Below are 56,790 nucleotides of genomic sequence, written 5' to 3'. Positions count from 1 at the left end.
CCCATCGCTCCACGCTGCGGCGAGCAGCAGCCCGTCGGCGCCCGCCCCGACGCCGACCGCGACTACCGGGACCTCCCGCTCCTCGACCGGCTCCGGCCCCGGTGCGGTGCCCAGCCGCCACACCTGCACCTGCCCGTCCAGGCCGCCGCTCACCAGCACCGGCCCGAGCCCGCCCTCCGGCAGCGCCGCGCCGAGGGCGGTCACCGGACCGTCGTGCAGCCGCTTCCGGGCCGCGCTGGCAATGCCGAGCCAGTGAACGGTGCCTGCGGTGTCGCCGACCGTGCCCGCGACCGGGCCGAGCACACTCGGCTCGGCGCCGCGCAGCGCATCCGGCGCCGGCAGGTGCGGGACGGTCGAGCCTGCCAGCAGCCGGGGGAGCCCGGCCCCGTCGAGGACGGCCACCGAACCGTCCTCGACTGCCGTGAACGACCGGATGTGCCCCGGCGCTGGAAGCGCAGGCACCTCGGCCAGGGACCCGTCGGCCAGCGACACCGCGCGCAGCCTCCCGGCCGCGTCCAGCAGCAGCACCCAGCCCGCGTAGGCGCCCTGGGTGAGCGCACCCGCGCCGAAGTCGGGCTCGCCCGCGTTCCGCCAGTGGGTCCAGCCGGTGCGCCAGGTGCGCGGCGCGGCGAGGGCGCCGGCGGCCGGGGCGTCCCGCAGCACGAGCTCGCGCAGCTGTTTGCCGGGCAGCCACCAGGTGGACTGGCCCCGCTCGCCCGCAGGCTCAGGGGGCAGCAGCGCGGTGAGCCGGTCCACCGCGGCGTCGCCGGCCATGGCCGCCCACTGTGCGCGGGTGACGGGCCGCTGGCACGCGGCCAGCGCCCGCAGCGCCGGACGCAGATCGGGCGCGACACCGGTCCACCAGGCGGCCTCCACGCCGAGCGCCGGGGCCGTGCCGGCCGGCACCCGCGCCGCCAGCAGGGCGCGCCGCGGCGACGGGTAGACATCCCGGGCCGTGAACGGGGAGATGTCGCCGGCGGCCGCGCGCAGGGCTTCGTACCAGCGCTCGAACCGCTCCCGGTCCGTCCACCGCGGATCGTCGAGGTCCAACACCGCAGCAGCGGGTCCGATCGAACCAGCCGCCCCGGCCGGTCCCGTGGCGATGTCGGCCACGACCCGCACACCCGGCAGCATCGACAGGCGGACCAGCAATGCGGCGACGCCTGCCGGATCCGCGGACCGGTTCACGTCCCACACCGCCAGCGTCCGCCCCTGCCCGGCCGCGGCGAGCTCGGCCTCCAACCCGTCGGCGCCGCTGGTCTGAAGCCCCAGACGGCGAGCCAGCGACCACCCGACCGCGGGCACGTCCAGGCACGCCACCGACAGCGCCGCATCGAGCCGCCGCCCCACCGGCGCTGCGGAAGCGCCGCATGCCGCAGCCAGCCACGACACGAGGAACGACGCGCCCGCGCCTTCGCTGCCGGTCACCCGGCACAGCCGCGGTGCCCGCGGATCGTCCAGCCAGCTCAGGACTGCCCGCCCGGCGGGCTGCCGTCCGGCCCGCAGCGGCGGCAGCGAAATATCGGCCGTCGTCCTCATCAGTCCCCCATCCGATCCCCGCGCACACGGGGCGCGCAGCCGATCCCACCAGGCCCTGCCCGGACCGGCAGTTGATCACGATAACGGCCCAGTCCGTCACGACCGGACCGCCGCGGGAGCCCAGGCGCGCCACCCGGCACCGGTCAGGACCGAAGAGAAGCCACCCGAAATGATCACTATCTGACGGGGCTGCAGAATCCGGCCCCCGGGCCGGTTGGCTGGGAAACAGATCGAGCCCGCCGCACCCGAGCGCAGCCCACCGGGCTGCCGGCGGCGGGCCGGGAGGGACCACCCCATGAGCGGCAGCACCACCACAGCCGCGGGCGGCGCCGATGCATGACCACGTCGGCGATCCGGCCGATCGCCTCCCCGAGCACCTCTTTCGACTGCCCCGCCCTGCACACGCCCCGCAGCCGAGCGCCTGCCCCGTGCCCGACCGGCTGCCCGGCGAGCTGCTCGCCCTGCTCACCGCCCGCTGCGAACAGTTCCTCCACTACGCCGAGCTCCACCTCGGCACCCACCAGCACGCCGTGCGGGTCCTCGACGAACTGCTCTACGAACTCGCGACGAGCTGGGACCTCGCCCTGACACAGCCCAGCGTCGAGACCTACATCTGGGCCGTGTTCAAGGAAATCCTCGACGACCACCTCGAGGCCCGCGGCGGCAGCAGCTGCTTCGTCGACACCGCCGCCTTCGCCCGGGTCCGACAGGACGCCCGCGACACCTTCGAACTCATGGAGCAGCGCATCGGCCTGTTCAGGGCGATCGCAGCCCTGCCCGAGCGGCAGTTCGACGCCGTCGTCCTCACCTACGTCGTCGGCTGCACCCCGCGCCACACCGCCTGGATGATGGGCATCGCCACCCCCACCGTCTACAGCCTCCACCGCGACGCCCGCCGCCGCCTCTCCCACGTCCTCGGCATGAACGCCGACGAAATCGCTGCCATCGGACCGGAGGACCAGTGACCGACCCCCACACGGACCAACTCGCAGACCCCGACCTCAGCCCGTGGCCGACCGTCGACATCGACCCCATGCAAATCCCCGCCGCACTACCGCCCGACCGCAGCCTGCTCGCCTCGGCCGAGATCACCCCGGGCCACCGCCAGGAGAATGCCTACGACTACCGCCAGGCCATCGACCGGCTCACCCTCCAGCCCCCGACGGCGCCCACCGCCCGGACCCGCCCGGGGCTGCGCCCCGCCCGAGCGGCTGCTGCGCTGGAAGAGCTGTGCCTACAGGTTGTCAATCACGACAGCGCCCCAGTCCACCTCGCCGGCCTGGTCAACCACCCGCTGATCGACCCGGCCGGGGCGCTCGTCCACGGCTGCCTGCTCCACCTCGCCGCCCTGCGCACCTGCCGGGAGGACGCGGACCGGGCCACGTTCGCCTTCCCGGACACCGGCCGCACCTGGTGGCAAATTGCCGCCGGCGCGGGCGTCCAGCAGGCCGCCTGGTGCATGCACCTGTGGTCCGCCGCCCGCGGCGACATCCAGGACGCCCACCTGTGGCGCGCCCAGGCCGGCGACCTCACCCCCGGCGGAGCCGCCCCGGAACAGGCCGCGCTCGCCCCTTACACCCGCACCCGCACCGCCGACCTCTGCCGCACCCTCCACAACGCCGTCCGCACCCAGCCCGAGACCCGCGACCGCGACCACGGTACCGTCAAGCGCCTGCGCCCCTACCTGCTCGCCGAGGCGCTGCGCCACCACCTCGACGAACCCCTGCACTGCCACCCCGCAGGCGGCGCCCCGAACCGCTGAGCCCGGGACCACACCCGAATCCATCACAAGGGCCGCGCCCGGTACATCGGTGCCGGCGCGGCCCCGTGGTTCATCAGGCGATGGAACGCCGCACTGCCCGATTCGCTGCCGTCTTCTACGGCAAGCGACACGTCCACTGGCCGCCGGGAGCGTCACCAAGCAGCGGCCAGGCTCGGTCTACGGCAGTGAGAGCGGCACGGATGCAGGCGCAGAGATCGGCACGCAGGCCATGGCGGCGCAAACCCATCGCCCCCGAAGACCGTTGGGCGCCGCCCCTCGGCGCGAGGCCACGGCGGTCAGCGCACGGCGCTGCCGACCACACAGACCGGTCTATGCGCAACTTCCCACCCCTCCGCGACGCTCCCGCCGGGAAAACCTGCCCGCAGCCGACCCGCCGACTGCCACCCTGACTGCGGATACAACGTGAGGGGAGACGGGCCAGCAGATGAGCACGGTGCAGCAGCCGACCTCGGCGAAGCAGCGGAAGGTGCAGTGGAAGACCGTTGACCGGGCGCTGGCCCGGTTCTCCACCGAATCGCTGCTGGTGCTGCTGAACACCGCCCTGGCATCACCGGGCTGCGCCCGCTTCCATGATCACTTGATGATGTTGTGGACCCGAGTCCTGCGCGGTACGGACCACGGCGGCGCCCAGGCCAGCGCCGAGGATCTGCCCGGCTTGGTGCTGGCCGCCGTCGAGGCCGCACCCGGCCGGCAAGGGGTCACCGAGCGGGAGCCGAACGACGTCCGGAGCCTGGTTAGGTTCGCCGTGGCGGGCGAGAGGCTGCTGGTCCACCCCGGCGAACTCGACCACCCGATGCGCTTCCTGCGCCAGGTGCGGTCCACCGCGTTGGTCACCGACGACCAGGTGAAGGCCGCGTTCGAGTTCACTCTGACCGACGTCCTGGAGCTCGTGCTGCGCTACAGCGACCACGTCGTTGCCCGCTTCGCGGGGGCATGGCCAGCGCTGTACACGGACCGGGAGCCGGACGCCATCGCCTGCGGGATCCATCCCGGTGAGCTTCAGCAGGCCCGAGATCTCGCCGATCTCGACCTCACCGCGCTGGCCGCCAGATGCGCGGATCCCACTCGCGCGCGGCGCGCCCTGGACTGGCTGACCCGCCCGGTCGGCGACCTCGCCCTGCGCTACCACCCGAGCGTGCCGCTCCTTGGCCCGGTGCTCGCGGTGCGCGCGCACGGCCGCCTCATCCCCGTACCGGCCTCCGCCGCGATGAGCACTCTCGCCACCGCCGTGCCACGGCTGCTCCAGGCCCTGCCCGCTAGCGCCGTCGAGCAGGCGGAGGAACGGCTGCAGGACCTGACGCTCCTCCAGGTCTGCGAAGCGCTGGGCCTTGACCCGGGCGAGGCGCCGGCCGGGGCCGGGCCGGTGTGCGTGATCTCCTCCCCGAGCCACCGCTACGACATCGCCGTGGTCAGTGCCCTTGCCGACGGCACGTTGGGCCGCCGAGTCGAGGACGGGCACGCCGCGCTTACCGAACAACCGGCCGGACGGGGCCGACTCGTTGTCTACGGCGGAGTGCGCGTACTCGGCCCCGAGCTGATCCGCGACACCCTCTACCTGCACATCGAGGAGCTCACCGAGATCATGGCCGACGCCGAGGGCGACGTTGCCGCCCTGGCCTTGTTCGTGCTGGAGATGAGCGAGCATCCGGGCGTCGACGCGATCTGGTACGCCCAGCCGATAGACGCCTGGGTCCGCTTCCACCGCGACGGCACCCTCCTCGTGCCCGGCCCGCCCCGCAACGAGGTCGCCGCCGTCCCGCCGCTGCGCTTCGACCCCTCCTGGCGCCGCGCCGCGACCTGGGCGCGCCTCGACGACGTCCTGGCCGCCGCCGGCCTGCCGCCATCACTGCGCTGGCGCTGCGCCCGCCTCGTCGACGACGCCGCTCCCGACACACCGGGAGAGCAAGCCGACCTCCTCCACCGGGACGCCGACGGCACCGCGTTGGCCCGGATTGCCACCGTGCCGCCCCTGGTGATCGTGACTACCCCCAACACCGAACCCGACGCCGCTGTGGACCTGGGCTCCCTGACCAGCCTCGCAGACGCGGTACGCATCACCATCACCGGCAACCAGACCATCACCGACCACCTCGCACTGCCCGACCGCACGCCCGTAGTCCTCCAACTCGCTGGAAGCACTTGCTCCCACGTGTCCCCGACCACGGACGGAGCCGAGGAACCCGACCACGGCGACGGCGAAGACGGGCTGCTGCTGCGGATAGCGCACGACCCGGCAACGGCGCGCATTCACCTCGACATCGACCCACCGCTTTTGGCCCGCTTCGCCGGCGACGGCCACGAAGGCCACCGCGTCCTCGGCCGCGTCCTGCATCACCTGGTCACCGAGCTGCGCCAAGCCCGCGACGCCGGCCCGGGCATCAGCCCGGAGGACTTCCATGCCGCGTGGGACGCCGCGTCCCCCGCCCTGCGCCTGGCAGGTGTCAGCGTCGGCTGGCCAGCCACCGCACCCCCGTACACGGTGCCGCGCTCGCAGCAGGTCCGCGTCCGGGCGCTGCGCACCGCGGCTGCGGCCGTTCGCCGCGCGCAGGTGCCGGCGGGCAGCTGGACCGGCGCGGACGCCTACCGCTCCGGAGGGCCCGGCGAGCTACTGCTCCACGCCCTGGAGAAGGAGCTCGTTCGTCAGATCCGCCTCTACCAGCCCGGCCTGGTGGAGGAGTTGGCCCGGCACCTGAACGCGGCCTGGGCCACCCGCACGCGCGGCCAGTGCGAACTCACGATCAACCTCGCGGCACCCTGGGCCGCGAACTGGACCGGCGAAGTCGGCCGCCGCCAGGCCGCCGCCGCCGCGTCCACCTCCGCCCTACAGCTCCTGCTCCAACAGGCCCTCGCCACCCCGCCCGCCGGCCACCAGCCGGTCGACGTCCTCGCCATCGCCGACCTGGTCGCCTTGGCCGAACTCGTCCTGCACTGCGGCACCACCGCGGTCGCAGCCAGCCGCCGCCTGACCGACCTCCACCTCGAGATCCACCCGAGCGGCGTCTTCACCCTCACCGACACCCCCGACCCTGACGGGGGCGACGATGATGAAGTCGCCGAGCTTGCGCACCTCGGCTTCAACGCCGAGGCCTACCAGCACGCCCGCCAGCAGCAGTTCATCCGCGCCGCCTCCCGAGCCGAGCCGGACCTCCTCGACCCCGACACCGCGTTCACCCCTGCCCGGCGGATCCCGGTCCCCTACACCGCCGTAGGCCTCCCGCCAGGCAGCCAGCTCGCCAAGGCCGACCAGCTCCTACGCCAGCACTGGGGCTGCGGCATTGCCGCCCTCAACGTCGTGATGCTCACCACCGCCGACTGGCCCACCCCACCCACCGGCATCGCCACCACCACCGCCCAGGACCTCGCCCACGAGGCCGCCACCTGGACGGGGCTACCGGAGGCGGACCTGGTTTGCGCTGTCGAGCGGCTCCTCCTCCACCCCGCAAACGCCGCCGGCCCGGGCGCCCATGCCTACACCGAGGTCGAACGCCGTACCCGACCCACCACCCACCCCCTCATCGCCGACGGCGACCGGATCCTCCTCCTGCCCTGGCTTGCCCACACCGCCAACGAGCTCTACGCCGGGTACCTCGCCGACGGCCGCCTGCCCCGCGCGGACCTGCCGCAACCCGTTGCCGAAGCCCTGCGCCGCTACCGCGGACAACTCGACAACCGGCTCGAAGTCGACCTCAAAGACGTCGCCGAGCAGGCCCGGCTCCCGCACCGATTCCGCCTGCTCGAAAAGGAAGCCGCCCAACTCGGCATCCCCGGCCTGGCCGGCGAAATCGACCTCCTCGTCGCCGACCCCGTCAACGGCCGGCTCTGGGTGATCGAGGCCAAGAACCCCGAAGGTGCCGTCGCACCAGGCGCAGTGCTCCGACACGTCCAACCCTTCACTCGGCACTACCGCACCAAGCTCCTGGCCAAGGCGGAAACGATCACCGCGCACGCCGCTGCGGCAGCCAGCGCCTGCCACGTGGACGGCGAACGGGACTGGCGGGTCTTGCCGCTCTTCGTCACCCGTACGATCGAACCCGCCGCATTCCTCGCGGACCCGCAGGTCCCCTTCACCACTGCCGAGCACCTGGCCAACGTCCTCACCAGTCCAACCGACCCGGCACCGGGATGGATCACCCCTGCTGATCCAGCGGAGGAGGGGCGGTCCTCGGCGGAGTGAACCGGCGCGGCGGCCGGCGAGGAGGCGAGGACGGCCCTGCTGAAGTTCCTCGGCTTCAGGGCGTCGGCCACGAGGTCGTGTGCTCGGTGCCGGCGGTCGAGCCGGGCGTCGAGTGCGGCTACGGCCCGGCGAGCGGCACCGTCGTCCCCGGCTCGTACTCGCCGAGCGCGGCCCGGACGACGACCCGGCCCTTCGGCCGCTGCGAGGCGGCAGGCGCTCGGCTGGCCGCGGCGACGAGGGTGCTCGTCGTGTTCATGCCCGGCCCGCCGCGGCAGCATCTCGGGCCGAGCAAGTCCAGGCGTCTCGGACAAGCGTCGCAGGGCCGCCGGCGATCGGACCTCTCCCCGGTACTGGCGATCGAGGCCGTGGCTGCCCGGCCACGGCGACCACTGCCCGGCCCTGCATGGCAGGTCCGGCCGCCTGGGGGATGGCCGGGGCCCGGCATCGTAGCCACGCCGCTCCGGCGCCAAGCGCTGCCGTCTGCGGGCCGCTGTGCCATGCCTTGTGCCCATGCGGGCCGGGTGGCATGGTCCTGCCTGGGCGGGGCAGGCGGTGGCCTTGTTCGTCGGCCCACCCGGAGGTGTCCTTGAGAACGGTGATGTTGATGGTCCGCCTGCGGGTGGCGGAGATCCTGAGTGCGACCGCGCCCTTGCCCGCCCGTCCCCCACGCGCCGCGGCTGTCCGTGCCGACACGGCGCCTGCCACCTCCCGCTGACGCATCGTCGGCGGAGACGGCGCGGCAGGCTGGCGGTCTCCGCTCCAGATCCGCGTGCCGGAGGCAGCCAATAATCCGGTGCGCTCGCGCGCGCCAGGTGGCCGCCGGATGGGAGGGTGGTGCGTCACGGGAGCGATCGATCCTACGGTCGTGCGAGAGGTCAGACCGTCTCCTGGGTTACCGGGATCTCGGCGCTCTCGGCGGCCGTCCTGATGTTCTGCCGGATGAACTGGCTCCAGTAGGGGAAGCGGATGGTGCCGGCGGTAGTGACCTGAAGAGCCTCCGGCTGCCCGAAGTGCTGGACGAGGCCATTGGCGAGGACGGCCACCGCGCTGATCAGCGCCGGGCCGTTCTGCGGCAGGTCGTCGATGGCGACGACGGCGCTCGAGTGCGGCATCCGGTCGACCTGCTGGTCGCCGAGCTGATCCGCAAAGCCGCGGTGGTGGGCGAGGATCGCGGGAAGGTCTGGTGTGACCGGCCAGATCGTCGCCTGGATGGTCGCGTTGCCGCCAGCTGCGGCTCGATCGCGGGCGTGACTCCCGAGAAACCGCAGACCGCCCCAGATTGCGTTGACCAGCGTCTCGTCGTCGACGCGACTGACCTTCGCATCCTCCTCGCCGGCCCTCATGGTCTTGCGATTGTCGACGACAGCGGCGAACGCCCCTGCGCCGCTCTCGTAGAGCTCACACGCCAGGTACTTGGCCTTGGGCCCCTTGTGGCTGCCGTCGGCGACGAGACGGCCGGTGCCGACCGATGCCCGCTGCCAGTACAGTCCGCGAGGCACACCGTAGGGGTCCCTGTTGACGACCTCCTCCCTGAAGTGCCGCAGCGCCTTGGTATCCAAGGTGAACCCGCCCGCGACATCCGGGACGAGCGTCACCACCACGAAGGTCTCGTTCTCGCCGTCGAGTCGGGCGACCAAGCTGCCCTCGTAGCGGGCGGCGTCGTCAAGTCGGCTCTGCATCCCGGCGTACCGGTTGCGGTAGGCCGTGGCGACCTCGGGTTCGGACATGTACGTGGTGGTGGTGCCGTTACGTCGGGGGAAGCGCAGCCCGGTGTTCACCAGCACAGCGTGGGGGGCGCTGGGACTGCGCGGGACTGCGATCAGCAGGAACCCATGGTCGTCCTGCCCCTCCGGAGAGACGGGAAGGATGTCGAAGGTGGGCAGGGGCGAGACGAGATTGGCGACGATCTGGCGGATGCGTCCGATCTCGTTGTCGCTGAGGGCAACGCCGGGCGCAGCGCACGCTCGGGCTTGCTCGTCCTCGTCGATCCCGAGGACGATGACACCGCCAGCGGTGTTTGCCATCGCGGCAACGTCCCCGGCTAGGCTGCGCCGGTCCTCGTCCTTGTTCCCGTACAGCCCTCGTTTGAAGTCGAGGTCATAGTGCTCGGTGACTTGGGCATCGATGAGGGCAGCAACTTGGGCGTGGGAAACCTCGTCGAGGCGTGCGGAGAAGAGACGTTCGAGACGCCGTGAGCGAAGAGCGACCATCCCGGGATTGTGACACCAGTCACACGATTGGCGTCAGACCGCGTTTGAGATCTGCCGTGTCCCGTTGCTGAGGCGTTCGTTGAGCCCTATTTGAGCGGTGTTGGGGGTGGGTATCCGTCGGACCTGGCGGACGAGCAGTGGGCGCTGGTGGAGCCGTTGCTGCCGCTGGCGCGGGTGGGTCCGAAGGGTGGTCGGCGGGAGAAGCATCCGCGGCGGCGGATCGTGGACGCGGTCTTCTACGTGGTGCGGGCCGGATGTTCCTGGCGGCAACTGCCGAAGGACTTCCCGCCCTGGCCGACCGTGTACTGGTACTTCACCTGGTGGCACGACGACGGCACCGTCGAACGCATCCACGACACCCTGCGCGGCAAGGTCCGGGAGGCCGACGGCCGCGACGCGGAACCGAGCGCCGGGCTGATCGACTCGCAGTCCATCCGCACTGCCGACACCGTCCCCGCTGCCACCAGGGGCTTCGACGCGGGCAAGAAGGTCAAGGGCCGCAAGCGGTTCATCGTCACCGACACCCTCGGCCTGCTCCTGGCCGTCCACGTCGTCGCGGCAAGCATCCAGGACCGCGACGGCGCGAAACGGCCGCTGCTGTGGACCCGCCTCGACCACCCGGGCGTCAAGAAGATCTGGGCCGACCAGGGCTTCGCCGGCCGCCTCGTCGAGTGGACCGCCCAGATCCTCGGCCGCGACCTGGAGATCGTCCGAAAGCACCCCGACCAGCGTGGCTTCCAGGTCCAGCCCAAGCGGTGGGCGGTCGAGCGCACCTTCTCGTGGCTCACCGCCCACCGGCGCCTAGCCCGGGACTACGAGACCAGCCCGGCCCACTCGGAGACGATGATCCGCTGGGCGATGATCGGCATCATGGTCCGCCGGCTCACCCGAGGCCGGCTCGCTCAGCGACCGGGCCCACGCCCCCTTCGCCTCTTGCCATGACGTTAGCCCTACCGCTTCTGGGCTCTGTATCGCTTGAGGAGAGCGGTGAGCCTTGCCGGGTTGGCCTCGCCGTTCAGTTCAGCAGTGAGGTCGTCGGGGCAAAGCTCGAAAAGGTCGCCCCACCACCGGCGCCCTCGGTTGTCCCAGATGCGGTACCCACCAGGCACGCCTCTGGCCACATAGCGCCGCCTACTCACGCAGCCCCCGCTGAGAGCAAGGCCCACGCCTGTAGCCCACTTCCCCTCCCTCACGCTCTACTGGCAACAGGCTACGGCAGATCTCAAACGCGGTCTCAGTGGATTTTCGCACTCCGTCGGGCTTTCGGCGCCGGTGGTCTGTGTGTCAGTGCGGTGCGGTGGCGCCGCCGCCCTGCTCGACGGCGTCGAGCATGGCTTCGTGGACGGCCTGCAGGTCCTTGCCGGCCGGGATGGCGACGGGGCTGTTTTGGACGGTGTACCACTCGTCGGCGTCGTCGTACTGGATCTCGAGCGCGGCCTGGTCGCCCTGCCGGGTAGTGCGCAGGGTGAGGTTGCCGGTGATGACGCCGACTTCCTCGGTCATGACGCCGCCGGGCCCCGCGGGGATGCCCTTGGTGACCACCGGCCCCTCGGCCGTGGCGCCGGTGTTGCTGTTCGTGCCGTTGTGGTTTTTGTCGGTGGTCATCGGGGTGCCTCCGTGGTGCAGGTGTCGAGCATCTGGTTCAGGGCGCTCTTTTCGTCGGTGGTGACGGTGAGGTGGTAGGCGGTTTTCACGTCGGTCCAGGCGCGGGCGTAGGCGCACCAGATCTGCCGGTTGGGCGGCTTCCAGGCTTCGGGGCCCTGGTCGCCCTTGGCGCGGTTGGAGGAGGCGGAGACGGCGAGCAGCTGGGGGTGGATGAGGTCGTTGGCGAAGGCCTTGCGTTGTTCGGTGGTCCACTGGGCGGCGCCGGAGCGCCAGGCATTGGCGAGCGGCACGAGATGGTCGGCATCCGCCTTCGCGGAGTCGGTGATGGTGGCGTTGTCGTAGACGCTGAACCAGGTGCCGGCCACCGCCCGACACGCGGCATCGGCGCGCACCCCGGTGCCGTCGCGGGCGAGGACTTTCTCGCGGGTGTCGCAGGAGTTGCCCTGGGCGGCCCAGTGCGGGAACTTGTCGCGGCTGTAACCGGCCATCGACCCCGCGGCGGCCACCGGTAGGGCGGCGAGCTCGGTGCGGGCGAGGGCGGCGGGGACCGGCTGCGGGCCCGGCCAGGCACCGCCGGCCCGTGCCGGGCCCGGCGCGGTGGCGGGGATGGAAGCAGGGATGCTGCCCGCGGCGCCTCCACCCGGAGCAGAGATGGTCGCGCTGGTGCAGGCGGTGCCCGCCGCGGCGAGGACGGCGAGCAGGGCGAGCCGAACGGCCCGGGGCGCGGTGCAGGAGGCTGCCATGCGCCACTGATACCCGCCCCGGACCGGATCATCAGCAGCGCAACGCCGGGACGTGGAAGAGTCGCCGGGTTCGCCGCTGGCCGACTGCACCGGTAGATCCTGATCACTACATGCTGACCGAGCGCGGCAACGAGACGAGAACCGAGAGTGGCCTTTCACGGGCCGTCGCAGCGTTGCGCGCAGCCCTGGCGCCTGCACATGGCCAGGGTCGGGCCGTACGCATTACTGCGTGGCCGGGAGAGCGATGAGGTAGCCAGGTTGGACGCCGTTGATGTTGCGGATGGCGCTGCCGGAGGAGACCCAGACGCTGGTCGGGGTATCGGCGATGGGGATTTGGAAGACGCCGTGGACGGGGCCGGTGCTGTTGGGGTTGATGCCGAATGCCGGACCGATCTGGCCCTTGCTGTGCCAGTACTGCTCGTAGTCCAGGGCGTGCATGGCGTCGTCCTGGCTCTGCTGGTAGTGGATGCCTCCGACGTTGAGCGAGACGGTGTTATCGGCGTCCCAGTTCGCCTGGTCGGTGCCGACGTTGGTGGCGGTCATGGCAAGGACGCAGTACTTCTTGCCGGCCTCGGGGGTCGGTGTGGGCGTGGTGGAGGCACCGGTGGAGTCGGCGGCGTAGGCCAGGACCTGCGGGTCGAGGCCGTTGCAGGTCACGCTGTCAACGGTGACCCGCATCCGAGTGGGCGGTGAACTGTCGCCGCTCGGGATGGTGAGAGTGAACGGCTCGCCGACGTTGGGCTGTCCCAACACCTGTGCCCCTGCCGGGGCGCCGGCGGTGTCGCCGGTCGCGGAACGACTCGGTGTCCGGCTCACGGCCGTGGACGGCGCACGCGTACTCGGGCTTGCCGTCGGCGCCGAGCTGGAGCCGGAGCTGGAGCAGGCCACCGCGCCGACCAGCAGCACCATGCCTGCCACTACCGCCGACATGCTGTTCCTCGTCACACCTGCCTCCAACATCGTCCTGAGTCGATACTGCGATGCGACCTCCCCACTCGCAGGCCGAGCGCGCGGGCGGCCCCCGCCGCGGCGTAGCCACCACCCATGCCGAAGGGCCGCCACCTACAGGTGACGCCGATGCCGCCGGCCGGCAACCCGGAGTTGGAGATAGATCCTGGCCTCCATGGGGCGGGCGTGTCGCCTACAGTCGGTTCGCCGTCCGGGACTGGGACTGCGGTCCGGCCGGCTCTGGCTTGCTGCCCGTCCGGGTAGGTCCGGGTTGGATGGCCGCGACGCATGGGACACGCGGGAGACGGCGAGCCCCCACCGGGCGCCCGCGGCGCCGCCGGCCGACCACTCCCGCCGCTGCGCCCGACTCCCCGGCCCCAGTGGCGGAAGTATCCGGGCCGCCGGCAACGGTGGTGTTCTGCTGCCGGACCGGGAGCACGGAGCGCCTGTTGCTGAGTGAGACGGTGGTGACCACGACCTGGCACGAGCCGGCGTGCGTGGCCGCCCGGGGGCGCCGATGACCGGCCACGTCCGCGCATGGGCCGACGACATCGGCACCTGGAAGACGGCACCCGTCCACCGCCTGCCCGGTGTCATCGCGGCCAGGATCCGGGCTGCCCGCGAAGCGGGTGTCGAGGAACGCCACATCCGCCTGATCCTCGCGGAGTCCTTCACGCCGTCTCCCGGCGCGGCCGCCGCCACGCTGCGGGGGAATCAGGGCCGGGCGGGTACGTGATCCCCGGCCGGTGACCGGAGGGGTTGGCCGGGCGGTTCATGAACTGCCTGGCCGGGTAGCCATGGTGCCCTGCGGGGCGGCCGGTCGAGCAGTGCCCGGCCGACCGCGCGTGTGCCGGGGCGTGCCCCTACCGCGCCCCGGCACACGGCCCGAACGACGAACATGCCCGCAGCGATCGACCGCAGAAAGTCCCTGACGATGTCAGGACTTCCCGGCCGTGCAGCCGCCGATCACGCCTCGGCGACAGCACCGCTGGCTGCGGCCAGGACGGCGGACGCCGGGAGGCCGTCGCGCAGGGCGTCCTCGTTCACCAGCGACCAGGGGTTCTCCGTATCCGTGGTCAGCACTGCATGCGTCCCGCGGCGGGACTGTTCGCTGCGCCGGTACTCGGCCGCCAGCGGGATGCCGAGGTACAGGGCCGCGTACCCATCGGGGAGGGACGGGTCGGCGACCTCGCCGTTGCGCAGGCACCATGCGTGTTCGAAGACCGGCCACTGCGTCAGGCCCGGGACGAGGACGAAGCCTTCGACGTAGGTGGCGCCGGTGGCCTCGGCGTAGTCGGTGGCGGCGGCGAAGCACCGGCCGGGCGCCCACTGCTCACGGTCGCCGGGCCACGGCGCGGGCGGCTGCAGGACGCCGAGCTCGCGCACGGCCTGCGCGAACGACCCGAACCGCCAGCCCTCCTCGCCCACCTGCAGCTGCGCGAAGGTGTCCACCCAGCGCAGCAGGGTGCCCTCCACGTCCGGCTCCTGTGCCATGTGCGTTCCCCTCGGCCTTCCTGAGCGTGCGTGATGAACGAAAGCGATGAAACGGGCTGCGAGTCGCCGACTTCCGGCCCCGGACCCCACCCGAAGGGACCCGCCCCCGGGGCGCGGAGGCCGGCTGCGCCCCGGGACGACAGCCGCACGTGCTCCGGGAGGTCTCAGGCGATGCGGCCGACGTTGAGGACGACGATGGTCACGGTGGCGTCGGTGATCTCGTACAGGACGCGATAGCGGCCGACGTGCAGGCGCCGCAAGTCGGGGGAGCCGTACTCGGCAGTGCCGGCGGGGCGGGGGTTGTCGGCGAGGAGGTCGACGGCGTCCATGACCTGGCGCAGGCCGTCGGGGTCGTCCTTGAGGAACCGGGCGGCCGCGTTAATCGCATGCTCGTCCCAGACGATCAAGTGGGTCACCTAAGCCGCTCCAGCCCCAGCATCGCGCGCACCTCGTCGTTCGGGATGCTGCGCTGGGTTCCGGCCGCCCGCCGGTTGCGGTACTCGGCGAGGGCAAGGGCCTCTTCGATCTCGGCGAGCTCGACGGGGTTGATGAGCACGGCGGCGGGCTGGCCGTGGTCGGTGATGACGATCCGCTCGCGGCTGTGGGAGGCCCGGCGGACCAGCGAGCCGAACTTGGCCCTGGCCTCGGTGATCGGCAGCGTGTCACTCATGACAGAACTGTACACTTCGCGCCGCTTTCGTGTGCACCGTTCTCCCGCACGACCGTCCCCGCCCGCAGGGAGCGTGGCGTCGGCCTCGCGCACGCACCACCGGCCGGAGACCGTGCGAGGCACCTCCGTGTGCCTCCAGGCGCCTCGCCCGCAGCCACCCGAACCGGCCACAACCGCAGACTGCCCGACCAGAAGCGCCCCGGGCCGACGGCAACACGCGGATAACCGCCGCGGGACCGCACCCGGTGCGCCGAGTGGGCGTCGGCTATTCGGCCCGAGGCCGGTGACGCGCCACGGGAGGGGGCGTTGGCCGGGCATGAAGAAGATCGTCGCGCTCGGCGCGCTCTCCCTGACCCTCCTGACCTCGGCCGCTCCCGCCCGCGCGGACAACGACAGCAACTTCGGCGGCGGTGTGAACGCCGCGAACAACTGGAACTTCACCGCCGCCGCGGTCTGCCTCGCCGAGGTCGCCGTCGTCTCCGTCCTCGGCGGCGGCCGAAGCGCCGGTCACCACCGGCGTGGTCGAGGTCCGCAAGGGCCGCTTCGAGCGGCTGGTGCTGGTCGGCGGCCGCCAGGTGTGGGAGCCGCAGCCGGCGGTCCCGGCGACGCCGGGCTGGTTGTGCGCCGCGGCCGTGGGCGGGGCGCTGGTGACGGTGGTCCCGCCGGGCACCTGGCCGGCCGACCTCGGCGCGCTGCCGCCCGAGCACCGCGCCGACGTCTTCGAGGGCAGTCTCACCGCCGCCCGGGACAGCGGAGAAGTCCTGCAGGGTGTCGCCGCCGTCGACCTCGCCTGACGCCCTCTGGGCACCGCGGCGCCGGCCGGTGCGCAGCTCGGAACACTGGACGGCTCGGGGCGTGCCCGGGGCCGGCCGGGGCTGGTTCCTTCGGGTAGCCCGTGGTTCGACGGAGCACCGGGGCGGGCACAGGACCCGACATGACGACCCCCGCCAGGCACCGCCGCCCTCGCCGCCGTCCGGCCGCACCCACCGCCCCCACACCCGTCGCGCCCCCGCGAACCGCTGCGCCGTCCCTGGACCGGTCGGCCGCCGGGTGCTGCAGGACCTGGTCGAGCGAGCACATCGCCCACGGCGGCACGGTCGTCCGCACCACCTGGCACGAGCCCGCCTGCAGGACCTCGCGCCGTCCCTGAACGCCCCGCGTGCCGCAGCCGACCGCCCAGAGCACCGTGCTGGGCACCGGCGTCCGAGCAGCCGGGCAGCGGTGCACGGACCGGCCGCCCCGTGCCCGACCCACGACAGGTTCGCTCCGGGTCGCCACCGTGCAGTGAGATCCCGTCAGATCCGGTGCACCGGCCCCGCCGGGAACCCGGCATGCCGAGAATGGAGTTCAGGGCCGCGGGACCCGTCCGCAGGATGCAGACGGCGCCCCACCCGGCCGTTCCACGCGGGCCGCCCCGACCGCAGCGCCCACCTTGACCATCGAGGAGCAACCGCCAGATGCCGAACCACACCGCCGGCCCGGCCGCCCCCACCACGGAAGAGGCCTACGCGGACGCCCCGGACGACGAGGTCGAGATGCTGGCCCTGATGAACCTCTCCCGCGCCAACCACAACACCCCACCGGTGCACGGCCGCGAATGGATGCTCCGCTACGCCGCCCAGCAGGACCGCGCCGCACTGCGCAGGCCCGCGCCGCCGGCCGGCAGTGTCCCGATCCGGCCCGGGGCCCGGCCTCCCCGGGACCCGGCCGATTTCGCGAACCAGTTGAGGGAGCTGGACCGCCGCGACGGCACCGGCCGGGGCCCGCTGGGCCCGGACGCGCCCGAGTGGGACGGCGAAGTGGGCCCGCTCGGCTACGTGCGGCAGGAGTACCTGGCGTGGCGCAGTGCGCAGCTGTCGGACCTGGCCGCGGTGGGGGAGGCGATGCGCGCCATGGCGGAGGTGACGGACGACAACGTGCGCTCCGGGCAGGCGGCTGGCCGCGGCGAGCCCTGGCCCCGGGAGCAGCTCCTGGATCTCGCCCGGCGCCGGGTCGCCGCGTATGTGCGGGCGGTGGACTTCGGGATCGACGCGGTCGCCGACCAGCGGCGCGCCGAGGCAGAGCTGCGGGAGCTCGAGGCCGCCGACGGCAACGCCCGCCCGTAAGCGCCGTCGGCCGGTGGGGGGCGTTTCAGCGCAGGGGCTGGGCGTGCACGGGGGTGTCCGGCTCCGGGCGGCCGATGAGGGTCAGGACGTGGACGAGGCCGGTGTCCTCGATCTCCACGCGGACGGTGCGTTCGGCGTCGGCGTAGATCGGGTGTCCGTGGGGTCCGTAGCCGGCCTGCTGTTCGACGAGCACGGTGTCCTGCTCGCCGTGGGCTCCGGGCCGGCCGGGGAAGGTGAGCAGCCACCGGGACGGTGCGGGGGCCACCGGCATCGCCTCCTGATCTGCCGCCGTTGTCCCGACCCTACGTCGGTGCGGGGCCGAGGGATGGGGAGGCACGCTGGTCAGGCCGTATGCCATGTTCTCACCCCGCCCCGCCGGGGCGCGACACCGATCGGCAGGCGACCCCGCGTCGCGCACCCGGGCGGCTGGCGGGATCAGGTGTTGGAGGCATCGGCGATGCCGCGCAGGACGGCGTCGGTGTGCTCCCGTTCGCTGCGCCGTTGTGCGGCCCAGTCGCGCATCTCCTGGACGGCTTCGGGGTCGCTGGCGGCGTCGGCGTCCATGACGGTCGCCGCGCCGTCGCCGAGGTCGACGACGTGGTGCTCCATGGTGCCGGTGGCGGCGATGGCCAGGACGACGAGGAGTTCGTTGGTGACCTCCGGGGTGAGGTGGACCTTGTCCTCGTCGTCGAGGTCGAGGTGGCCTTCCCCGTCGGGTGCGGCGAGGACGGTGAGAGAGCGGCTGACGAGGTGGCGCAGGACCCGGAACTGCTCGGGGTCCATGCGGGCCTGCAGGGTTTCGAGGTAGAGGCGGACCTGCTCGGCCTTGCTGGGTGCGGCATCGTCGTTCATCCAGGCATCCTGGCACCTGCTGGTGACGCTTCCCAGAGGCTTGTGACACCGGGCGCCGGTCAGTGCCGGCCTACCCGCATCCGTCGTCGTGCCCTCGGGGGGCTTGTGTCATTGAACCCGGGCGAGCGCCCCGACCGGGGCGCGTGGCGAGGTCCTGCCCCGTCCACGCGGCACGCACACCCCTGACGGTGTCGGGCCGGCAGGACATCGCCCGCCACGGCGCGCGGCACCCCGCCGTTCGGCCCGCGAATCCCCCGGCGTTCCCGGGTGGCGGGGCCACTTGCCGGCGGGGCCGGGGCATGCACCCCGCCCGCCCCGGTGTCGCCGGGGCGGCACCCATGACCTACCACCCCGCCCGTGCAGGCCCGCCGGGTGCCCGGAACGGACCGTTCGCCAGCGTCTCCGGCCGCGACCGGAGCGCTGCGCCGATCGGGTGGTTCGGGCGTTGGTGTGCGCATGCTGCGGGTGCGGGGGAGCAGACGGCCGAGGGGCGGGGGCCTGTGCGGTCACCGAGATCCGCAGTTTGGCCCCTTCCCCTCGTTCTCCGGGGCGAGTCCACCCCCCCGGGAGGGCGTGCATGCCAATGGATCAACCACCTGCCCTGCGGGCCGGGCGGGCCTGCCTGCGCTGCCTGTTGCGGCGTCTTCTGGCCTCGAACCTGTCCGGCGCCATGGACCGCGCCGGACAATCACGCCCCGCCGACGAGCGGGCGCCGTCTGGCGCCTTGGACCACGCCCGATGACGCTGCCGGATCCTGGTCTGGTTGGCCCCGGGCGGTTACAGGCAGACGATGACGAGGGCGGTGTCGTCGGTGACGCCGTCGGTGGGTAGCAGGTCGGCCGAGGCGCTACACCAGTTCGCACGGCTGCTGGCCGCCCACGACCGGCAGCTGCGCGAACTGCCGACGACGGCCCCGGCGGAGGGGTGAGCCACGTCCGGGCACCGGGGAGCGCGCATGCAACCACCCGGCGTACTGCCGTTTGTCCTGGCATCGAAGGAAGCGCGGCCCGGGCGGTGCCGGCACGCCAGGACCAGGATCGGGCCGCGGGTGGGCGGTGGTCGCCCCGGTCGATGAGCCCGCACACCGGCCGGTCGCCAGTGGGCCGGTCGGTGCCGGTTGCAGCAGTTCGGCATGCCGGGCGCGAACGGCCGGTGTGACGATGCGGGAGATGCGGCCACGTCGGGCCGAGACAGACAGAAAGGGGACCGATTGTGGGAGTGGCGGTTGCGGGTGACTGGTACAACGAGTTCGGCTCGCGTCTGCGGCTGCAGGCCGATCCCGGCGGCCTGCTGACGGGCACGTTCGAGCCCGGTGCCGGACCTGTCGGGCGCCGCGAGCTGGTGGGGCGGTTCGACGTGTGCCCGGCCGCGCCGAGTGTCGCGCTCGGCTGGACGGTGGCCTGGCGGGACGAGCACGGCAGCGCCGCATCGGTGACCAGCTGGAGCGGCCAGTACTTCCCGGACGACGAGCGGATCGTCGCTTCCTGGCTGTTCACCACCGCCAACGGCCCGACGAGGCGTGGAAGGCGACGGTCGTCGGCCAGGACACATTCCGCCGCCTGCCGCCGCCGGAATCCGCCGACTGAGCGGGCCGCCAAGGCCGCCCACCGGGCGCGAACCCTCCCCGACTCCTGCCCGGCACCGCCCCCGCAGGCCCGCGCGACGCTGCGCGTCAGCCGGTGCGGCCCGGGCGGCCCGGCACGGGGAAGAGGAGGCGGCAGCAGCACGGCCGCGCCGGGGCACCCTTGACCCATTCACCCCACGCAGGGACCGGAAGGATCGGAGACGCGGCCCATGGGCGAGGACTCCTTCTTCGAGCCGGGTGGCGTCTACCGGTACAGGAACAGCGGACCACCGGACGAAACGGGGGCCGAGGTGTTCGTCGTCGCCCATGTCGGCCGGGCACCCGGCGGCTTCGACGACCGCCCCCACACGGGCGAGGCCGGCGAGACTGCTTTCGGCTGGCGCCGCCTGGTGACCGGCCCGAACGGTGCGGGGCACCCGCTCGGCCCCTACGTGTGCCACGACCCCGCCCTGTGGCAGCCCGTCCCGGACGAGGACATTGGCCCGCTGCTCGGCAGCACGATCCCGGACCTCGCCTGGCCCGCGCCCGACCGGCGCACCCGCCGGCCGCCGCAGTGCCCGCCCCGCCCCTGACCTCCCGCCCGGCCGAGAGATTCGTGAACCGCCCGGCAGGGTAGCCATGGTGCCCGCGGGCGGCCGGTCGAGCAGTGCCCGGCCGCCCCGTACGGGTGCCGGGGCGCGTCCCCCACCGCGCCCCGGCACCCCTCCCGCGGATGTCCTGGAGCACTCCCGGTCGTTGGACGGGGCGGCGTCCCGACCCCTGCGGGGATGCGCCGGCCGCGCCCGCGTACCGCCCGGCCGCATCAACCCCCGACGGCGCCGAACCGGCAGGACACCGCCCCGGGGCGGCTGACCGAATACACCGGCCGCCCCAACCAACGACGCGACAGGCCGGCATCCCGTATCGGGGCCGGCGGCCCACAAGCCGGGCACAGCAGCACGGAGCGCAGGGGGCAGGCGCCGATGCCGCCGGCCGGCAAACCCGGAGCCGGCGGTGGTACCGGCCTCCGTGCCGGACATGCTCGCCCCGGGACCGGCGGCGACCTGCTCGCGGTCGTCCGCGACGCCGCGGTGAACGCGAGGCGGGCCGACCACATCCAGCCCGGGTGTCAACGGCCAGTTCGTTCTCCCCGTAGGCGGCCAGGAGATGTCCCCACTGGTGGCCGGGTAGGAGTCCCCGGTGGCGGCCAGATATCTCCCCGCCACCGAGTGGATTGGATCAGCTGAAGGGCTTCACTCCCTTGCCGCTGGTGGCCTGGGTGAGCCGGTAGCTGTCACCCTGGGTGACGACGATGTGGGCGTGGTGCATGAGCCGGTCGACGGTTGCGGTGGCGAGGGTCTTGGGCATGATCTCGTCGAAGCCCGAGGGGTGGAGGTTGCTGGAGACGGTGACCGAGCGGCGTTCGTAGGCGGCGTCGACCAGCCGGTAGAAGCCCTCGGCGGCGTCCGGACTGACGGGCAGCAGGCCGATGTCGTCGACGATGATCAGGTCCGAGCGGACGATCCTCGCCAGGGCCCGGGCGATGGAGTCGTCGGCGCGGTGCCGGCGGACCAGGGCGCCGAGGTCTTCGATGGTGAACCAGGCGACGGTCATGCCGGACTCGACGGCGGCCTGGCCGAGGGCCTCGGTGAAGTGGCTCTTGCCGGTGCCGGAGGGTCCGCAGACGCAGAGGTTCTCCCGCCGGCCGACCCATTCCAGGGTCTTGAGGGCGTCCTGGGTGGGGCGGGGGATGGCGGAGGCGGTCTCGTCCCAGTCGCCGAAGGTCTTGCCGGCCGGGAAGCCGGCGCGTTTGCGGCGGGTGTGCAGGTTGGCGCGGTCTCGGCCGGCGGCTTCCTCGGCCAGCAGGACGCGGACGACCTCGGCGGGGTCCCAGCGTTGGGCCTTTGCGGTGGGGATCAGGTCGGCCAGTGTGCGTCGGATGTGCGGCAGTTTCAACCGCTTGGTGAGCTCGATGGCCTCGGCGAGCGGGTCGCCGTTGCTGCTGTGAACGGTGCGGAGCGGGGTGGCCATCAGATGCTGTCCTCGTCTTCGGTGCTGGTAGTGGTTCCGAAGCGGGCCCAGGCGGAGGTGCCGGGCTGCAGCGAGTGGTCCTCGCCGCGACGGACGGGTTCGGTGCTGGTCAGGCCGACCTGGTAGTCGAGGATGGACAGCAGGTCCTTGTCGGCGAAGCGGCCGGTGACGGCGGCGGTGCCGAGCGCCCGGTCGACCTCGGCGGCGGAGTAGAGCTTGGCCAGGGCGACGGCCTCGGTCATCTTGGCCTTGATCCGGCGGGTGCCGGCGGTCGCGGCCTCCACCAGCCAGGCCGCGGCGCCCGGTCCGAGTGCGAGGAAGGCGGCCTCCTCCGCGGTGGTGGCCTTCGGGGTGCGGTCGCCGTTCTTGTCCTCGCGCGGCGGGTAGTGCGCGTCGTCCAGGACCGGGGAGCCGGGGGTGCCGGTGCGGTGGCGGGCGACCTCGCGGGCCGAGCCGTGCTCGTCGACAGAGGTGACGATCAGCTCCTCGCCGTGGAAGCGGGCCCAGACGCGGCTGTCGATCAGCTCGTGCGGGACCGAGTAACGCACCGCCTCGACCGAGATCGTGGCGTCCCAGTTGACCCTGCGGGTGGTGCCGAACACCGCGGTGAACGGCTGCCTGGGCAACGGGTGCAGCCGCTCGCGTTCCTCCGCGAGACGCTCGGCCGGTTTGCGCCGGGTCTCGCGGTGAGGGCGGGAGTTGACCTCGTCGCAGAACGCCCGGCAGGCCGCCTCCAGCTCGCCGAAGGTGCGGTACTCCTCGCGCAGGTTCACCTCCCTGGGCACCAGATCGGCCTTCGCGATCCGCACCGTCGCCTCGGAGCCGCCCTTGCTCTCCGGGTCCGCCGGCACACAGGTGCGGATCGTGGTGCCGTAGTGCCGGGCGACCTCGACGATCTCCGGATTGCGGACCGCGATCCCGGCGACGTGGCCGGTGGTGACCGTCTTCTCGTTGTCGGTCAGCACGAACGCTGGGACCCCGCCGATCCTGCGTAACGTCGCGTCCAGACACGCCGTCACGGTCGGCAGCGTCTTGTCCCAGATGGGGATGACCACCCGGAACCGCGACCAGGACAGCCACGCGCACCACAGCGTGGTCTTCCTGCCCTTGATCACCGGCCCGTCACCGAAGTCGTACTGCAGCCACAGGCCCGGCTCGGTCACCCACGGCCGATAGATGCGGCGCCGACCGGCCCGGAACTGGGCCTTCGCCTCGGCGACCGTGCGGCGGGTAGTGCGTTCCCCGCCCGCGAAGCCCATCGCGACGAGCCGCTTGTGCACCACGTCCGCGCGGACCCTGCCCTGCGAGCGGACCACCAGCTCCTCGATCTTCGGCAGATAGTCGTCGATCGCCCGCGCCCGGTGGCGGCGCTGGTCGGGCTGCTGGCCGGCGGCCCGCATCTTCACATACCGGGCCACCGTGTGGTGGTCGCACCCGGCCAGCTCGGCCGCGGCGCGGTAACTGCCCGTGAGGTCGTACGCCTCGAGGATCTCCATGATCTCCCTGCTGTTCTTCACCCGGCCGACCCTCGCCGACCGGGAAATGGATCTTGAACGTGGGGAGATATCTGGCCGTACGCGGGGAATCCCGTGGCCGTCAGTGGGGCGGTATCTGGCCGCCTATGGGGAGCTTTCCATGGCCGCCGTCACCCGGGCTCTGGCGCAGCCTCTGACTCGGTGCCCCGCTGCTCACCGGCTGCTGCAGCATCCCGGCGCGGCCGGGTGTCCTCGGCCGGGTGCCGGTCGTTGTACCGGGCGCCGCCCCGCCACCCCATCACGGGCGACATCCGGCTGCGCCCCGCGGTTCGGCGTCCGGCCCGCACCCGGGCGCCGCGGCTGCGGCAGTCGAATCCTCGGGGCGGCCGGCTGCGGAGACCGGCTGCCCCGCTGCGCTGCTGGTGCGTGCTGCATCGGCCCGGAGGCGCTGGCTGGACCGGCCCCCGGAGAGGGGCCGATCCAGCCGCGTACTCAGCCCGGCCGCGTTCTGCCGTGCGGGGATGCTGACGGTGCATCGGGGCAGACGAGTGGTTCCCGGGCAGGCCATCTCATGCGGCACCGTGCTCGCATCGCCGAGGTTGCCCACCGCCGGCCGGCCCGTAGCAGCCCTGTTCCCCTGGTAGCCAGGACGTCCGACCCGGTCCCGGCAGGCCGGGCGGTTGCGTGTTGCAGCGGCGACTCACCCGCCCCGCGGCCCGGCGGCCCGGGATACGACTGCTGTGGTCGCTGGCGCCGCACTGTCGCCGGCCCGAACGGCGAGGAGTAGTCCGCTCGGCCACCTGTGTCTGACAGGACCCCACCGGTCGGCAGCCCGTGCCCGATGAGGGCATCGGTCCGCTGCTCGGCCGCGGCACGGCGCTGCGGCTGGCTGCAGCCTGGGCTGCGCTCTGCCACCGGGTGGGGCAGGCCCTGGTCTTTCCTGGCGGGTCAGCAGCTCGTCTTCGCCGGCCTGCTGCTGGTCCTCACCCTGGTGCTGATGCCCCGCTACGGCCTTACCGGGGTGGGTGTCGCATGGTTGGCCACGGCCTGCGTCCTTGCGTTGGTCCTGGCCGTGACGGAGCCGCGCTGGCTGACCACCGGCATCGGCCCGCATCGGCCCTGACCCCCGTGTCCCGCCGGCGCTACGGGGAGCCGCCCCGCGGGGTCGGCGGGGCCTGTCGCGGACTGGTCCCGTTCGGGCAGTGCGTGTTCTGCGTGCCGCTGGTCACATTCTGTGTCCGGGCGGTTGAGGCGCGTGTGCGGGTGGCAGTAAGGTGCCGAGCGCCTCTGGCAGGGGAAGTCCGGTGAAAGTCCGGCGCTGACCCGCAACGGTAGGCCGTCGGCACGGTGTCGGCGGTGAGCCCGATTACCTGCCCGGGGTTTGTCCGGCTCTCATCCGTCGTGGTCTACGGGACGATGCCCAGAGGTTGTGCCTCGCCCTGCGGGCGGTGGCCGTGCTCTGCGGTGCGTCTCCACGAGACGCCCCAGGAGTTCACCTTGCGTACCTCGCTCCGGCCCGCTGCCGTTCTGCTCGTTGCCTCCGCCGTCGTGTTGCCCGCATTGACGGCCACCGCGGCTTCTGCGGGTGCCGCGCCCGCCGTGACGGATGCCTCGGCCGCTGCCGGTTGGGCGGGCCGTCAGCTGAAGGAGGGCAGTCGCGTCGAGGGTGACTGGGGTCCGGACTTCGGCCTGACTGCCGACGTGGTGCTCGCCCTGTCGGCCGCAGGGCAGGGCAAGGGGGAGGCGAAGGCAGCCACTGACTGGCTCGCCGCGAACGCGACCTCCTACCTGACCGGTGACACGCCCGGTGACATCTATGCCGGTTCGGCCGCCAAGCTCGCCCTGGTCGCCGAGGTCCAGCAGCGGGACCCGAAGAGCTTCGGCGGCCACGATCTGCTCGCCGAGCTTGCCGCGCGTCTCCAGCCCAGCGGCCGCTACACCGACCACGCCACCTTCGGTGGCCCGGACGTCTCGGACTTCTCCAACACGTTCAGCCAGGCGTTCGCCCTGCTTGCCCTCGACCGCCAGGGCGCCGACGCCGTTCCGGCGAAGGCGATCGAGTTCCTGACCGGCAACCAGTGTGTCGACGGCGGCTTCCCGGTGGCCTACCCGGACAAGCCGGCCGACTGTGCCTCGGACGCGGACGGCACCGGCATCGTGGTGCAGGCGCTGCTGGCCGTCGGTCGCAGCGGGGAGGCCGCGAAGGCGCTGGACTGGCTGGAGAAGCGGCAGGCCGCGGACGGCGGCTTCGGCGGTTCCGGACCGACCGCCTCCTCCAACTCCAACTCGACCGCGCTCGCCGTCCAGGCCCTGCGGGCCGGCGGTCGCACCACGGCCGCGGACAAGGGCGTGTCCTGGCTGAAGTCCCGCCAGGTCGGCTGCGCCGGTAAGAGCAGCGACCGTGGCGCGATCGGCTACCAGAAGGCCGAGGTCGACGGCACCACGCTGCGCGCCACCGTCCAGGCCGTTCCCGCGCTCGCCGGGGTGTCGCTCGCGGCGGTCGACGGGCGCTTCGGCACGGCCGGTCTGCCGGCCCTCGAGTGCACTTCGCCCAGCCCGAGCGCGAGCGGGAGCCCGTCCGGTTCGCCGAGCGGCAGCGCCTCTGCCTCCTCCAGCTCGTCGGCTTCGGCCTCGGCTTCGGCGTCCGCATCGGTGTCGGGCTCGCCGACCGGCTCCGGCTCGCCCTCGGCGGCCGTGTCCGCGGTGGCGTCCGACTCGGCCGGCCCCGGGGGCACGGACACCGGCGGCACCCCGTCCTCGGGCGGCCTGGCCTCCACCGGTTTCGAGCTCATGCCGCCGGTCGTCGCCGCGATCGCCCTGCTGCTGCTCGGCGCGGCCGCCGTGCTGACGGCCCGCCGACTTCGCTCGGGCAGCCACCGGTGATCCGCCGCGGCGCCGCCGCCCTGGCCGCGACCGCGGCCGTGGGCGGCAGCCTGCTGCTGCCCCTGCCGGCGCGGGCGGCCGAGGGCTGCGACGGCGTGCTGGTCGTCGTCGAGACGAGAAGCGTCCCCGACCGCCCTGGTTACGGGAGCCGTACCGGCTGCTCGGATGCGCCGCGCAGCGGTATCCAGGCGTTGCAGCAGGCCGGGTTCTCGGTGAAGTTGGGCACCGGTCCGTACGCGGGCGGGTTCGTCTGCGCCCTCGACGGCGCGCCCAAGGCGGGCTGCGGGGCCGTCACCAAGGATCACTACTGGTCGTACTGGTACATGCTGCCGGGCACCTCCACCTGGGTGTACAGCCAGCTGGGCGCGGGCAACCGCGTCCCGCCCAGGGGCAGCATCGAGGGCTGGGTGTGGCAGGACGGCGGCGGCAGCGAGCCGCCGTCCCCGCGCAGCGCCAAGGACCCGGCGCGGCCGGCGACTCCGACGCCGCCTTCGGCCACCACCCGCCCTCCGTCCGGCGGCGGGGGTGGGGGAGCGACGTCCGCCCCACGCCCGACAGGTCCGGCCTCGGCCGATTCGGGAGACACTGCCGGCGGTGCGGTGGGCGGCGCTTCGCCGACTGGCGCGGGTCCGGCGGCCACTGCTGCATCGCCGTCCAACCCGCCCGGCGCCGAATCGGCAGTACCGTCGGCGCCCGCTTCCGGCCCCGCCAGCGCCGGGGCCGGCGCGTCCTCGAACACGTCGACCGCCGCACCGGGATCCAGTCGTGCCGACGCAGGGAAGCCGGCCGGTCACGGGGCCGGGGCGTGGCTGCCGGTGGCGCTCGGCACGGCCGCGGTGGCTGCACTCGCCGGGGCGGCAGCCTGGCGGCGCAGGCGCGCTCCTCGCGCGGGGGATCTGCCGTGAGTCTGCGGCGGGTGCTGCTGCCGCGTCAGCTGCACCCGTTCGCCTGGTGGCTGTGGGCGCTCGGGCTGGCCGCCGCGGCGGGCCGGACGACCAATGTGCTGCTGCTCGCGCTGCTCGCTGCGGTTGCCGGGTACGTGGTGTCGGCGCGCCGCACCGAGGCGCCGTGGGCCCGCGCGTACGGGGTGTTCCTGCGCCTGGGCATCACGGTGGTGCTGATCCGGGTGGTGTTCCAGTCGCTGCTGGTCGGCTCCGGCGGCACCACCGTGCTGCTCGACCTGCCGGAGATCCCGTTGCCCGGCTGGATGGCCGGGGTACGGCTCGGCGGACCGGTCACCGCGGAGGCGGCGTACGCGGCGCTCGACGACGGCGCCCGGCTCGCCGCCATGCTGCTCTGCTTCGGCGCGGCCAACGCCCTGGCGAGCCCGGCCCGGTTGCTGCGTGCCCTGCCGAGGGCGCTGCACGAACTCGGCGTCGCCGTCACCGTCGCACTCAGCGCCGCACCGCAACTGGTCACCGCCGTCGCCCGGGTGCGCCGGGCCCGGCGGCTGCGCGCCCTGCCCGTCAAGGGGCTCCGCGGCACCCTGTCGATCGTCGTCCCCGTCCTGGAGGAGGCGCTCGACCGGTCGCTGACCACCGCCGCCGCGCTGGACGCGCGCGGCTACGGCCGCCGGGCGGTCCTGCCGGCCGGCCGCCGGACCACCGTCCACCTGCTCACCCTCGGCGGTCTGCTCGGTGTCGTCGTCGGCCTGTACGCCGTGTTCGACTCCTCGACCGTGATCCCGGTGGGGCCGCTCGGCGAGGTGACCACCGGCAGCGCCGGGCCGGTCCTGCTCGCCGTGGGCCTGGCCGGCTGCCTGGCCGGGCTGCGCCTCGGCGGAACGGCCGTCCGGCACACCCGCTACCGCCCCGACCCGTGGGTGCTGCCGGAGTGGATCGCCGCCGGAAGCGGCGTCGGGGCGGCCGTTTGCTTCGTCCTGGCCGGCGGGCCGGACTCCGGTCTGGCACCCGACCCGTGGAGCCTGCAGCTGCCCGGCCTGCCGCCGCTCGCTGTCGCCGGTCTGGTGCTGGCGCTGCTGCCCGCCCATCTGACACCGCCACCGCCAGCGGCCGCGTACGGCTCCGCACCGGTCGCCTCCGCGGCGGGAAGCCCGTCCTCGGGCAAGCCCCTGCGGGACGTCCGACCTTCGGGTGCCGACCCTGAACCAGTCGACCCCGCCTTGAACGACCCTGTGAGGAAGCGCCCGTGAACGCCGTCCACTGGGAGCAGGTCACCTTCCACTACCCGCGCGCCGAGGAGCCCGTCCTCACCGGTGTCGACCTCGCCGTCCCGGAGGGCGAACTGGTCCTGGTGCTGGGGGAGACCGGCAGCGGCAAGTCCACCCTGCTGCGGACCGTGAACGGCGCCGTCCCGCACGCCACCGGCGGCACCCTGCACGGGCGTGTGCGCACCGCCGGCCGCGACACCGCGGACCACCCGCCGCGCGAACTCGCCGACACCGTCGGCGTGGTACCGCAGCGCCCGGCCGATGCGTTCGTCGCCGACACGGTCGAGGAGGAGATCGCCTATGGCCTGGAGTGCCTCGCGTACCGGCCCGAGGTGATGCGCCGCCGCGTGGAGGAGACCCTCGACCTGCTCGGCCTCGCCGACCTGCGGGCCCGCCCGCTCACCGCGCTCTCCGCCGGACAGCAGCAACGCGTGGCCCTCGCCGCCGCGTTCGCCGCCCAACCCGCGCTGCTGGTTCTGGACGAGCCGACCAGCGCCCTCGACCCGCCGGCTGCCGAGGAGGTGCTCGCCGCCCTTACTCGCCTCGTCCACGACCTCGGCACCACCGTGCTGCTCGCCGAGCACCGGCTGGAGCGCGTCGCCCAGTACGCCGACTCCGCCCTGCTCGTCCCCGGCAGGGGAGAGCCCGTCCGCTACGGCGCGCCCGCGGCGATCCTCGCCGACGCACCGGTGGCGCCGCCCGTGGTCGAACTGTCCCGGCTGCTCGGCTGGGACCCGGTCGCGCTGAGCGTCCGCGCCGCCCGCCGCCGCGCCGCCGGCCACCCGCTGCGCGACGCCGTCCCGGTCCGCCCGGCCGCCGCCGTACCCGGCGAGAGCGTCGCCCGAGTGCGCGGCCTGGTCGCGCACCACGGTCCCGTCCCAGCGCTGCGCGGTGTCGATCTCACCCTGCACGCCGGCCGGATCACCGCCCTGATGGGCCGCAACGGCGCCGGCAAGTCCACCCTGCTCGCCTGCCTCGCAGGCCTGCACCGGCCCAGCGCCGGAACGGTCGAGGTCGACGGAGCCCAGCCCGGTCGGCTCAGGCGGCGGCAGGCGGCCGGCCTGGTCGGCATGGTCCCCGCCGACCCCGGCGACCTGCTGCTGCACGACCGCGTCGATGCGGAGTGCACCGCCGCCGACCGCGAAGCCGGGGCGACCTTTAGCACCACTGCCGACCTGCTGCGTCGGCTGGTGCCCGGCATCGACCCGGCCGCCCACCCGCGCACCCTCTCCAGTGGCCAGCGCCTGGCGCTGGCTCTCGCCGTGCTGCTGGTCCGCCGCCCGAAGCTGCTGCTGTTGGACGAGCCGACCCGCGGCCTGGACTATCCGGCCAAGCAGCGCGCCACCGAGATCCTGCGGGAGCTGGCCGCGGACGGCCACGCCGTGCTGCTGGTCACCCACGACGTCGAACTGGCCGCCGCGTGCGCCGACAACGTGGCCGTCCTCGCGGACGGCGAGATCGTCACCGACGAACCGGCCGTGGACGCGCTCGCCGCCTCGCCCGCGTTCGCCCCGCAGACCGCCAAGATCCTCGCTCCCGCGCCGCTGCTCACGGTTGACGAAGTCCGCCTCGCGCTCGCCGGGGGACGCCGATGACCACCACCACCTATCTGTCGGCCCGCACGCCGGACCTTCCCCGGCTCGGCCCGCGCTCGATCCTCGCGCTGGTGCTCGTCACCCTGGTCGGGATCGCCGGGTTCGGCTGGCCGTTCCTCGCCGACCACTCCTCGGCGGTCGCCCACGACACCGACGCCCCTTGGCTGTTCGCCCTGCTGACGGTCCTGGTTCTCGCCGTGGTCCTCACGGCCCTGCTGGACGGCGCGGCCGACGCCAAGGCCGTCGCCCTGCTCGGCGTCCTCGCGGCCGTCGGCGCGGCGCTGCGACCGCTCGGCGCCGGAACGGCAGGGCTGGAGCCGATGTTCGTCATCATGGTCCTGGGCGGCCGAGTGATGGGGCCCGCGTTCGGTTTCGCGCTCGGCTCCACCGCGATGTTCGCCTCCGCCCTGCTGACCGCCGGCATCGGCCCCTGGCTGCCGTTCCAGATGCTCACCGCCTCCTGGGTCGGTCTCGGCGCCGGCCTGCTGCCCCGCCGGCCCACCGGCCGCCCCGAGACCGCGATGCTCGCCGCCTACGCCGTCCTCGCGGGCTTCCTCTACGGCATCGTGATGAACCTCTGGTTCTGGCCGCTGAGCATCGACCCCACCTCCACCGTCGCCTACGACCCCGAGGCGGGCCCGCTCGGCAACCTCCACCGCTACGCCGCCTTCTACGCCACCACCTCCCTCGGCTGGGACGTCCCGCGCGGCGTCCTCAACGCCTCCCTGGTCGTCCTCGCCGGGCCCCGCCTTCTCGCCGCGCTGCGCCGCGCCGTCGACCGCGCCGCCTTCGGCGCCCGGATCCGGATCCTGCGGCCGGATGTGACGAAGCCGTCCCAAGCCGGTCCGGCCGGGCCCTTGACCCCGCCTCCGCACAGCCGAGATGATGAATCGTCAGAAAAGCTGATAACTCCGGCAATGGGGGAAGACCGGTCGAAATCCGGCGCTGACCCGCAACGGTAGGCCGCCGCGCATCCTGCGCGTCGGCAAGCCCGAACACCCGCACCGGAGGAACCGTCCTTCCACCCGTCGCGGACTGCGGGTCGGAGCCCCTGTCCCACGACTGCCTCTGCCTTCGTGCAGCGGCGGCGCGGCCGGGCGCGTCCGGACGCAGGCCCGGAAAGGCCACCCATGCAGCTGCGCCTGCGCGCCGCCGCCCTCATCGTCACCGGTGCCCTCGCCGCCACCGCGCTCCTGCCCGCCGCCACCGCGGCGGCCGACACCACCGCCACCACCCGGCGTCCCGACGCCGCCGCGGCCGGCTGGCTCGCCGGCCAACTCGTCGACGGCAATCACCTGGAGACCGGCTTCGACGGCGTCTCCTACCCGGACCAGGGCCTGACCGTCGACGCCGTCCTCGCCTTCGCCGCCGCCCGCACCGCGGACCAGGTGGCCGCCAATGCCACCGCCTGGCTCGCCAAGCCGGACATCCTCGCCGGCTACATCGGCGACGGCACCACCGAGGCCTACGCCGGCGCCACCGCCAAGCTCCTCCTCGCCGCCGAGGTCCGCGGCGCCGACCCGGCCACGTTCGGTGGCGTCGACCTGCCTGCCCGGCTGCGCTCCCTGCAGACCCCGGCCGGCCGCTTCTCCGACCGCTCCCAGTGGGGCGACTACAGCAACGCCTTCGGCCAGTCCTACGCCCTGCTCGCCCTCAACCGCACCCCCGCCGGCGCGCCCGCCGCGGCGGTCGACTTCCTCGCCGCCACCCAGTGCGCCGACGGCGGCTACCCGCTGAACTTCGGTCAGGCGACCTGTGCCAGCGACCCGGACGCCACCGCACTCGCGGCCCAGGCCCTCGCCGCCACCGGCCGCCACGCCAAGGCCCAGGCCGGACTGACCTGGCTCGCCGGACACCAGCTCCCCGACGGCGGCATCGCCAGCGGCGGCGCCACCACGGCGAACGCCAACACCACCGGCCTCGCCGCCCAGGCCCTGCTCGCCGGCGGCCGGATCGCCGCAGGGCTCAAGGCCTGGAACTTCGTCGCCAAGCTCCAGGCCGGCTGCACCGCCACGCCCACGGACCGCGGCGCCGTCGCCTACGACGCCACCGGCCTCAACCCCGCCACCACCACCCGGGCCACCACCCAGGCCGTCCTCGGCCTGTCCGGCACCGGACTCGCCCACCTCACCGCGGCCGGCGCCCGCCCCGCCGCACCGACCCTCACCTGCCCCTGACCGCCACCCGTTCCCACCTGGAGACCACCGTGAACCGCACCCGCCCCCGCCGCAGACTCCTCGGCTCCCTCGCCGCGGCCGCCGTCCTCACTGCCGGCCTGCTCGGCACCACCACCGCCACCGCACCCCCGGCGAGTGCCGCCGCCTGTACCGGCACCTCCGGCGTTACCGTCGTCGTCGACTTCACCGCCCTCGGCGGCAGCATCCAGACCGGCTGCGCCCCCGGCGACCCCACCAGCGGCCTCGCCGCCCTCACCGGCGCCGGCTTCACCTACGCCTTCCACCCGCGGTTCCCCGGCATGGTCTGCCGGATCAACGCGCTGCCGAACCCGTGCAACGGCGCCCCGGCGACCGCGTACTGGTCCTACTGGCACGCAGCGCACGGTGGCCCTTGGAACTACAGCACCCTCGGCGCGGGCAGCTACGACCCGGCGCCCGGCGACGTCGAGGGCTGGGCCTTCGGCGCCGGCTCCCAGCCGGGCATCACCGCCCCCTGACCTGCCACCAGCAGGGCGCAGACCGTACCGCAGGCAACCGCCGAGGCGCGGCTCAGCCCCTGACCCGGTGTCCCCGACGGCAGTAGAGCAGTGCTGCCGTCGGGGACACCGGGCCGTCGTCGTCGCACCGCAGTGCCGGCCCAGCTGCTCGGGGGACGCCGGGCATGTGATCGACTGACGGGACGAAGGGAGAGGACATGCTGATCAACGCAGGAGCCCCGATCGCCCCGACGACCGCCGTGGCACCGGTGGTGTCGCGGGCCGCGCGGTGGGAGGACGACGCCTGCCGCCACCTGCTGGTGTGGCGGGCGGGCCCGGGCTGGCGGATGGTCAGCAGCGCGGTGCTCGGCGGCGGGATCGGCGAGCGCCACTGGGTGCTCAACGCCCAGGTGCGCCCGGGCTACAGCCGGCTCGACCCGGACCGCCACCTCGCCGAGCTCGCGAAGGCCGAGGGGCTGCGCGGTGAGGGTGTCGGTCTGATGACCGCGGCCGAGGTCGACCATGCCATATGGGCCGAGGACGGCGGTGCGACCGTCCTGGTGACGGCCGGTATCGGTGTCCCGGCCTGGGCCGCCGCGCCAGAAGGGCACGCTGCGCTCTCGGGGGCGCGGCCGGACCGGTATGTCCCCGGCACGATCAACATCCTCGCCGTCGTGCCCGCTCCGGTGTCCGACGCAGGGCTGGTGAACCTGCTCGCCACCGCCACCGAGGCGAAGGTCCAGGCGCTGCTGGACGCCGGGTACGACTGCTCCGGTACTCCGTCCGACGCGGTGTGCGTGGCTGTACGCGCGCCGGGTGACGGCCCGTCCGCCGACCCCTTCGGCGGCCCTCGATCGCGGTGGGGCGCCCGGCTTGCGCGCGCTGTCCACCAGGCCGTCCGGGAGGGCGCCGAGCTGGACCGTGTCCGCCGCGTGTCCGGACCGCCCCGGCCGCACCACGGGCCGCGGCCGGACTGCTGCCGAACGGACATCCTCACTCGCCCAGTGGCACGACGGCGAGGCTGAGCGCCGTGCGGCGCAAGACAAAGTCCTCCGGTTGGAACTGCGAAGGGGCGGTGGGAGCAACGCTTCGTTGCTCCCACCGCCCCTTCGCCGGTGAGCTGCGGGTGCCGTCAGTGCGACGGTGCGGCCACCGCGGCTGCAGCGCGGGCGGCGGGCTTCGGGTTGAGCTGCCGTTCGGCGAGGTGGCCGAAGAGCAGCCCGAAGGACGCCCACAGGGTCAGCTGGATGGCGAGCGCCGCGACGCGGAACTGCCAGAGCAGCGCGGCGGAGAAGTCCTCGGGGACCTCGTTGATCGCGGGGAGGAAGACGTAGGCCAGGGCGACAAGCACGCCGAAGCCCAGGACGGCGACGACGGTGGCGTTCCAGTTGCCCAGCCGGGGGGCCAGACGCTTGCCGACGATCACGGCGGCGACCGCCAGCAGCACGCTGAGGGCCATCATCAGGAAGTACAGCGTGGTGCGCTTGCCGATGGTCTCCGGATCGCCCACCGACGGCGGGTTGGCCGGGTACTTGAGGAACGGCACCACGTAGACGGTGACGAGCGCCGCGGCCGACAGCAGGGCCGCGGTGGCGCGCGGCGTGAAGCGGCCGACGCGGCCGAGGGCGAAGCAGAAGGCGAGGGCAGCGATGCCGCCCATGGCCACACCGAACACCAGGACACCGGTGGCCAGGCCCGCAGTGGACTGCAGGGACCGGCTGACGATCTCCATCTCGTGCTCGTGGGAGTGCGACTCCTCGTACGCGATGGCCGCGTCGACGCGGGGCTCACCGAGGAAGTAGGCGACGACGAGGGCGAGCAGGCCGGACGCGAGCCCGGCCAGCATGCCGCGGACCAGGAGGTTTCTGACGGTTGCGGAGTTCACGGAGTTTCGGTTTCCCCTCGGGTCAGTGGCAGGGGAAGCCGAGCAGGTGCCGGCCGTCGTGCACCCACTCGTGCACGTCCTCGCCAGAGATCAGGGAGGTGGCGCCCTGCTCGGCACCGACGAAGTAGATGAGGGCCATCAGCAGGATGCCGAAGAAGACCGCCCACGGGGCGATCGCCTTGAGGGAGATGGGGGCGATAGCGGGGGTGGCGGCGGGGGCGATGGGGTGAGCCACGGCCTGGACCTCCTTTGGGAACACGCGTCCCGTTCGGTGGAGCACGGACGACGGCGGAGGGTCTGACTTCCCGGCCCCGACGCGGTGTCAGGTGCCGGTTCACAGTGGCGCGACCGTGCCGGATTTCCACCGGCTTCCACGCGCTCGTCGTTTCAGTTGTCGACGAGAAGGTACCGTCTTCGCCGGGCGCGGCCAAGGGGTCAGCAGGTGAACACGGAGCCGACCTGCGGACAGCATTGAATATATGCATGCGAACGGGACTGCATGGGGCGTGCGGTGCCGCTGCATGGCGGCATTCGTGATGTTGGTCGCAGACGGCTGCTCACGCGCACTCGCGCGCCCGCCCCTTCGAGCAGGTCTGTCGGCCGAAACGGGTGAAGGGAGGATCCTGCCATTGGTGCGTGGACAAAAGCATTCCAGTCGCAGCGGACCGCTCGATGAGGCGGCCGTCGCGCGGGCGATCCAGGGCATCGGGGACCGCGAACAGCTGCTCCGGGCAGCTCGCGTGATCTCCTTGGTCGCCGAGCCGGGCAGGCTCGCGCTGTTGCTGGGGATGAGAGCCGCAGGTTCCATTGCGGTCTCGGATCTGGCCATTGCCACCGGCATGTCCGACACCTCGGTCTCCCAGGCTTTGCGACGGTTGAAGGACGGAGGGCTGGTCAGTGGGAGCCGGCACGGGCGCGTGATCCGCTACCGGATCTGCACTGGCACGCCAGAGGCGTCCTTGCTGATCTGCCTGCTCGAGAAGGTGCCTTCCGGCTGAACCAGGCCCTGTTCATCCCCTCGCCGCAACGTCCAGCCTTGCGGCGTCAAGCGCTTCAGGTACGGAGGCGAACCCGGAGGCTCGGCCCGCCCCTCACGGCATGTAATCGGGCCAACGCCTCGGGGGCGGGTGGACCGGGACCTGTCAGGCCTTGCAGAATCCGTTACTGCCGCACACCGTGAGCAGCTCGCGGACAGCCACCCGCGAGCGGTCTACTGCCCGGCTCGTTCGGACCGAGGCCGACGGGCCGCTGATCCGTTTCGAGCGTTCGGGCAACACATCACAGATCGGGGGGACCGCGCAGTGGGTAAGAGGCGTGAGCCGCGGCGCATGGAGGTGGACGGGCAGACCATGGTTCTCCTGACAGAGCAGGAGTACCAGACGCTCCTTGCGATCAGGCGGCAGGCGGGGGCTCAGGGCGCCCGTCTCCGGGCCCTTCGGCGAGCCCTCGCCGACCGGCCCGGAGACGAAGAGGGAGCAGACACGCCGATGGGCGAGGCCCGGGCAAGCGCGTCGGCGAACGAATGAACGCCCACCGTGCGGTCTTGCCCCGTGGAACGGGGCGAGACGAGGACCAGCCTTCGTCACGACGCCGTCAGGTTGCTCGGCCCGTCGCCCGCCGCGGGCAGCCGTCAGACGGCGGAATGCAACTGCCTGCCGCACAGGTAGCGTCCGGCCGGCAGCTCCACGCAGGCCGCGGCCACGATGAGCAGGACGGTGTCGAGCACCGTCCCAGCGGTGACAAGCCGCGGCGCGAAGGCGCTGTGGGGCAGGCGAGCGTCGGCCGCCAGCCACGCACCTGTCTCCCGCCCGGGCCCGCCCGAGGCGTCACGCCCGTGCCTGTGCCCCGGCCCTCCGCGACTGGAGCCGGGGCACAGGCAGCCCGGGTCGGTCACCCCTCGGGGTAGGGGTGGAAGCCGCGGCCGGTCTTGCGGCCGAGCAGGCCCGCCTCGACCATCCGGGAGAGCAGCGGCGGCGGCGCGTACAGCGGCTCCTTGTACTCCTCGTAGAGGGAGCGGGCGATCGCCTCGACGGTGTCCAGGCCGATCAGGTCGGCGAGTCGGAGCGGGCCCATCGGGTGGGCGCACCCGTGGACCATGCCGGCGTCGATGTCCTCCGGGGCGGCGTGCCCGGCCTCGGCCATCCGGATCGCGGACAGCAGGTAGGGCACGAGGAGGGCGTTGACGACGAAGCCGGCGCGGTCGCGGGAGCGGACGACGCGCTTGGCGAGGGTGTCGGTCGCGAAGGCCTCGACGCGCCGCAGCACGTCGGGGTGGGTGTGCAGTGACTCCACGAGCTCGACCAGGGGCATCACCGGCGCCGGGTTGAAGAAGTGCAGGCCGAGCACGTGCGAGGCGCGGCCGGTGGTGATGCCGAGCCGGGTGACCGGGATGGCGGAGGTGTTGGTGGCGAGGACGGCCTCGTCGTCGGCGAGGATCTTGTCGAGCCCGGTGAGGACCTCGGTCTTGACCTGTTCGTTCTCGACGACGGCTTCGACGACGAGCTGGCGGTCGGCGAGGGCTTCGAGGTCGTCGGCGAACAGCAGGTGCGCCCAGGCGTCCTCGCGCTCCTCGGGGTCGAGACGGCTGCGGTCCACCGCGCGGTGCAGGGAGCGGTCGATGCGGGCGCGGGCGGCGCGCAGGGCGGTGGCGTCGCGTTCGCAGACGACGGTGTCCAGGCCCGCGCGGGCGAAGACCTCGGCGATGCCGGAGCCCATCTGTCCGGCGCCGACGACGGCGACACGGCGGATGTCGTTCACGGGATTCCCTTCGTTCGGGCGCCTACGCCGCGGTGCGGACCTTGACCAGGTGGCGGGCGTACGCCTCCGTGGTGAGGAAGGCGGGCAGCTCGGGGCCGAGTGCGGTCTCCTCCAGCACCCGCACCGCGTCGTCGACGAGTTGCGGGTCGGCGCCCTCGGCGAGCAGCGCGGCCCGTTCCCGGTCGATCAGCCGGCGCACCAGGTCGGGGGTGGCGAGTGAGCCGCCGGTGAGGCGGGAGCAGTGGTGGACCCACTGCCAGATCTGGCAGCGGGCGATCTCGGCGGTGGCGACGTCCTCCATCAGCCCGAACACGGCTACGGCGCCGGTGCCGCCGAGCCAGGCGGTGAGGTAGCGCAGTGCGACGGCGACGTTGGAGCGCAGGCCCTGGTCGGTGGGCAGGCCGACGCTCAGCCGGTGGACGCCGAGGAGGTCGGCGGCGGTCACCTCGACGTCCTCGCGGGTGCGGTCGAGCTGGTTCGGCCGGTCGCCGAGGACGGCGTCGAAGGCGGTGTGGCAGGTGTCGACCAGGGCGGGGTGGGCGACCCAGGAGCCGTCGAAGCCGTCGCCGGCCTCGCGTTCCTTGTCGAGGCGGACCCGGGTGAGGGCGACCTCGTTGGCCTCGGGGTCGCGCTGCGGGATGGCGGCGGCCATGCCGCCGATGGCGTGGGCGCCGCGCCGGTGGCAGGTGCGCACCAGCAGGTCGGTGTAGGCGCGCATGAAGGGCTGGGTCATGGTGAGGAACGCCCGGTCGGGCAGCACGAACCGGGGGCCGTGCGCGACGAAGTTCTTGATCAGGCTGAACAGGTAGTCCCAGCGGCCGGCGTTGAGCCCGGCGGCGTGCTCGCGCAGCTCGTACAGGATTTCGTCCATCTCGAACGCCGCCGTGATGGTCTCGATCAGGACGGTGGCGCGGATCGTGCCGTACGGGATGCCGAGTTCGGCCTGGGCGTAGGTGAAGACGTCGTTCCACAGGCGGGCTTCGAGGTGGTTCTCCAGCTTGGGGAGGTAGAAGTACGGGCCGCTGCCGCGGTCGATCTGCCGGCGGCCGCAGTGGAACAGGTAGAGGCCGAAGTCGACCAGGGCGCCGATCGCCGGGCGGCCGTCGATCAGCAGGTGGGCCTCGTCCAGGTGCCAGCCGCGCGGGCGGACCACGATGGTGGCCGGGGTGTCGCCGACCCGGTAGTGCTTGCCCTCGGGGGTGGTGTCGTCGATCCGGCGCTCCACGGCGTCGAGCAGGTTGAGCTGGCCGGAGACGATGTTGTGCCAGGTGGGGGCGGTGGCGTCCTCGAAGTCCGCGAGCCACACCTTCGCACCGGAGTTGAGGGCGTTGACGGTCATCCGGCGCTCGGGCGGGCCGGTGATCTCCACCCGGCGGTCGGCCAGGCCCGGGCCGGCGCCCGCGACGCGCCAGTCGGGGTCCTCGCGAACGGCGCGGGTTTCGGGGCGGAAGTCCAGGGTCCCGCCGTCGGCGAGGGCGGCGGCGCGGCGGGCACGTTCGGCGAGCAGCTCGGTGCGCCGGTCGGCGAAGGCGTCGTGCAGGCGGGCGACGAAGTCGAGTGCTTCGGGGGTGAGGATCTCCTCGAAGCGGTCCTCGTGCTCACCGAGGATCTCGACGGGGATCGTGGTGCGGCTGGTCGTGCTCATCCGGTTCTCCAGAAGGGTGTGGCCCGGGGCGTCGTCCCTCAACGAGGCCCCGGGCGGGGTGAACGGCGGCCGTGGAGCGCCCCGCGGGGCGGCCGCCGGACCGGGAGTGCCGTAGGCGCAGGTCACTACGGCACAGGCCGGATCAGTGGAACTGCTCGGCCTCGGTGGAGCCGGTGAGCGCGAGGGTCTCGGCGTTCGGGTTGAGCGCGGTGGAGACCTGGTCGAAGTAGCCGGTGCCGACCTCGCGCTGGTGCTTCACGGCGGTGTAGCCGTCCGGCGCGGCGGCGAACTCGGCCTCCTGGAGGTCGACGTAGGCGGTCATACCGTGCTCGGCGTAGCCGCGCGCGAGCTGGAACATGGAGTGGTTGAGGGCGTGGAAGCCGGCCAGGGTGATGAACTGGAAGCGGTAGCCCATCGCGCCCAGCTCGCGCTGGAACTTGGCGATCTGGTCGTCGTCCAGGGCGGCCTTCCAGTTGAAGGACGGCGAGCAGTTGTAGGCCAGCATCTTGTCCGGGTACTCGGCCTTGACCGCCTCGGCGAACTCCCGGGCCTGGGCCAGGTCCGGGGTGCCGGTCTCCACCCAGAGCAGGTCGGCGTACGGGGCGAAGGCCAGGCCGCGCGAGATGACCGGCGCCATGCCGGGCTCGACCCGGTAGAAGCCCTCGGCGGTGCGCTCGCCGGTGCAGAACCGGGCGTCGCGCTCGTCCACGTTCGTGGTGAGCAGGTTGGCGGCGAGCGCGTCGGTGCGGGCCACGATCAGGGTGGGGACGTCGGCGATGTCGGCGGCGAGGCGGGCGGCGTTGAGGGTGCGAATGTGCTGGGCGGTGGGGACGAGGACCTTGCCGCCGAGGTGGCCGCACTTCTTCTCCGAGGCGAGCTGGTCTTCGTAGTGGATGCCCGCCGCACCGGCCGCGATCATGCCCTTGGTGAGCTCGAAGGCGTTCAGCGGACCGCCGAAGCCGGCCTCCGCGTCGGCGACGATCGGCACCAGCCAGTCCGGGCCGTCGTTGCCCTCGGCGGCGTCGATCTCGTCGGCGCGCAGCAGGGCGTTGTTGATCCGGCGGACCACCTGGGGAACGGAGTTGGCGGGGTAGAGGCTCTGGTCGGGGTAGGTCTGCCCGGCCTGGTTGGCGTCCGCGGCGACCTGCCAGCCCGACAGGTAGATCGCCTGCAGCCCGGCCTTGACCATCTGCACGGCCTGACCACCGGTCAGTGCGCCGAGTGCGTGGATGTAGTCGCGCTCGTGAAGCTGCCGCCACAGGCGCTCGGCGCCGCGCCGGGCCAGGGTGTGCTCCTCGCGGACGGTACCGGACAGCCGCACCACATCGGCGGCGCTGTACGTGCGCTCGACGCCGGCCCAGCGCGGGTCGGCCGCCCACCGTGCGGCCAGCTCCGCCGCCTGCTGCTCCTGCTGCTGCCGAACCGACGTCGTCATGGTTTGCTCCCGAGGGTGCTGGATTGCGAAGGGTGTGATATGTCTCACCGCATGGGGGTGAGCGTGCGGCCGGGTGGCGCCGGGCGGCGGTACCGGACCGCGAGACGGTTCGCCCGGACAGCCGATCCAGGGGTGACTGACCTGGGAATTCGGTGCTGTCGTGTGCGCCTCCCGGCCGCAGCAACGACTCTGGCATCCCAGGAACGCGTCCGTCATCCATGGACCGTTGCCAACTTCTGCGAAGCCGGATCGGCGAATCAGCGAAGCTTGCGAATGATCAACGGTCCACCTTCCGGTTAGGCTGCGGCATCGTGTCGTTGGGTCGAGGAGCAGGGGGCCGCATGAGCAAGGCGTTCGCCGGGGCGCGGCTGCGCCGGTTGCGGGAGGACCGCGGGCTCAGCCAGGCCGCGACGGCCCGACTGGTCGAGCTGTCGCCCAGCTACCTGAACCAGTTGGAGCACGACGCCCGCCCGCTCACCGTCCCGGTCCTGCTGCGGCTGACCGAGGCGTTCGGCGTCGACGCCGGCTACTTCGCCCCACCCGACAGCGCCCGGCTCACCGCCGAACTGCGCGAATCGCTGGGCGAAGAGATCGCCGGCGGCCGCGTCACTCCCGGCGACCTCGCCGAGGTCGCCGCCCGACTGCCCGCCGTGGCACGACTGCTGACGGATCTGAGCCGCGAGCGGCGCGCCGTCGCCGAGCAGCTCGCAGTCCTCGCGGGCGAGCGCGGGCCCGCGGCCGAGGCCCTCACCCCGCACGAGCAGGTCCGCGAGTTCTTCTACCGCCGCAAGAACTACGTCCACGAGCTCGACACCGCCGCCGAGAACCTGGCCGCGGCCATCCGGCTCCGGCGCGGCGAGGTCCGCGCCGTACTGGCGGAACGACTGGCGGCCGGCCACCGGGTCCAGGTCGCCACCGGCGGCGAGCAACTCCACCGCTACGACCCGAAAGCCCGCGTGCTCCACCTGTCGGGCCGACTGCGCCCCGGCCAGCAGGCCTTCCGGATGGCCACCCAACTGGCCTACCTGGAGCACGACCCGTTGCTCTCCGAACTCGCCGCCCAGGACAGCCCGGAGGGCTCCACCGCCTGGTCACTGACCCGGATCGGCCTGGCCAACTACTTCGCCGCCGCCCTCGTCCTGCCGTACGCCGCGTTCCACACCGAGGCGGAGCGGTCCCGGTACGACATCGAGCACCTCGCCGACCACTTCGGCGTCGGCTACGAGACCGTCTGCCACCGGCTGAGCACCCTGCAGCGGCCGCGGCTGCGCGGGGTGCCGTTCTCCTTCGTCCGGGTCGACCGGGCCGGGAACGTCTCCAAGCGGCAGTCCGCCACCGACTTCCACTTCTCGCGCACCGGCGGCACCTGCCCGCTCTGGAACGTCTACGAGGCCTTCGCCGCGCCCGGCCGGGTGCACGTCCAGGTCGCCGCGATGCCCGACGGCCGCCGCTACCTCTGGACGGCCCGGGCCGTCACCCGCTCCCCGGGCGGCTGGGGCATGCCGGGCAAGACCTTCGCGATCGGGCTGGGCTGCGAACTCCGGCACGCCGACCGCCTCGTCTACTCCGCCGGACTGGACCTGGCCGACCCGGCGGTCGCCACGCCGATCGGCCTTGGCTGCAAGGTCTGCGAACGCCCGGCCTGCCCGCAGCGCGCCGCCCCCGCCATCGGCCGCCCGCTCGCGGTCGACGAGCACACCAGCACCTTCGTCCCCTACCCGGTGAATCCCGAAGCAGGCACCTGACTGACGAGGTCGTCACCCGGACGGGGCCGGCGCAGGCATCCGCGGTGTGCTCACCATGCGGACATTCTTGGGTCATGGCGCACGAGTCCGCCCGGCTCGGCCTAAGCTGGCCGGTGCAGCTGGTTCGCCCTGCCCGCCAGGCAGGGTGTCGTAAGAGGGAACCCGGTGGGAATCCGGGACTGCCCCGCAGCGGTGAGTGGGAACGACCGCCGTCATACGCACTGGGCCCGGGTCGGGTCTGGGAAGCGACGGCCAGTAGGTGTCCGCCCTTCACAAGGTGGACGTGTCCGCGAGTCCGAAGACCTGCCCGCTGCCCGCCCAAGGATGATCCGCGGGCGGACATCCGGTGACCTCGAGGGCGGGTCGGCGACCACACCAGGCGGATCAGGCACGCACTTCTCTGCGGGCTGCCGTCCGGTTCGTCCTCCCTTCGCGTCTTCGTCCCGTCTCCGGGCCACAGGAGCAAGACTCGCGAAGGAGAGTCCCTTGACAGCGAAGTCCGCAGCCGCGGCGACCCTGGCCACCGTCCACGGATACCCCCGCCAGGGACAGGGCCGAGAGCTCAAGAAGGCGATCGAGGGCTACTGGAAGGGCATCGTCACTGCCGACGCCCTCGAGAACACCGCAGCCGATCTTCGCCGGGAGAACTGGCGGCAGCTCGCCGCCGCCGGCGTCACCGAGGTGCCGACCGGTGACTTCTCGCTCTACGACCACGTCCTCGACACCACCGTCGCGGTCGGGGCGATCCCGCCCCGCCACCGCGCCGCGGTCGACGCCGACCCGCTCGACGGCTACTTCGCCATGGCACGCGGCACCCAGGACGTCGCGCCGCTGGAGATGACGAAGTGGTTCGACACCAACTACCACTACCTGGTGCCCGAACTCGGCCCCGACACCGTGTTCGTCGCCAACCCGGCGAAGGCCGTCGCAGAGCTCGGCGAGGCCCTGGCGGCCGGCCACCGGGCCCGGCCCGTGCTGGTCGGCCCGATCACCTACCTCCTGCTCGCCAAGCCCGCCCCGGGGGTGCCTGCCGACTTCCAACCGATCACCCTGCTGGACCGGCTGCTGCCCGTCTACGCCGACCTGCTGGCCGACCTGAAGGCCGCGGGCGCCGAGTGGGTGCAGCTGGACGAGCCGGCGCTCGTCCAGGACCGCACCCCGGCCGAGCTGAACGCCACCGGCCGCGCCTACCGCGACCTGGGTGGCCTCGCCGACCGCCCGAAGCTGCTCGTGGCGAGCTACTTCGACCGCCTCGGCGAGGCACTGCCGGTACTGGCCAAGGCCCCCGTTGACGGGCTGGCCCTGGATTTCACGGGCCCGGCCGCCGCCAACCTCGACGACCTGGCCGCCGCAGGCGGCCTGCCCGGCAAGCGGCTGGTCGCCGGTGTCGTGGACGGCCGCAACATCTGGATCAACGACCTGGAGAAGTCACTCGCCACCCTGGCCACCCTGCTCGGCCTCGCCGGCAGCGTCGACGTCGCGACCTCCTGCTCTCTGCTGCACGTCCCGCTGGACGCCGACGCCGAGCGCGACATCGACCCGCAGATCGCCCGCTGGCTCGCCTTCGCCAAGCAGAAGGCGAGCGAGGTGGCGCTGCTGGCCCGCGGCCTGCGCGAGGGCACCGCGTCGATCACCGCCGACCTCGCCGCCAACCGCGCCGACCTCGCCTCGCGGGCGAACTCGCCGATCACCCGCGACCCGGCCGTCCGCGCCCGCACGAGTGCGATCACCGAGGCCGACGCGCGCAGGCCGCAGGCCTACCCGCAGCGCGCCGAGGCCCAACGCGCCCGCCTCGGCCTGCCGCTGCTGCCGACCACGACCATCGGCTCGTTCCCGCAGACCTCCGAGCTGCGCGTCGCCCGCGCCGACCTGACGGCAGGTCGGATCGACCAGGCCGCCTACCGCGAGCGGATGGAGGCCGAGGTCCGCGAGGTGATCGCCTTCCAGGAGAAGGCCGGACTGGACGTGCTCGTCCACGGCGAACCCGAGCGCAACGACATGGTCCAGTACTTCGCCGAACAGCTCACCGGCTATCTCGCCACCCGGCACGGCTGGGTCCAGTCATACGGCACCCGGTACGTGCGGCCGCCGGTCCTCGCGGGCGACATCTCCCGCCCCCGTCCGATGACCGTCGACTGGTTCCGCTACGCGCAGAGCCTGACGGACCGTCCGGTCAAGGGCATGCTCACCGGGCCGGTCACCATGCTCGCCTGGTCCTTCGTCCGCGACGACCAGCCGCTCGGCGACACCGCCCGCCAGGTCGCCCTCGCCCTGCGCGACGAGGTCACCGACCTGGAGGCCGCCGGCGCGGCCGTCGTCCAGGTCGACGAACCCGCCCTGCGCGAGACCCTGCCGCTGCGCGCCGCCGGCCGCCCGGCCTACCTGGACTGGGCCACCGAGTCCTTCCGCCTGGCGACCTCCGCCGTTCGCGCAGACACGCAGATCCACACCCACATGTGCTATGCCGAATTCGGCGCGATCATGACGGCGATCGACGAGCTCGACGCCGACGTGATCTCCCTGGAGGCCACCCGCTCGCACATGCAGGTCGCCGGCGAACTCGCCGAGGCCGGCTACCCGCGCGAGGTCGGGCCGGGCGTGTGGGACATCCACTCCCCGCGGATCCCCAGCACCGCCGAAGCCGTGGAACTCCTGCGCACCGGCCTCGCGGCAATCCCGGCCGAACGGCTCTGGGTCAACCCCGACTGCGGCCTGAAGACCCGCGGCTGGACCGAGACCAGGGCCTCGCTGGACAACCTGGTCGCCGCTGCTCGGCACCTGCGCGGGGAACTCGCCAACTGACCTGTCAGCCCAGTTCGAAGCGAGGACAAAGCGCCGGTCTCCGGCCGGAAGTCCCGCTGCGAAGCGGTCGGGCTCGGTGCGCTTCGGCAGGCCGGGCCCGGCCATGATCGATCAGGACTTTGCCAACAGTTGTTCCTCATGTCCTGGATAGTTGAGAATGGAACCTTTACGGTTGTTTGCATGCAGATAGCTTTCCTGGCCCGAGCCTTCGGCAACAGCCCGTCCGGCCCCGCCCCGGCACGGGACTGCCGTGGGTGCAACGGCTGGGGCACCCTGGTCGCACCGAACGGTCGAGGGCTGATTGCCTGCCCCGAGTGCCAGGGGAACAGCCACTGACTCGTGTCCCTGCCGATCGGCCGCAGCGGCTCGCGAAGCTGCCGACCCACGGTGGTGACCCTCCGGTCCCGTAACAGGGGTGGGTCCGGTAGGACACTGTTGGCATGCAGCCCGCCGACGTGAAGTTGGTAGTAGGCGCGCGGGGCGGTGATCAGGGCAGTGTCGCCATCCTTCTCGAGCTCCCGCCGCGGCGAGCCGCATGAGGCCGGACCGCATTCGCTGCGACGCGGCGGGCATGGGCTCGTCGGACGGGTTCTCGTCCCGGCGAAGCCGGCTTCCCGGCTCGGGAGAACGGCGCCAAAACAGTGGGCACGGTGCCGTTGGCACCGGGCGGTCGTACCGTTGCGGATCACGCTTCGGCAACCGCCCGGCATACTGCCGTCCTGACCCATGGATGAGAGCGGGGTACGGGTGGTGACGGTGGGCCAGGACCAGATGGCGGGTGTGCGGCCGTCGCGTCGGCCTGCGCGTAGCCAGGTGCGTCACGGGCAGGCGTCGTGTGCGGACTACGGCTGTGCCCGTACAACCTGCCGCCAGGCCGCGCTGCGGGCCCGCCAGCGCCGCGACGCCGACCGCGCCCAGGGCCGGGCCGCCCGCGTCGACCCCACCCCCGCCGCCGTACGCGCTGCCGTCCTGGTCCGCCGCGGCATGTCCGCCCAAGACATCGCGGATGCCGCAGGGATCGCCGTCACCCTTGTCCGCCGTCTGCTGCGCACGCCGGAGAGGCGTCCGGCGCAGATTGCCCGCAGCACCGCGGAGGCCGTCCTCGGCATCCCACTGCCCCGGCGTGACCAGCCCCCGGCGCCGGGCCGCGGCCTGACCGGCGCCGGGCCGGCGGCCGCGGTCCTGTCGGAGCTGGCAGCCCGGGGCTGGCCCGCCACCTACCTTGCCGCCCGCCTGGGCACGAGCACCGCGACTGTCGCAGCCGTGCGAGGCGGGTTCCGCCGCCGCATCTCCATCGCCCTCGACCGGCGCATCCACTCCTTGTGGCTGGACCTGGCCGGCACGACCCCGACCGCGCAGGGCATCCGGCCCTCCGACGCGGCCCGTACCCGTGCTTGGGCGTTGCGAGGAAGGGCGGCCGGTCCGGTCTCCGTGCCGGAGACCGCCACCCGCAGGTGAGGGCCTCGTGCGCGTTCTCGGGACTGGAGCAGAAGTCGAGCCTGGGCGCGCCGGGCGGTACTGCCGTCGAACCGGGGCATCAGGCTCGAGGATGCGCGCTGCCCCTCACCGATGGGCGGTGGATCGCGGAAGTAGCGCTGGGCGGCCGCGGGTGGCGATCACCACAGGCGCAGGCCGGCTCGGGTGTCGTTGGCGCTAAGCGGTGTCAGCAGGGCGATGACAAGCACGGCCAGTGCTGCGCCTGTCGGCCCCGGCCCGAAGCCAAGACCCCCGTGGCCGGGTGCCGACGCGATCCAGTCGGTCATCAGGGCACCGAGAGCGAAGGTGAGCGCGAGCACCGAGTGGGCTGCTGTCCAGCTGACGGATGTCTGCCGGCGGAGCAGGCTGACGGACAGCGTGATGAGCAGGCCGAAGCTGACGATGACCCAGCCGTAGCCGCTGCCGGCCAGCCGTGCGGCCAGGTCCGCCAGGGACACGCCCGCCATCACGGTCACGACGACGGATGCCCAGCCCGCGATCTCCGCTACCGCATCCTTTCCTTCACCCCCGGTCTCACGACGGCGAACGGCGATGCTGGCGGCCACCAGTGCCAGGGTGCACAGGGCTGCCGACAGTACAGAGGAGTGGAGTGTGGTGTGGAGTCGATCGGCTGCCGCGGTGCCGGCCAGACTGCCCACGGCCAGGGCCGCCCACGAGATACCGCGACGCATTCTGGGAGCGGCGATCGCCGCTGCCACGGCACATGCGAGGGCCGGAACAGCCGTAACCAAGGCCGGACCGGCACCGACATGTGCGGAGGCCCAGTCGGCGCCGGCGGCCCCGAGGCCCGAGACGGTGATGAGCGAGAGCCACGATTCCGCCGTCGGGGCGGCGGGCGCCGCCCCGCCGCCCGAACGCGCGGACAACTCGCAACGACTGCTGCCGCGCTGTCTCATCTCCGGCATCCTCTCGATGCGAGGTATCGGCTGGTATCCCGCAGCGTCGCGGCCCCGCGGCCGGACGAGCCGCTCGGCACGCGCCGATGCCCGTCGTGGCTCCGGCCACAAACGCCATCCTGCGTCTACAGAAATGTAGACGCAACCCCGGGCCGCCGCACAGGGCAATCGGGCACGTGTCGGGCCGCGTTTTGCAGACGGGATCTTTCGAACGTCGTCCTCGGGAGGCTTGTCGGGCTGTCCAGGAGCCCGCCCCACCGGGCAGACGTTCGCCACATCCCCGCCCAGGCTGCTCGCGTTGCGGAGTTTCCCGGACCTCCTATGGTCGCTGATGTGACTTCCGTCGATCGACGTACGCTCCTGCGCTCGGCGGCCCTGGGCGCCGCCGCGGCGGCCGTTGCCGCCTGCAGCCAAAGGAGCGCCGCCCCGCCTGCCCCCAGCACCGCACCCACGATCAGGCGCTCTCCGCCGCCCGGCCCCGACGGCCGCGGCTCCCCGCCGGCGACCGACCATGCGATACCGGCCCTCCCGTCCGGAACACCGTTCCTGATCACGGCCGGCCCGACGGACCGGCCACGGGTGGCGCTCACCTTCCACGGCCAGGGCAGCCCGGAGTTCACCAGGGCGGTCCTGGACGCAACTTCAGCCGGTGGGGCCCGCATCACCGTCCTGGCCGTGGGCACCTGGCTGGACGAGCAGCCCCAACTCGCCCGATCGGTCCTGGACGGTGGCAACGAACTCGGCAACCACACCCTGACCCACGGCAACATCTCCGCCATGACCGCCGAGGCCGCCTACGCCGAGATAGCAGGCTGCGCCGACCGCCTGAAGCGGCTCACCGGCTCACCCGGACGCTGGTTTCGTCCGTCCCAGGCCGAGGATTGCACGCCCGTTGTCGCCGCCCAGGCCCGCCGGGCCGGCTACGAGCACTGCCTCAGCTACGACTTGGACTCCCTCGACTACACCGACCCCGGCGCAGCCGCGGTGCGGCGAACGGTCCTGGCCCGCATCCGACCGGGCTCCGTGGTGAGCCTCCACCTCGGCCACCAAGGAACTGCCGAGGCGCTTCCCGCCATCCTCGCAGGCTTGCGGGCCCGGGGCCTTCAGGCCGTCACTGCAACGGAGTTGTTCATTTGATGAGGACGACAACCCCACCCCGGCGCCGGTCCGCCCTGAAGGTCCTCGCCGTTGCGGCAGGGCTCGTGCTCACGGTGCCCGCGTGCAGCTCCTCCACGGCGGGACCGGCGGCAGGACCGCCCGCAGCCTCCCAACCACAAGGCACTGGTGGGCAGTCGACACCGTCCGCCGTTCCAGGTGCCCTGCCCGGCATGCCGGGCCTCCTCGACCCGAACGACGTGTACGCGGCCGACCGCCCCGGACAGTTGTCACCCGTCGTGCAGGGATTCCCCTCCCGCGTCTACGTCCCCAACACCCTGTCCGACACCGTGACCGTCATCGACCCGGCGACGTACAAGGTGATCGGAACCATCGGGGTCGGTCACCAGCCGCAGCACGTCGTCCCCTCCTGGGACCTCAAGACGCTGTGGGTCAACAACGACCTCGGCAACACGCTCACTCCCATCGATCCCTCGACGGGCAAGGCCGGGGTACCGGTCGACGTCCATGACCCGTACAACCTCTACTTCACCCCGGACGGCAAGTACGCCGTCGTGATGGCCTCGCAGGACCGGCAACTGGTCTTCCGGGACGCCCACACCATGCAGCAGGTCAAGACCGTCCCGGTCAACTGCGCGGGCGTCAACCATGCCGACTTCTCACCCGACGGCCGTTACTTCATCGTCTCGTGCGAATTCTCCGGCGAGCTGCTCAAGGTCGACACCGCCTCGATGACAGTTGTCGCCCAGCAGAAGCTGCCGATGGAGGGCGCGATGCCGCAGGACGTCAAGATCTCGCCGGACGGCCGCACCTGGTACATCGCCGACATGATGGCCAACGGCCTGTGGGTACTGAACGGCGACACCTTCGCCACCCCCACGCTGCTGCCCACCGGCAAGGGCACCCACGGCCTCTACGTCAGCCGGGACTCCAAGAGCCTGTACATCTCCAACCGCGGGGAGGGAAGCATCTCCGTCCTGGACTTCGCCACCGGCAAGCCGAGAGCCAAGTGGCAGCTCCCCGGGGGCGGCAGCCCGGACATGGGCGGAGTGTCGGCCGACGGCAAGGTCCTGTGGCTCAGCGGCCGCTACAACGCGGAGGTCTATGCCCTGTCCACCGACGACGGACACCTGCTCGCCCGGATCCCCGTAGGGCTGGGTCCGCACGGCCTGTGCGTCTACCCCCAACCCGGCCGGTACTCGCTCGGCCACACCGGCGTCTTCCGCTGACCAGACCCGGCCCGCGCCCAACCGGCGCCACCTCGCCACTCCGCTGCGGACCCCAGCAGAACGGTGAATGCCGTCGGAGCCCTCGAGGCCGGGTGAGGGGGCCTCCGACAGCCTCGGCGAGATCCCATGCGGACACCAGGTTAATGCTGCTGCCGGAGCCGGAGCCGGAGCCGGAGCCGGAGCCGGAGCCGGAGCCGGAGCCGGAGCCGGAGGTCCGGGTGAAGGCGGCGGCGGATTCCTGTCCTTGCTCCCCTTCGTTGGCGACTTCGACAACCGAAGTCCCGCTGGTGCCGCTCGGCCGACCGCGCCGAGGCCGACAGCCTTCGCCGGCTCACCGGTGACTTCCCCGACGAGCCGCTCACAGCCACCTTGCCTGCTGACCCCGGGGGAGGGCCGCCCGCCGGGACGAGGAGACCTCGGCCCGGCAGACCGCTCAGGTCGGTGGAAGTCGCAGCAGTCACGAGGCCGGGCACCGGTGCCGCCAGGAGATGCCTGCCAGTGCGCTCCACGGGTCTGCGCCCCCTGGTGCCTGCTGTCGCTGACGTGGGCGTGAACGATCAGGCGCTATGGACGGGCGGCTGCCGACCCGAGCTGGCCCACCTGCCACAATCCCCGCCCGGCCTCGCAGAACATCGGATAGCGGCGCAGCACCGCCAGTAGCTCGTCCATCTGCTCCCGGTGCCGCCCCTCGACCTGGCCGAGCTCTTCCAGGATGCGGGTCGGCTCATCGGCCCTGGCGCCTCGGCGAGCACCCGGTCTACCCGATGGAGGAGCTCCTGACCCGGCGTTCCGCGTTCCGCAGCACTCCACAGCGTTTCTGCCTGGGCGTGCCGTTCCGTCATCTCGGTGAGTGCCGGTTCGGCTCTGGACCAGTGGTCCTTCCAGAAGCCGCGACGCTGCGGATCGCGGGGGCGCGGCGGGCGTCGGCGGTAGTACCAGCTGGCACCGAGTACACCGACCGTGACGCCGCTCCTGGCTCGAGGCGGCCGGGCTGGGCATGCCGCCATTGCGGCTTGCTCGACGCCCGGCGGTGACAGCTCCCCGCTACGTGTTGGCCGTGGGTGACGTGATGGGCAGGGTGGTGCGGAAGGTGGTGGTTCCGGGTGCGTTGTCCACGACGGTGAGGGTGCCGCCGTGGATGGCGGCGATGTCGCGGGCGATAGGCAGGCCGAGGCCGGTGCCGCCGTCGTCGCGGCTGCGGGCGTCATCGAGGCGGGCGAACCGCTCGAAGATCTTTTCGCGGTCGTCCGGGTCGATCGGCGGGCCGTCGTTGGAGACGTCCAGCACCGCCTGCCCGGATGCCACGTCCACGTCGAGGCGGACGGTGATGTGGCGCTGGGCATGGCGTTGGGCGTTGTCGAGCAGGTTGGTCAGCAGCCGACCCAGCCACAGCGGGTTGCCGGGGACCGTGATCTCGTCGGCCGCTTCCACCGCAACGGGGTGCTGTTCGGTGCCGCGGGAGCGGACGGCGGTGTGGACCAACTCGGTGAGGTCGACGGGCTGATCGGGCCGGTCGTGCGCGCCGTCGAGCCGGGCCAGGAGCAGCAGGTCGGTGGCGAGGGCCTGGAGGCGTTCGGTGTCCTTCAGCGCGCCGGCCACCAGGTCGGCCCGGACCTCGGGGTCAGGGTGGGTGGAGGCGACCTCCAACTGGGTGCGCAGGACCGCGAGGGGGCTGCGCAGTTCGTGGGAGGCGTCGGCGATGAACCGGCGCTGGCGTGTACCGGCGTCTTCGAGGCGCTCCAGCATGGCGTTCATGGTGTCGGCGAGGCGGGAGATCTCGTCGTCGCTCCGCGGGTCGGGGACACGGCGGTCCAGGGCACGGTCGCCGATGGCGGCTACCTCGGCGCGGATCGCCTCGACCGGTTGCAGCGCACGGCCGGCGGCGCGCCAGGTGAGGAAGGCGACGGTGAGCAGCAGGACGGCGGAGAGGGCGGCGAGGGCGGCCGTGGCGAGGTCCTCGGCGGTGTCGGCGGTCCGCAGGGAGGCACCGACGTGGATGGTCACGGGGCCGGTCGGTGTGCTGGTGGTGAGGGTGGTGACCCGCTGGTGGTGTTCGTCGCCGAGTTCGCCGAGGTTGTAGCTGAAATGGCCGTTGCGCGGGTCGGTGGTGGTCAGGACGGGTCGGCCGGTGATGTTCTGGCTGGCGGCGACGACCGTGCCGTCGGCGTCGACGACCTGGATGAAATCGGTGCCGTGGTCGAGGGACAGGGTGTCGGTGAGATGCCCCTGGTTGGCGAGCCGGGCGACGGCCAGGGCCTGTTCGCGGGCGCCCGTCTGCACGGTGCGTTCCAGCGTGGTGCGCAGCAGCAGGAGGACGGCGGCTGATGCGATGAACAGAACGATGGCGACGCTGGCGACGGCGGCGATTGTGGTGCGGGTGCGGACGGAGCGCGGTTGCAGGCGGCGGACGGCCGCGGCGACGCGGGGATGCCCGGCGAGGCGGTGCAGGACGGCCCGGATGCGGCGTCCTACGGCGCGCAGCGGCCCGCGAGTCGTGGCCGGGCTTGAGGTGGGGGCCGGGGTCGGGTCAGCCACCGTCGGCCGCCAGTCGGTAGCCGGCGCCGCGGACGGTCTGCAGCGCGGAGCGGCCGAACGGGGTGTCGATCTTGCGGCGCAGGGAGCTGACGTGGACCTCGACGGTGTTGGGGTCGCTGTCGGGGCCGCTGTCCCAGACCTCGTCGAGGATCTCCCGCTTGGAGACGGCCTCACCGGCCCGCCGGGCGAGGTGGTCGAGGATCGCGAACTCGCGCGGTGTGAGGGGGACGGCGACGCCGGCGCGCGTGCAGGTGCGGGCAGCGGAGTCGACCACGAGGTCGCCGAGGACGGTGCGCCGCGGTGCGCGGCTGCCGATCCGGCGGGCGAGTGCCTTGAGCCGGGCGACGAGGACGACGAAGGAGAACGGCTTGGACAGGTAGTCGTCGGCGCCGGTGTCCAGGGCCTCGGCCTCGTCCCACTCGCCGTCCTTCGCGGTGAGCATCAGGATGCCGACGTCGTTGCCGGCCGCCCGCAGCCGTGAGCACACCCGGTAGCCGTTGAGTCCGGGCAGCATGATGTCGAGGACGATCACGTCGTAGGTGTGGTCGGTGGCCTTGGCCAGGCCGGACAGGCCGTCGGGGGCGATGTCGACGGTGAAGCCCTCGGCTGTCAGGCCGTGCTGTAGGGCCTGGGCCAGCCGTTGTTCGTCCTCCACCACCAGTACGCGCATGACCACCAGCGTCGCAGGTCGCAGCTGCTGGAAGCTGAAGGCACCTTCAGGTCTTCAGCGGGTCTTCAGCAGCGTTTCGCCATGCTGACCTTGTTGCCCGGGGTCGGCCCGGGCCACGCCGAGGATCGGGGTGGGTGCCGTGACTGAGCCCGTTGGCACCGGGGGATTGCAGGAGCAGCCGGGACGCAAGGTGCGCGCCGGCCGGTGGGTGCGCAGCCGCTCGGCGCGCTGGGTCGCGGTCGGTGCGGCCGTGGTGGTGATCGGTGGCGGCGCGGCCGCGGCCGCGATACACCACGAGGAGGAGGGCCACGGTGACCACCGCATGGTGTCCGCGGCCGACGGCAAGCACCACCGCATGGTGACGAAGGGCGACGACGAGGTCGGTGACATCCGCGGCCCGGAGGACGGCCGCACCGGCCGCGACGGTGGGACCCGGGGCGACGACGGCGCGAAGGCGGCCCCGGCGCCGCTGCCGTCGCTGGCGGCGGCGGACGCGCTTGCCAAGGCGCAGGCCGCCGTCGCCGGCGGCAGGGTCGAGTCGCTGACCACGGTTGCGCAGCAGGGCGGCGGCCGGGCGTGGCAGGCCGTCGTTGTCGGCCCGGACGGGGTCCGGCACGTGGTGACCGTCGACGGCACGAGCGGCACCCTGACCGGCAACACGGTCCTGAACGGCTGATTCAACGGGTCGGCGCGGCGGGGTCGCGCCGTGCAGAAGGGAGTGCGCCGCCTTGGGCGCCACGACAACCACCGCTGCGGCCCACCGCCGCCAGGATCTGTCCCAGCGGCCGGTGTGGAGCAAGGTCCCGCAGGTCACGACCGTGTTCTGGATCGTCAAGATCCTCACGACCGGGATGGGCGAGACCACCTCCGACTACCTCGCCCGCACCCTGGGGCCCGTCCCGGCGGTCGGCGCGGCCGGCGTGCTGCTGGCCGTCGCGCTGGCCGCGCAGGCGCGTTCCCGCCGCTATGTGCCAGTCGTGTACTGGGCGGCGGTGGTCATGGTGAGCGTGTTCGGCACCATGGCCGCCGACGTCGCGCACGTCGCCCTCGGCGTGCCCTACACCGCGTCCGCGTTCGCGTTCGCCACGGCCCTCGCCCTGGTCTTCGCCGTGTGGCGCCGGGTCGAGGGCACCCTCGCGGTGGAGAGCGTCGCCGGCGGGCGCCGCGAGGTCTTCTACTGGCTGGCGGTCATGGCCACGTTCGCGCTCGGCACGGCCGTCGGCGACCTCGCCGCCGCCACCCTCGGCTGGGGCTACCTGCCCTCCGGGCTGCTGTTCGCCGCCCTGATCGCCCTGCCCGCGCTCGCCCACCGCCTGGTGCCGGGCCTGTCGCCCGTCCTCACCTTCTGGTGGGCCTACGTCCTCACCCGGCCGCTGGGCGCGTGCTTCGCCGACTGGGCCGGCGTCAGCCACCAGCGCGGCGGCCTCGACCTCGGCACCGGCCCGGTCAGCCTCGTCCTCGCCGTCGTCATCGCCGCAGCCGTCACCGCCCTCGCCGCCGGCGAGCGGCGCGCACCCGCCGCGACCTGAGACCCCTGCCCCTGCCCCTGCCCCTGCTAGGAAAGGCGCCACCCGATGCACCTCTCGTCCACGCTGCTGGCCGTCAACCCGCTGGACGCGGGCTCCCTACTCGGCGCGTTCGGTGCCCTGGGCATCGCCGCCGTGCTGTTCGCCGAGACCGGCCTGCTCGTCGGCTTCTTCCTCCCCGGCGACTCCCTGCTGTTCACCGCCGGCCTGCTGTGCACCACCGGCGCCCACAGCGGCCCCCACCTCGACCTCGCCCAAGTCCTCGCTGCGGCCGCCGTCGGAGCCCTCGCCGGCGCCCAGGTCGGCTACATCATCGGCCGCCGCGGCGGCCGCACCCTGCTCGCCCGCTCCCGCAACAAGCGCCTCCACGAAGGCGCCGTCCGCGCCGAGGAACTCCTCAACCGCTACGGCCACGGCAAGGCCGTCGTCCTCGCCCGCTTCGTACCCGTCGTGCGCACCGTCCTCAACCCGCTCGCCGGCGCCCTCGGCGTCAACGCCCGCACCTTCACCCTCTGGCAGGTCGTCGGCGGCCTTGTGTGGACCCTCGGCCTCGTCCTCGCAGGCTACGCACTCGGCTCGTCCGTGCCGAACGTCGACCACTACCTGCTGCCGATCGTGGCCGTGGTCGTGGCGGTGTCCCTGCTGCCGCTGGCGGTGGAGCTGCTGCGCTCCCGCCGCCAGGCGAGGGCGCGATGACGGCCGCGCACAGTCTGCTCGCCTTCGACGGGCGCCCGGTCGACGGCGGCCTGTACCTGCGCGCCGACCACTTCGCCCAGCACCTGCCTGGGGGTATCCGCGAGGCGATCGCGGTGTTCTCCGCCTGGGGACTGGGCCTGCTGGCGGTGCTGATGCTCGCCGCGTGGTGGCGGGCGCGGCGCACCGACAGCGCGGCGATGTCCCGGGCCCTGGCCTCGCCGCTGTGCGTGGTCGCGGCGTTCGCCGCCGACACCCTCCTCAAGAGCGTGCTGCGCGAGCCGCGCCCCTGCCAGGTCCTGCCTGCCGGACCCACGCTGGAGGCGTGTCCCGCGACGGGTGACTGGGCGCTGCCGAGCAACCACACCGTCATCGTGTTCGCCGGCGCGGCCGCCCTGTGGCTGGTCGACCGCCGCATCGGTGCTCTCGCCCTGCTCCTGGCCGCGGCCATGGGCGTCTCGCGCGTCCTGGTCGGCGTGCACTACCCGCACGACGTCGTGCTCGGCGCGCTGGTCGGCACCGCAGCGGGCTACGGTCTCGGCCTGTTGGCAGGCCGCGGCGGGGCCTTGGTCGACCACGCCCGGTCGGGCCGGTTGCAGTGGTGGCTGGCCGCATGAGCGGCATCGGGCCCAGATGGCCCGTCGCCGAGAAGGCGGCGCCGGTCGTGGGTGCCGCGTGGGCGGGCTTCGCGGCCGTGGCCGCGGTGCTCGCCGGCCACGGATGGGCACCGTTCGGCTTCGAGCGGGCCGCCGTCGACTGGGCCGTTGCCCACCGGCCGCCCGCCGCCCGGGCCGCGGCTCTCGCCGTCACGTCGCTCGGCAGCGGCGTGGTGCCCTACGCCCTGGCCCTGGCTGCAGGAGCCGTCACCCTGCGGGCCGAGCCCGGCCCGCGCCCCCGGAGCCGGACGGTGCTGCTGCTGGTGGCACCGGTGCTGTGGCTGATCGCGGGCCAACTCCTGCGCCAGGGGTTCATGCACGCCTTCGGCCGCCCCCGCCCGCCGGCGGCCGACTGGGCGACCGCGGCGGCCGGCTTCGCCTTTCCTTCCGGGCACGCGTTCACCTCGGCCGTCAGCGCCGGCCTGCTCGCCCTGGCCGTCATCCGCACCCGGTCCGCCTCGGCCCGGATCACGGTGGCGATCGCCGCCGTGTTCGCCGCCGCGGTCGGACTCAGCCGGATCTACCTCGGCGTGCACTGGCCGCTGGACGTCCTCGGCGGCTGGCTCCTCGCCGCCGGCTGGCTGGCCGCCGCAAGCGTGGTCGTGCCGAGAATCTCCCGCACCGTGCCGCAGCAACCGAACGGGCCTGCAGCCAGAAGCGACGTGCACCCGGACCGCTAGCGCCCGCCGTCCGTCAGCGGCACGCACCGAAGGGGATACATGGCCGAGGCGGCGTCAGGATGCCGTGGCCGCGCCCCGGACGCCCCGGACCTTCCGGCAGGCCGCAGCTGATGCCTCGTCGGCGGGCACGCCCGAATCGTTGTCTACACGCGAGTAGACGAATTAGGGAACCCTCAGTAAGGTGTGCCTTGCCTTGCTGGCCGGGCGTGCTCCCGGCCGCGCGGCGCCATCCCCTCACGCCCTTCCGGAGCACCTCCATGCCTGCCATACGCCGCTCGACCACCGCGACCCTCCTCGCCCTCGCCGTGGCCGGCGCAGCCCTGGCCGGCTGCTCCAAGAAGGACGACGCCGCCTCCGCGGACGCGGTGAAGGTGACCGCCTCCGACTCCGCGTGCGAGGTCGCGAAGACGAGCTTCCCGGCCGGCGCGGTCGAACTCTCCGTCCAGAACAAGGGCTCGAAGTCCACCGAGGTCTACGTCTACGCCGCCGGCGACAAGATCGTCACCGAGCGCGAGAACATCGGCCCGGG

51 protein-coding genes, 1 pseudogene and 4 riboswitches (1 of these 56 only partly in view) are annotated in these 56,790 nt (G+C 73.0%); of the genes and pseudogenes, 29 read left to right on the top strand and 23 right to left on the bottom strand.

Features of this window, described 5'->3' with window-relative positions; genetic code table 11:
• Positions 1–1,539, bottom strand: partial view of a hypothetical protein gene (locus AB0O09_RS30850; RefSeq protein WP_363547297.1) — the 5' portion only. 489 nt of this gene lie to the left of the window's left edge; 1,539 of the gene's 2,028 nt are visible here — the first part of the coding sequence; its start codon is at positions 1,537–1,539; its stop codon lies off the left edge, out of view.
• Between the two features lie 428 nt (positions 1,540–1,967).
• On the opposite strand from AB0O09_RS30850, the gene AB0O09_RS30845 reads away from it, so the two are divergent.
• From AB0O09_RS30845 to AB0O09_RS30835, 3 genes are all read left to right on the top strand, one after another.
• Positions 1,968–2,504: a sigma-70 family RNA polymerase sigma factor gene (locus AB0O09_RS30845; protein ID WP_363547294.1), complete on the top strand. Its 537-nt coding sequence runs from the start codon at positions 1,968–1,970 to the stop codon at positions 2,502–2,504.
• Positions 2,501–3,301, top strand: coding sequence for a hypothetical protein (locus tag AB0O09_RS30840; RefSeq protein WP_363547291.1), 801 nt, complete (start codon positions 2,501–2,503; stop codon positions 3,299–3,301). The genes AB0O09_RS30845 and AB0O09_RS30840 overlap by 4 nt, the downstream gene beginning before the upstream one ends.
• Before the next feature lie 445 nt (positions 3,302–3,746).
• Positions 3,747–7,496: a hypothetical protein gene (locus AB0O09_RS30835; protein ID WP_363547288.1), complete on the top strand. Its 3,750-nt coding sequence runs from the start codon at positions 3,747–3,749 to the stop codon at positions 7,494–7,496.
• A gap of 118 nt (positions 7,497–7,614) precedes the next feature.
• On the opposite strand, the gene AB0O09_RS30830 is transcribed toward AB0O09_RS30835, so the two are convergent.
• The gene (locus AB0O09_RS30830) at positions 7,615–7,752 is read right to left on the bottom strand and encodes a hypothetical protein (protein ID WP_363547285.1); all 138 of its coding nucleotides are present in this window, start codon (positions 7,750–7,752) and stop codon (positions 7,615–7,617) included.
• A gap of 619 nt (positions 7,753–8,371) precedes the next feature.
• Positions 8,372–9,706: an ATP-binding protein gene (locus AB0O09_RS30825; RefSeq protein ID WP_363547282.1), complete on the bottom strand. Its 1,335-nt coding sequence runs from the start codon at positions 9,704–9,706 to the stop codon at positions 8,372–8,374.
• 90 nt (positions 9,707–9,796) lie between these two features.
• On the opposite strand from AB0O09_RS30825, the gene AB0O09_RS30820 reads away from it, so the two are divergent.
• Positions 9,797–10,648: an IS5 family transposase gene (locus tag AB0O09_RS30820; protein WP_363547279.1), complete on the top strand. Its 852-nt coding sequence runs from the start codon at positions 9,797–9,799 to the stop codon at positions 10,646–10,648.
• Positions 10,649–10,656: 8 nt separating this feature from the next.
• Here AB0O09_RS30820 and AB0O09_RS30815 read toward each other — a convergent pair whose 3' ends face one another.
• From AB0O09_RS30815 to AB0O09_RS30800, 4 genes are all read right to left on the bottom strand, one after another.
• Positions 10,657–10,845 (bottom strand): hypothetical protein, encoded by a 189-nt coding sequence (locus AB0O09_RS30815; RefSeq protein ID WP_363547312.1) that lies wholly within the window; start codon positions 10,843–10,845, stop codon positions 10,657–10,659.
• Positions 10,846–10,990: 145 nt separating this feature from the next.
• Positions 10,991–11,311, bottom strand: coding sequence for a hypothetical protein (locus AB0O09_RS30810; RefSeq protein ID WP_363547276.1), 321 nt, complete (start codon positions 11,309–11,311; stop codon positions 10,991–10,993).
• A complete protein-coding gene (locus AB0O09_RS30805; RefSeq protein ID WP_363547274.1) occupies positions 11,308–12,054 on the bottom strand; it encodes a DUF1524 domain-containing protein in 747 nt (248 codons plus the stop codon). The genes AB0O09_RS30810 and AB0O09_RS30805 overlap by 4 nt, the downstream gene beginning before the upstream one ends.
• A 222-nt stretch (positions 12,055–12,276) precedes the next feature.
• Entirely contained in the window at positions 12,277–12,711 is a 435-nt protein-coding gene (locus AB0O09_RS30800) for a hypothetical protein (protein ID WP_363547271.1), read from the bottom strand.
• 808 nt (positions 12,712–13,519) lie between these two features.
• Between AB0O09_RS30800 and AB0O09_RS30795 the strand changes: the two genes are divergently transcribed.
• Positions 13,520–13,738 (top strand): hypothetical protein, encoded by a 219-nt coding sequence (locus AB0O09_RS30795; RefSeq protein WP_363547269.1) that lies wholly within the window; start codon positions 13,520–13,522, stop codon positions 13,736–13,738.
• Positions 13,739–13,968: 230 nt separating this feature from the next.
• Here AB0O09_RS30795 and AB0O09_RS30790 read toward each other — a convergent pair whose 3' ends face one another.
• The 3 genes from AB0O09_RS30790 to AB0O09_RS30780 all read right to left on the bottom strand — a co-directional run bounded on the left by AB0O09_RS30790 (position 13,969) and on the right by AB0O09_RS30780 (position 15,166).
• Positions 13,969–14,496, bottom strand: coding sequence for a hypothetical protein (locus AB0O09_RS30790; protein WP_363547267.1), 528 nt, complete (start codon positions 14,494–14,496; stop codon positions 13,969–13,971).
• Positions 14,497–14,660: 164 nt separating this feature from the next.
• Positions 14,661–14,912 (bottom strand): type II toxin-antitoxin system RelE/ParE family toxin, encoded by a 252-nt coding sequence (locus tag AB0O09_RS30785; protein WP_363547265.1) that lies wholly within the window; start codon positions 14,910–14,912, stop codon positions 14,661–14,663.
• Entirely contained in the window at positions 14,909–15,166 is a 258-nt protein-coding gene (locus AB0O09_RS30780) for a type II toxin-antitoxin system Phd/YefM family antitoxin (RefSeq protein WP_363547263.1), read from the bottom strand. The genes AB0O09_RS30785 and AB0O09_RS30780 overlap by 4 nt, the downstream gene beginning before the upstream one ends.
• Positions 15,167–15,684: 518 nt before the next feature.
• Between AB0O09_RS30780 and AB0O09_RS30775 the strand changes: the two genes are divergently transcribed.
• Positions 15,685–15,960, top strand: a complete 276-nt coding sequence (locus tag AB0O09_RS30775) for a hypothetical protein (protein ID WP_363547315.1) — start codon at positions 15,685–15,687, stop codon at positions 15,958–15,960.
• 663 nt (positions 15,961–16,623) lie between these two features.
• The gene (locus tag AB0O09_RS30770) at positions 16,624–17,271 is read left to right on the top strand and encodes a hypothetical protein (protein ID WP_363547260.1); all 648 of its coding nucleotides are present in this window, start codon (positions 16,624–16,626) and stop codon (positions 17,269–17,271) included.
• A 25-nt stretch (positions 17,272–17,296) separates the two neighbouring features.
• Here the strand turns inward: AB0O09_RS30770 and AB0O09_RS30765 are convergent, their stop codons facing one another.
• Positions 17,297–17,536, bottom strand: a complete 240-nt coding sequence (locus AB0O09_RS30765) for a DUF6296 family protein (RefSeq protein ID WP_363547257.1) — start codon at positions 17,534–17,536, stop codon at positions 17,297–17,299.
• A 170-nt stretch (positions 17,537–17,706) separates the two neighbouring features.
• Positions 17,707–18,123 carry a hypothetical protein gene (locus AB0O09_RS30760; protein WP_363547255.1) on the bottom strand — a complete coding sequence of 139 codons (417 nt, stop codon included), beginning with the start codon at positions 18,121–18,123 and terminating at the stop codon, positions 17,707–17,709.
• Between the two features lie 1,212 nt (positions 18,124–19,335).
• On the opposite strand from AB0O09_RS30760, the gene AB0O09_RS30755 reads away from it, so the two are divergent.
• Together AB0O09_RS30755 and AB0O09_RS30750 are read left to right on the top strand one after the other, a co-directional pair.
• Entirely contained in the window at positions 19,336–19,872 is a 537-nt protein-coding gene (locus tag AB0O09_RS30755; protein ID WP_363547253.1) for an avidin/streptavidin family protein, read from the top strand.
• Between the two features lie 45 nt (positions 19,873–19,917).
• Positions 19,918–20,280, top strand: a complete 363-nt coding sequence (locus AB0O09_RS30750; RefSeq protein ID WP_363547251.1) for a hypothetical protein — start codon at positions 19,918–19,920, stop codon at positions 20,278–20,280.
• A gap of 646 nt (positions 20,281–20,926) precedes the next feature.
• Here the strand turns inward: AB0O09_RS30750 and istB are convergent.
• Positions 20,927–21,718 (bottom strand): IS21-like element helper ATPase IstB, encoded by a 792-nt coding sequence (gene istB, locus AB0O09_RS30745; RefSeq protein ID WP_363547248.1) that lies wholly within the window; start codon positions 21,716–21,718, stop codon positions 20,927–20,929.
• Positions 21,718–23,235 carry an IS21 family transposase gene (gene istA / locus AB0O09_RS30740; protein WP_363547245.1) on the bottom strand — a complete coding sequence of 506 codons (1,518 nt, stop codon included), beginning with the start codon at positions 23,233–23,235 and terminating at the stop codon, positions 21,718–21,720. The genes istB and istA overlap by 1 nt, the downstream gene beginning before the upstream one ends.
• 799 nt (positions 23,236–24,034) lie before the next feature.
• Between istA and AB0O09_RS30735 the strand changes: the two genes are divergently transcribed.
• Positions 24,035–24,316, top strand: a complete 282-nt coding sequence (locus AB0O09_RS30735; protein ID WP_363547242.1) for a hypothetical protein — start codon at positions 24,035–24,037, stop codon at positions 24,314–24,316.
• Positions 24,317–24,455: 139 nt separating this feature from the next.
• A riboswitch (cobalamin riboswitch) is annotated at positions 24,456–24,586 on the top strand.
• Between the two features lie 206 nt (positions 24,587–24,792).
• Entirely contained in the window at positions 24,793–26,076 is a 1,284-nt protein-coding gene (locus AB0O09_RS30730) for a prenyltransferase/squalene oxidase repeat-containing protein (protein ID WP_363547239.1), read from the top strand.
• A 304-nt stretch (positions 26,077–26,380) separates the two neighbouring features.
• On the opposite strand, the gene AB0O09_RS30725 is transcribed toward AB0O09_RS30730, so the two are convergent.
• Positions 26,381–26,578 carry a hypothetical protein gene (locus AB0O09_RS30725; RefSeq protein WP_363547237.1) on the bottom strand — a complete coding sequence of 66 codons (198 nt, stop codon included), beginning with the start codon at positions 26,576–26,578 and terminating at the stop codon, positions 26,381–26,383.
• A gap of 399 nt (positions 26,579–26,977) precedes the next feature.
• Between AB0O09_RS30725 and AB0O09_RS30720 the strand changes: the two genes are divergently transcribed.
• The 6 genes and pseudogenes from AB0O09_RS30720 to AB0O09_RS30695 all read left to right on the top strand — a co-directional run bounded on the left by AB0O09_RS30720 (position 26,978) and on the right by AB0O09_RS30695 (position 33,519).
• Positions 26,978–28,228, top strand: coding sequence for an energy-coupling factor transporter transmembrane protein EcfT (locus AB0O09_RS30720; RefSeq protein ID WP_363547234.1), 1,251 nt, complete (start codon positions 26,978–26,980; stop codon positions 28,226–28,228).
• Positions 28,225–29,841, top strand: a complete 1,617-nt coding sequence (locus AB0O09_RS30715; RefSeq protein ID WP_363547231.1) for an ATP-binding cassette domain-containing protein — start codon at positions 28,225–28,227, stop codon at positions 29,839–29,841. Before AB0O09_RS30720 ends, AB0O09_RS30715 begins: the two co-directional genes overlap by 4 nt.
• A pseudogene (locus AB0O09_RS30710) lies at positions 29,838–30,566 on the top strand (ECF transporter S component); the annotation flags it as partial. The gene AB0O09_RS30715 and the pseudogene AB0O09_RS30710, both read left to right, overlap by 4 nt.
• A gap of 143 nt (positions 30,567–30,709) precedes the next feature.
• Positions 30,710–30,863: riboswitch (cobalamin riboswitch) on the top strand.
• Between the two features lie 108 nt (positions 30,864–30,971).
• Positions 30,972–32,018 (top strand): peptidase, encoded by a 1,047-nt coding sequence (locus AB0O09_RS30705; RefSeq protein WP_363547228.1) that lies wholly within the window; start codon positions 30,972–30,974, stop codon positions 32,016–32,018.
• Positions 32,019–32,047: 29 nt separating this feature from the next.
• Positions 32,048–32,515 carry a flagellar hook-length control protein FliK gene (locus AB0O09_RS30700; RefSeq protein WP_363547225.1) on the top strand — a complete coding sequence of 156 codons (468 nt, stop codon included), beginning with the start codon at positions 32,048–32,050 and terminating at the stop codon, positions 32,513–32,515.
• Between the two features lie 197 nt (positions 32,516–32,712).
• Positions 32,713–33,519, top strand: a complete 807-nt coding sequence (locus AB0O09_RS30695) for an adenosylcobinamide amidohydrolase (protein WP_363547222.1) — start codon at positions 32,713–32,715, stop codon at positions 33,517–33,519.
• Positions 33,520–33,626: 107 nt separating this feature from the next.
• Here the strand turns inward: AB0O09_RS30695 and AB0O09_RS30690 are convergent, their stop codons facing one another.
• Entirely contained in the window at positions 33,627–34,379 is a 753-nt protein-coding gene (locus AB0O09_RS30690; protein WP_363547219.1) for a CbtA family protein, read from the bottom strand.
• Positions 34,380–34,401: 22 nt separating this feature from the next.
• Complete coding sequence (locus tag AB0O09_RS30685) at positions 34,402–34,614, bottom strand: CbtB-domain containing protein (protein ID WP_363547216.1); 213 nt, start codon at positions 34,612–34,614, stop codon at positions 34,402–34,404.
• 60 nt (positions 34,615–34,674) lie between these two features.
• Positions 34,675–34,752, bottom strand: a riboswitch (cobalamin riboswitch).
• Positions 34,753–34,900: 148 nt separating this feature from the next.
• Between AB0O09_RS30685 and AB0O09_RS30680 the strand changes: the two genes are divergently transcribed.
• Positions 34,901–35,377: an ArsR family transcriptional regulator gene (locus AB0O09_RS30680; RefSeq protein WP_363547213.1), complete on the top strand. Its 477-nt coding sequence runs from the start codon at positions 34,901–34,903 to the stop codon at positions 35,375–35,377.
• An 892-nt stretch (positions 35,378–36,269) separates the two neighbouring features.
• Here the strand turns inward: AB0O09_RS30680 and AB0O09_RS30675 are convergent.
• The 3 genes from AB0O09_RS30675 to aceA all read right to left on the bottom strand — a co-directional run bounded on the left by AB0O09_RS30675 (position 36,270) and on the right by aceA (position 40,216).
• Positions 36,270–37,136: a 3-hydroxybutyryl-CoA dehydrogenase gene (locus AB0O09_RS30675; RefSeq protein ID WP_363547210.1), complete on the bottom strand. Its 867-nt coding sequence runs from the start codon at positions 37,134–37,136 to the stop codon at positions 36,270–36,272.
• Between the two features lie 22 nt (positions 37,137–37,158).
• Positions 37,159–38,781, bottom strand: a complete 1,623-nt coding sequence (aceB, locus tag AB0O09_RS30670; protein WP_363547207.1) for a malate synthase A — start codon at positions 38,779–38,781, stop codon at positions 37,159–37,161.
• A gap of 142 nt (positions 38,782–38,923) precedes the next feature.
• Positions 38,924–40,216 carry an isocitrate lyase gene (gene aceA, locus AB0O09_RS30665; RefSeq protein ID WP_363547204.1) on the bottom strand — a complete coding sequence of 431 codons (1,293 nt, stop codon included), beginning with the start codon at positions 40,214–40,216 and terminating at the stop codon, positions 38,924–38,926.
• A 341-nt stretch (positions 40,217–40,557) separates the two neighbouring features.
• On the opposite strand from aceA, the gene AB0O09_RS30660 reads away from it, so the two are divergent.
• The 3 genes from AB0O09_RS30660 (at position 40,558) to AB0O09_RS30650 (ending at position 46,221) form a co-directional block, all read left to right on the top strand.
• Positions 40,558–41,961 (top strand): short-chain fatty acyl-CoA regulator family protein, encoded by a 1,404-nt coding sequence (locus tag AB0O09_RS30660; protein WP_363547202.1) that lies wholly within the window; start codon positions 40,558–40,560, stop codon positions 41,959–41,961.
• Between the two features lie 103 nt (positions 41,962–42,064).
• Positions 42,065–42,287: riboswitch (cobalamin riboswitch) on the top strand.
• 160 nt (positions 42,288–42,447) lie between these two features.
• Positions 42,448–44,763, top strand: a complete 2,316-nt coding sequence (gene metE / locus AB0O09_RS30655; RefSeq protein ID WP_363547199.1) for a 5-methyltetrahydropteroyltriglutamate--homocysteine S-methyltransferase — start codon at positions 42,448–42,450, stop codon at positions 44,761–44,763.
• 813 nt (positions 44,764–45,576) lie between these two features.
• Positions 45,577–46,221, top strand: a complete 645-nt coding sequence (locus AB0O09_RS30650; protein WP_363547197.1) for a hypothetical protein — start codon at positions 45,577–45,579, stop codon at positions 46,219–46,221.
• A gap of 158 nt (positions 46,222–46,379) precedes the next feature.
• Here AB0O09_RS30650 and AB0O09_RS30645 read toward each other — a convergent pair whose 3' ends face one another.
• Complete coding sequence (locus tag AB0O09_RS30645) at positions 46,380–46,805, bottom strand: hypothetical protein (RefSeq protein WP_363547194.1); 426 nt, start codon at positions 46,803–46,805, stop codon at positions 46,380–46,382.
• Between the two features lie 204 nt (positions 46,806–47,009).
• Between AB0O09_RS30645 and AB0O09_RS30640 the strand changes: the two genes are divergently transcribed.
• Together AB0O09_RS30640 and AB0O09_RS30635 are read left to right on the top strand one after the other, a co-directional pair.
• Positions 47,010–48,293, top strand: coding sequence for a polysaccharide deacetylase family protein (locus AB0O09_RS30640; RefSeq protein WP_363547309.1), 1,284 nt, complete (start codon positions 47,010–47,012; stop codon positions 48,291–48,293).
• A gap of 191 nt (positions 48,294–48,484) precedes the next feature.
• Positions 48,485–49,501, top strand: a complete 1,017-nt coding sequence (locus tag AB0O09_RS30635; protein ID WP_363547191.1) for a YncE family protein — start codon at positions 48,485–48,487, stop codon at positions 49,499–49,501.
• Positions 49,502–50,545: 1,044 nt separating this feature from the next.
• Here the strand turns inward: AB0O09_RS30635 and AB0O09_RS30630 are convergent.
• On the bottom strand, positions 50,546–52,036 hold the full coding sequence (locus tag AB0O09_RS30630; RefSeq protein WP_363547189.1) for a HAMP domain-containing sensor histidine kinase: 1,491 nt from the start codon (positions 52,034–52,036) through the stop codon (positions 50,546–50,548).
• Entirely contained in the window at positions 52,029–52,706 is a 678-nt protein-coding gene (locus AB0O09_RS30625; protein ID WP_363547186.1) for a response regulator transcription factor, read from the bottom strand. The genes AB0O09_RS30630 and AB0O09_RS30625 overlap by 8 nt, the downstream gene beginning before the upstream one ends.
• A 139-nt stretch (positions 52,707–52,845) precedes the next feature.
• Between AB0O09_RS30625 and AB0O09_RS30620 the strand changes: the two genes are divergently transcribed.
• The 6 genes from AB0O09_RS30620 to AB0O09_RS30595 form a co-directional block, all read left to right on the top strand.
• Complete coding sequence (locus AB0O09_RS30620; RefSeq protein ID WP_363547184.1) at positions 52,846–53,382, top strand: hypothetical protein; 537 nt, start codon at positions 52,846–52,848, stop codon at positions 53,380–53,382.
• 97 nt (positions 53,383–53,479) lie between these two features.
• On the top strand, positions 53,480–54,235 hold the full coding sequence (locus AB0O09_RS30615; protein WP_363547306.1) for a hypothetical protein: 756 nt from the start codon (positions 53,480–53,482) through the stop codon (positions 54,233–54,235).
• Between the two features lie 45 nt (positions 54,236–54,280).
• Complete coding sequence (locus tag AB0O09_RS30610) at positions 54,281–54,928, top strand: DedA family protein (protein WP_363547181.1); 648 nt, start codon at positions 54,281–54,283, stop codon at positions 54,926–54,928.
• Complete coding sequence (locus AB0O09_RS30605; protein ID WP_363547178.1) at positions 54,925–55,542, top strand: phosphatase PAP2 family protein; 618 nt, start codon at positions 54,925–54,927, stop codon at positions 55,540–55,542. Before AB0O09_RS30610 ends, AB0O09_RS30605 begins: the two co-directional genes overlap by 4 nt.
• Entirely contained in the window at positions 55,539–56,261 is a 723-nt protein-coding gene (locus AB0O09_RS30600) for a phosphatase PAP2 family protein (RefSeq protein ID WP_363547175.1), read from the top strand. The genes AB0O09_RS30605 and AB0O09_RS30600 overlap by 4 nt, the downstream gene beginning before the upstream one ends.
• Before the next feature lie 257 nt (positions 56,262–56,518).
• Positions 56,519–56,790: cupredoxin domain-containing protein (locus tag AB0O09_RS30595; protein WP_363547172.1), on the top strand; the 272-nt coding region annotated here is incomplete at its 3' end.

It is taken from the genome of Kitasatospora sp. NPDC093679 (genome assembly GCF_040683455.1).
In the GTDB taxonomy this organism is placed as follows: Bacteria; Actinomycetota; Actinomycetes; order Streptomycetales; family Streptomycetaceae; genus Kitasatospora; species Kitasatospora arboriphila.
The sequence above is the reverse complement of the archived record's forward strand: the minus strand, read 5'-3'. Positions and strand labels throughout refer to the sequence as shown.

Bases quoted from the DNA above. Each gene is read 5' to 3' on its own strand.
- AB0O09_RS30835 (WP_363547288.1), top strand. From the start codon at position 3,747: ATGAGCACGGTGCAGCAGCCGACCTCGGCGAAGCAGCGGAAGGTGCAG.
- AB0O09_RS30830 (WP_363547285.1), bottom strand. From the start codon at position 7,752: ATGAACACGACGAGCACCCTCGTCGCCGCGGCCAGCCGAGCGCCTGCC.
- AB0O09_RS30825 (WP_363547282.1), bottom strand. From the start codon at position 9,706: ATGGTCGCTCTTCGCTCACGGCGTCTCGAACGTCTCTTCTCCGCACGC.
- AB0O09_RS30810 (WP_363547276.1), bottom strand. From the start codon at position 11,311: ATGACCACCGACAAAAACCACAACGGCACGAACAGCAACACCGGCGCC.
- AB0O09_RS30805 (WP_363547274.1), bottom strand. From the start codon at position 12,054: ATGGCAGCCTCCTGCACCGCGCCCCGGGCCGTTCGGCTCGCCCTGCTC.
- AB0O09_RS30795 (WP_363547269.1), top strand. From the start codon at position 13,520: ATGACCGGCCACGTCCGCGCATGGGCCGACGACATCGGCACCTGGAAG.
- AB0O09_RS30790 (WP_363547267.1), bottom strand. From the start codon at position 14,496: ATGGCACAGGAGCCGGACGTGGAGGGCACCCTGCTGCGCTGGGTGGAC.
- AB0O09_RS30780 (WP_363547263.1), bottom strand. From the start codon at position 15,166: ATGAGTGACACGCTGCCGATCACCGAGGCCAGGGCCAAGTTCGGCTCG.
- AB0O09_RS30770 (WP_363547260.1), top strand. From the start codon at position 16,624: ATGCCGAACCACACCGCCGGCCCGGCCGCCCCCACCACGGAAGAGGCC.
- AB0O09_RS30760 (WP_363547255.1), bottom strand. From the start codon at position 18,123: ATGAACGACGATGCCGCACCCAGCAAGGCCGAGCAGGTCCGCCTCTAC.
- AB0O09_RS30750 (WP_363547251.1), top strand. From the start codon at position 19,918: ATGGGCGAGGACTCCTTCTTCGAGCCGGGTGGCGTCTACCGGTACAGG.
- istB (WP_363547248.1), bottom strand. From the start codon at position 21,718: ATGGCCACCCCGCTCCGCACCGTTCACAGCAGCAACGGCGACCCGCTC.
- AB0O09_RS30735 (WP_363547242.1), top strand. From the start codon at position 24,035: ATGAGGGCATCGGTCCGCTGCTCGGCCGCGGCACGGCGCTGCGGCTGG.
- AB0O09_RS30705 (WP_363547228.1), top strand. From the start codon at position 30,972: ATGCAGCTGCGCCTGCGCGCCGCCGCCCTCATCGTCACCGGTGCCCTC.
- AB0O09_RS30695 (WP_363547222.1), top strand. From the start codon at position 32,713: ATGCTGATCAACGCAGGAGCCCCGATCGCCCCGACGACCGCCGTGGCA.
- AB0O09_RS30680 (WP_363547213.1), top strand. From the start codon at position 34,901: ATGGCGGCATTCGTGATGTTGGTCGCAGACGGCTGCTCACGCGCACTC.
- aceB (WP_363547207.1), bottom strand. From the start codon at position 38,781: ATGAGCACGACCAGCCGCACCACGATCCCCGTCGAGATCCTCGGTGAG.
- aceA (WP_363547204.1), bottom strand. From the start codon at position 40,216: ATGACGACGTCGGTTCGGCAGCAGCAGGAGCAGCAGGCGGCGGAGCTG.
- AB0O09_RS30660 (WP_363547202.1), top strand. From the start codon at position 40,558: ATGAGCAAGGCGTTCGCCGGGGCGCGGCTGCGCCGGTTGCGGGAGGAC.
- AB0O09_RS30640 (WP_363547309.1), top strand. From the start codon at position 47,010: ATGTGCGGAGGCCCAGTCGGCGCCGGCGGCCCCGAGGCCCGAGACGGT.
- AB0O09_RS30635 (WP_363547191.1), top strand. From the start codon at position 48,485: ATGCCGGGCCTCCTCGACCCGAACGACGTGTACGCGGCCGACCGCCCC.
- AB0O09_RS30625 (WP_363547186.1), bottom strand. From the start codon at position 52,706: ATGCGCGTACTGGTGGTGGAGGACGAACAACGGCTGGCCCAGGCCCTA.
- AB0O09_RS30610 (WP_363547181.1), top strand. From the start codon at position 54,281: ATGCACCTCTCGTCCACGCTGCTGGCCGTCAACCCGCTGGACGCGGGC.
- AB0O09_RS30605 (WP_363547178.1), top strand. From the start codon at position 54,925: ATGACGGCCGCGCACAGTCTGCTCGCCTTCGACGGGCGCCCGGTCGAC.
- AB0O09_RS30600 (WP_363547175.1), top strand. From the start codon at position 55,539: ATGAGCGGCATCGGGCCCAGATGGCCCGTCGCCGAGAAGGCGGCGCCG.